We start from the raw sequence: 55,099 nt of genomic DNA on the forward strand, positions 1-55,099 counted from the left end.
GAGGTCCGGTTCGTGCAGACCGACGACCACCATCACGTCCTGGAGCTGCGGCAGGAAGGAGTCACGCAAACCGCCAGAAATCAGAGCGGCTGAGTGACTGCTGGAGACGGTTCCGTTGACCCACCGTGCGCAGAGTAATGCGGTAAGTAGCACGTAAGGGCGTGCAGGCGTCATCGGTTTCCGACTATTACAATCCCAGTTCTGTGGTCGACGCATCAGATTGCGTCGACGAGCCCAGCGTCAAAGAAGCGGCCAGGTCCCGGTTCCCCAACGCCATGGGGAGCCTGCAGCGACCTGCGCATCGGCTTGTCCAGCGGATTCAAGCTGATGTGCCCTCTTCAAGGGACGTCATCCGTGGCCGATCAACAACCCCTGGACCCCACGCACGCCTTCGCCGAGCTCGGCCGGATCAAACTGGACGAGACCGACCTCGAAGGTGTCCTGCAACAGGTCGCGAACCTCGCCAAACGGACCATCGCCCGGGTCGACGAGGCGTCGGTGACCCTGATCCGGGGCAGGAACGCGCACACCGCGGCGTTCACCGGCGACCTCGCCGCAAACCTTGACGAACGGCAGTACGAACAGGGCGGCGGCCCCTGCCTGGAGGCGGCCGCCACCACCGCCGTCGTGTCGGTGCCCGACCTGACCCGCGAGGAACGCTGGCCGCACTACACGCCAGCAGCCCTCGACGCCGGCGTACGCAGCTCGTTGTCGGTCGGCCTGCCCGTCCAGGAGGCGGTCACCGGCGCGTTGAACATGTACTCCACCAAACCCGGCGCGTTCGACGACGAGGCGGTCGTGCTCGCCCAGACCTTCGCCGGCTACGCCGCGGTCGCGCTTGCCAACGCCCACCTGTACGACGCGACGGCCACCCTGGCGCAGCACATGCAGGCAGCCATGGAATCTCGGGCGGTGATCGAACAGGCCAAGGGCATCGTGATAGCCGAGCAACGCTGCAGCCCGGACGAGGCGTTCAGCATCCTGAGCAAGATGTCCCAGGACGGCAACCGAAAGCTCCGCGACGTCGCCGCGACTCTGGTCGAGAACAAGTACCGCCGCCCGCAGCCATAACGGGCGGTCGAAGCGCGGGTGCCCACGGCCGACTGCTTGACCGTGGGCACCCCCGGACCGCGCGGCAGGGCCTGAGCGAGACCGGCATCCTGCACACAACCGCACGAGACGCGGGGCTGCTATCGCACCGGACCGTGCTGTGCGTCTGCCGCGAATGTCGTGCGTATCGTGGACAAACGAGGCCACCGAGCACCGGGCTGAAGGTGGCTTCGCCCGTAAGGCGTGGTTTCGGCATGACTGGCAGCAGCACCCTCTATTCCGGCCCGCATTGGCAGCGCTTCGCCACCACGGACTCCGACGAGGCGGTCGATTACATCCGGCGCATGTACGTCGATGTCACAGTCGAGACGGCCAACGACTGCGGCAAGGACTTCGGTCTGCGCACGATCGCCACTCAGCTCGGCGATGTCAGCATGTCCCGGCTGCGGTACTCGACGCACAACCGGGTGGAGACCGCGCCGGATGGCGACCTCAACATCTCCCATGCGACAAGTGGCCGCTACTCCTTGATGAAGGACAAGGAGGAACACCGACTCCGGCCGGGTGATGTGTTCCTGATCCTGCCGGATGACGCCCTGGGCATCGACTTCGACGATGTCGACGTGTTCGCCACGCGGCTGCCCCGCACGTTGCTTGAAGGTGTCGCCGACACGCTGGACGGCTTCACTGGGGCGGACCTGCGGTTTGACAGCACCCGGCCGATCTCGGCGGAGCTGGGCCGCCACTGGTCGGCAACCGTCTCCTACATCACCCACAGCGTCCTGTCCGACCCGACACTGGTGGCGAATCCGCTGATCACCGCGCAGGCACGCCAGCTCCTGGCGCGTACGGCGCTCGCGGTCTTCCCCAACACCAGCCTCGGCGTACGTCGGCACCTGGGCGGTGGCGTTGCTCCTCAGGCGATACGCCGGGCGATCGCCTACGCCGACGACAACGCCGACAGGTCGGTCACCGTGGCGGAGATCGCCGCCGCGGCCGGCGTGCATCCCCGCGCACTCCAGCTCGCGTTTCGCCGTCACCTCGACACCACACCGACGAACTACGTCCGCAAGGTCCGCCTCGCCCGCGCACACCGCGACCTTCAGAACGCCGATCCGAGCACCGGCGTCACCGTCACGATGATCGCGAACCGGTGGGGCTTCACCCACCTCGGACGATTCAGCGCCGACTATCGGAGCGCCTACGGCATCAGTCCGAGCCGTACCCTGCGAAGCTGACCCGACCGGTCGAACCCCTGATCCTCCGGCCGGTCGTGCCGGCTCGCCAGCGGCGCGAGACGTCGCAACGTTCCAAGGACTGACTGCAAGGGGGCACCGTGGCCACCGACCCCGTCCCGATCGGCAGCCCGGGCACGATCCTGGTCTGCGTTCGAGGCAACTCCGGCTCGGGCAAGACCAGCATCGCCAGAGAACTGCGGCGTCGGCACGGCCGGGGCTGTGCGCTGGTCGAGCAGGACTACCTGCGTCGCATCGTGTTGCGTGAGCGGGACCGGCCCGGCGGTGCGGCTCCGGCGCTGATCGGGCAGACCGTGCGGTTCGCTCTCGATCACGGCTACCACGTGGTGTTGGAGGGCATCCTGCATGCCAGCCTCTACCGGAGCATGCTCACGGATCTGCGCGACGGTCACCGGGGGCCGTCGCTGTTCTGCTACCTCGACGTGTCCCTGCCCGAGACCCTGCACCGGCACCTCACGCGCCCGCAGGTCAGCGAGTTCACCGCCGAGCAGATGAGCGGCTGGTACGCCGCGCACGACGTGCTGGGCTGGCCCGGGGAGCTTGTCCTCCCGGAGACCACCGGGCTGGAGGAAGCCGTCGAGGCCATTGCCGCTGCCTCTGGACTCACCCAGTCCGGGCGTGACGACGACGTGGTCCCCATCGTCCCGTAGGCCCGGCACAAAGGGCCTGGCTCAGCGGCGGACGGCACGTTGCCGGCGCCCGGAGGCGCCCGGCCGAGGTCCGCCGATCGGCCGGCCTTGCCCCGCCAATAGGCGCGCATCTATGGTTGCGGGGATCATTCAATCCTGGCCGTGATGATGCGGCCACATCGTCGAAGCGCTTCGACGACCCGTCGTTCAGGCCCGTCAGCCGGGTGTCGAGCCTGGTCACGTCGGTCTCGGCGCCCCGCTGGGCGTCTGCCGAACGACACGAGGAGATCCACATGCGCAACCGGCGCCTTCGGCGCGGTTTCACCGTGCTCGCGCTCACCCTTCTGGCCCTACCGGCGGTTCCCGGCGCCGCGCTCGCCGAACCCACCTACCCGTTCCGGGATCCGCATCTGCCCGTGAGCGCCCGGGTCGACGACCTGCTCGGGCGGCTCACGCAGGACGAGAAGATCTCGATGCTGCACCAGTACCAGCCAGCCATCCCCCGGCTGGGAATCGGCCTGTTCAAGACCGGCACCGAGGCCCTGCACGGCGTCGCCTGGTCGACCGACATCGACAACAACGGCGCGGTCGTCAAGGCTCGCGGCACCGTCTTCCCGCAACCGGTGGGCATGGCGAGCACCTGGAACACCGACCTGATCCGGCAGGTCGGCTCCGCCGTCGGCGACGAGGCGCGCGGCTACCACGCGCAGAACCCCCGGGTCTGGGGTCTCAACCTCTGGGCACCGGTGGTCAACCTGCTGCGCGACCCCCGGTGGGGCCGCAACGAGGAGGGCTACTCCGAGGACCCGATGCTCACCGCTGCCATCTCCACCGCGTACGGCTCGGGGATGACCGGCGGGGACCCGGACCACCTGAAGAGCGCGCCGACCCTCAAGCACTACCTGGCCTACAACAATGAGGTCCGGCGTGACGTGACCTCGTCGAACGTGCCACCACGGGTGCTCAACGAGTACGACCGCGCCGCCTTCAAACCGGCCATCGCCGCCGACGCGGCCACCGGGGTGATGGCGTCGTACAACCTGGTCAACGGTCGTCCGGCCACAGTGGATCCGGACCTGGCCACCGTGGTCCGCGGATGGACCGACCAGCCGCTGCTCAACGTCACGGACGCCTGGGCGCCGAACAACCTCATCGGCTCCCAGGGCTACTACGCCACCCTCCCCGAGGGGAACGCCGCGATCGTCAAGGCCGGCCTGAACAGCTTCATCACCGACGACACGAACGCGCAGCCGACCGTCACCGCCATCAAGCAGGCGCTGGCCACCGGTCTGCTCACCGAGGGGGACATCGACGCCCGGATCCGGGAGACCCTGAACGTGCGGTTCCGGCTGGGTGAGTTCGACCCGGGCGGGGGCCGGTTCGGGGGCATCACCCCGGACGTCATCAACAGCCCCGAACACCGACGACTCGCCCGCCAGGCCGCCGGTGAGGCCATGGTGCTGCTGAAGAACACGCGCCAGGCGCTTCCACTGGACCCCGCCCGGACCCGCAAGGTCGCAGTGCTCGGGCCGCTGGCCGACACCCTCTACTCCGACTGGTACGGCGGCGATCTGCCCTATCAGGTGACTGCGCTCGACGGCATCCGCGAGCGGCTGGGTGATTCCGCCAGTGTCAGCGGGCTCGACGGGGCGGACCGGATCGCCCTGAAGGACCCGTCGACCGGCCGGTACGTCACGGCCACCGGCACCACCGACGCCGACCCGGTCGCCGCCACCGGTGCCAGCGCCGAACTCGCCGCCCAGTTCGACGTGGTGGACTGGGGCCAGGACGTGGTGACCCTGCGCAACGCCGCCAACGGCCGCTACCTCGGCTACAACTGGGGGCCGTTCGTCACCCGCGACGAGCAGCCGAACGGCTGGTACGTCCAGCAGCAGTTCAAGCTGGAGCCGCAGGCCGACGGCACGGTGGCGCTGCGCTACGTCGGCTACGAGACGAAGGAGAGCTGGTTTGGCCCCGACCGGTACGTGACGGTCGGCGACGACGGCGCTCTCAAGCTCGCCGCGCCGACCGCGGCGGCGGCGACCCACTTCAGTCGTGAGGTGGTCAGCAGCGGGATCGACCGTGCCGTCGCGGCGGCGAAGGCGGCCGACACCGCCGTGCTGGTGGTCGGCAGCAACCCGTTCATCAACGGCCGCGAGGCACACGACCGGACCTCGACCGCGTTGAGCGCCGGCCAGGAGGCGCTGGTCAAGGCCGTGACCAAGGCCAATCCGCGTACGGTGCTGGTGCTTCAGACCAGCTACCCGGTCACCTTGAATTGGGAGCAGGAGCACGTTCCGGCCATCGTCTGGACCACCCACGCGGGCGCCGAGACCGGGCACGCCGTCGCCGACGTCCTCTTCGGCGACCGCAACCCGTCCGGCCGGCTCACCCAGACCTGGTACCGCTCGGACTCGCAACTGCCACCGGACCTGCTGGAGTACGACATCATCTCGTCCGGCCAGACCTACCTGTACAACCGCGCGAAGCCGCTCTACCCGTTCGGCCACGGGCTGTCGTACACCCGTTTCCGGTACGGCCAGCTGCGTGCCGGTGCCCACTCGGTTGCGGCCGACGGCACGATCGCGGTCAGCGTCGACGTGACCAACGCCGGCGCCCGGGCCGGCTCCGAGGTGGTCCAGCTCTACACCCATCAGCGCACCTCGCGGGACAAGGCCCCGATCCGCCAGCTCAAGGCGTTCCAGCGGGTGCAACTCGCGCCCGGGCAGACCCGGACCGTGACGCTCCGACTGCCCGCCGCCGACCTGGCGCACTGGGACGTCACCCGCAGCCGGTGGGTGGTCGAGTCGTCCACCTACGACCTGATGGTCGGGGCGTCCGCGCAGGACATCCGGGCCCGGGTCGCGGTGCGGGTGCGCGGTGAGATGATCCCGGCCCGGGACCTGTCCCGGCCCACCCGGGCGGAGAACTTCGACCGGTATGCCGGGGTCCGGCTCGTCGACGAGACGAAGGTCCGGGGTACGGCCGTCGGGTCCACCGCCGCCGGTCAGTGGATCTCCTTTGACGGTTCCGCGTTGCGTCCCGGCGCGCGGACCTTCACCGCGAGTGCCGCCAGGGCCGGTGCGGGAGCGGGCGCCGTCGAGGTCCGGTTGGGATCGCCCACCGGCCGACTGCTCGGCACGGCCACCGTGCCCAGCACCGGCGACGACTACCGGTACGTCAGCACCAGCACCGAGTTGGCCGGGGCCGCCGGCAAGCAGGACGTGTACCTGGTGTTCGACTCCGCGCTGCGCGTGGCGGACTTCTCCATCAGGTGACCGGCGTCCGGGGTCGGGTCGATCGTCGACCCGACCCCGGGCCGTTGCCCCGAGCCCGGCACCGCCGTCCCTGGCGCTCAGCGGGCTCGCCACCGCGAGGACGCCGACGTTGAACCCCGGTAGGCGACGACCAGGGCCCTGTTGAACGGGGCCAGGGTGGGTGGAGCGCCGGTCCGGCCCGGGGGTGAGCCAGCTCAGAGTCCCATGACCGCCAGCCTGGGCGGGGGCGGGGCTCAGTATCTGCGGTGCCTATGGAGCTGATGCCGCAGACGAATCAGGCGAGAGGACCCGTGGCGGTGATGTCGTAGGCGATTCAGCTCCAAAGGATCGCCACCCCACCTGCGCCCCCTGGGCCGGCGGCCCCGGGGGCCCTGACCTACTCGCGACGGTTCAGCGGAAACCCGGGTGCGCGGCCCTCCGTCACTCGAACAGGCCGGCCGGCGGCGAGTGGTGGCCTTCCGGTACGTGCGAGTGGTCGCGGGTCTCGACGACCAGCCCTGCGTCGCTGTGGATTCGTCGGACGACGCAAGTAGGGGTGTGCCGTTGGCGTGGTTGATCTGCTCGAGCCGAGGGCATTTCGGCATAGACGCCCTCCAATTGCCTATTGCATTGGTCAGACGTGTGACCTACGCTCCCAGTAAGAATTTCGGGGCGGTTAACAAAGGAACAGACGTGAAGTCAGCCATATCCACCGCTCGAATGTCAGTGTTGGCGGTGGCGGCGCTTGTCGCCGCCACGCTGCCGGCCGTGCTGACAAACCAGCTACCGGCCTCCGCCGCAGTCCAGGCGACCTACTATGTCGCCCCGGACGGTAACGACGCCAACCCCGGCACCCTGCAATCGCCGTTCCGAACTCTGCAACGTGCCCGGGACATCGTTCGCACGATAAACACGAACATGACCGGCGACGTCGACGTCCTGCTCCGTGGTGGCACCTATCCGGTGAGCAGCACTGTCGAATTCGGGCCGAGCGACTCCGGCGCCAACGGATTCCGGATCAACTACGGGGCCTACCCCAACGAGAAGCCGGTCCTCGACGGTGGCGTCCAGGTGACCGGGTGGACCCAGCACAGCGGCAACATCTGGAAGGCGCCGCTCGACCGCGCCAACAAGCTGCGGGCGCTCTACGTCAACGACAAGCGGGCGTACATGGCGTCGAAGACGATCAGCTCGGCGGGCTGTTACGGGACGTACAACATCACGGCCAACCAGGCCGCGTGGGCCTGGGAGTCGGGGTCGCAGTGCGACGGCGCCAAATACAGCCTGAACGACTTTCCGGCCATCGCCCGCAACCAGGACGATATCGAGATCGAGACGGGCACGACCTGGACCACGGCCATCGTGGGCGTCCGCCAGGTGACCACGAGCTCCGACGGCGCGAACCGGGTCGCCCTCTTCCAGCAACCGGGCGCTGCCATCGCCCAGGGCGCGTTCAACGGCAACGCACAGGTGGGCGGCACCCACAAACTCATGAACGCCTACGAGTTCCTGGACGCGCCCGGTGAGTTCTACTTCGACAAGGGCGCCCGGACGGTCTATTACTACAAGGCCAGTGCCGACAACATGTCGACCGCGACGGTCTACGCGCCGAACAACGTCACCAACCTGCTGCGGGTCGCCGGCACCTCGACCAGCAGCCACGCGCGCAACATCACGTTCTCCGGGCTGACGGTGCAGCACTCCGACTGGAACCTGTTCAACGTCGCCGGCGCGTCCTTCAAGCAGGCGCAGCAGGGCAACCTCGGTGCCCAGGTGTACGCGAAGGGCAACTTCCACGTCTACCACTACCGGAACGTGGATGTGACGCCCGGCATCATCCAGATCCAGAACGCGGACGGGATCCTCCTGCAACGCAACCGGATCCAGCACACCGGTGCCGACGGGATCAACATGATCAACGACGTGCAGGGCACGCAGTTGATCGGCAACCACACGAACGACATCGCCGGGTCCGCCATCACCGTGGGCCATCCGCAGCACGTCTACATCGGAGACGGCACGTCGACCAACCGGGAGAAATACTCCGCGCAGGTCGAGGGGCTGCCGAAGAACATCGACATCAAGAACAACTATCTGTACGACAGTGCCGTGCTGTTCAACGGGCACAGCCCCATCTCGGCGTACTTCGCCGACACCCTGACCATCCAGCGCAACCGGATCGAGAAGACCCCGTGGTCCGGCATCACGCTCGGCTGGGGCTGGTGGAACTTCGATGGATCGTCGGGCTCGATCGTGCCGAACCGACCGACCACGACGGCGAGAAACAACACCATCAGCTACAACCACATCATCGACACGGTGCAGCGGCTGAGTGACACGGCGCCGATCTACACGTTGGGCAGTCAGCCAGGAACCACGATTACCAACAACTATCTCCAGGGTGTTCCGTCGGGTCACAAGTACGGGCTGCACCCGGACGAGGGGTCGGCGTTCATCACGTTCCGCGACAACGTGCTGAGTATCGACAAGAACGTCACCTGGATGATCAACTCAGACGACTTCGGGCGTAAGCACGATCTGAGCATCACGCAGATCTACGGCCCGATCAACAAGGTCTCGAACAAGAGTCTGCCGAACAGCACGATCGGCGACATCCTCGTCTCCTCCGACTATGTCTGGCCGGCGGCGGCCTACGGCATCGCCGCGAATTCCGGCCTTGAGGACGCGTACCGGGACATCATCCCGGCGAGCACCTTCTCCGCACCGAACTACGTGCTGCCAGCCAGCACGTTCGTCGCCAGCGCCACGGCGTCGATCCCGATCCGGAGCATCGGCGATGCCACCAGGTCGGTCTGGTTGGCCCCGTCCGGCACGACCACCTTCACCGCTGGCGCGACGATGACCAGGGCAGCCGGCACCGCCACGTCCATCGCCGTGCCGGCCACCCAGGGCGAGTACCGGCTCTACGTCGTCGACGCACAGGGCAACCGGTCGGCCGAGTCGACATCCATCGTCCGGCAGCAGCAGGGCGGGGGCAGCGGTACGGGCAACGGACAGCTCGTGGGTGGCCAGTCCGGCCGCTGTGTCGAGGTGCCCAACGCCTCGACCAACAACGGCACCCAGACGCAACTCTGGGACTGCTCCGCCGGCACCAACCAACGCTGGACCCACACCTCCAGCAAGCAGCTGACCGTGTACGGCAACAAGTGCCTGGACGCCTCCGGGGCCGGCACGGCCAACGGCACGGCGGTCATCATCTGGGACTGCCACGGCGGGCTCAACCAGCAGTGGAACGTCAACACCAACGGCACCTTGACGAACGCCCAGTCCGGGCTCTGCCTCGACGCCTTCGGCGCCGCCACCGCCAACGGCACGAAGCTCATCCTCTGGTCCTGCAACGGGGGCACGAACCAGCAGTGGACGCTGCGTAGCTGACCGACCGGACCGCGGGGCCAGGCCGACACGGGCCTGGCCCCCGGCTACTTGAACCTTCCTTGAAGCGGGGAGCTTCTCGCCGGTGAGCGGAGGTGCTGCCGGACAACGAGTGGGTAATGGTGGGCGATGACCTCAACCTGGAAACCCCACGAGAAGCACGGTGGCCTGTCGAGCAAGGACAAGCGCGAGCTGCCGGAGACCGTCTTCGCGTTCCCCAAGGAGCGCAAGGAACCCATGACCGACGCCGGTCACGTCCGTAACGCCATCGCACGGTTCGACCAGGTGCAGGGCGTCACCGACGCGGACCGGGACCTGGCCTTCCAGAACATCCTCGCCGCCGCCAAGCACTACGGCGTCGACGTCGCGGAGACCGACTGGCGCCAACTTGGTCGACTGCCGCACACGCCGAATCCCGCTCACTGAGGCAACCCCACGCGATATGGCGCTACCGCCGGATAGGTTCGCCTTCGGCGGGTAAGCGGCGCGAATGCCCGCGAATCAGGAGCCGGCAGCCCACTCCGACCCGGCATCGGGTGAGGCGTCCCGGACCGACCGGACGGTGGCCGGCCTGCGCGCGCGGCTACGACACGCGGTAAGTGCCCGCGTCTGGCGGTTCCGCCTCTTCGGGCTGCTCGCCGTGCAGGCCGGCGTCGCGGCGACGCTCGCCTGGTTCGTGGGAGCCCAGTTCCTGGACAACCCCTCCCCGGTCCTCGCGCCCACCACTGCGGTCGGCATCGTGGCCGCCTCGATGGGCACACGCCTGCGGCGCACCATCGAGCTGCTGGTCGGGGTGGTCCTGGGCCTGGCCGTCGGCGACGCACTCATGTCGATGTTCGGCGTCGGGCCCTGGCAGACCGGTCTGGTCGTCGTGCTGGCGATCATCGTCGCCGTGCTGCTCAAGGGCGGCGGATCCCTGCTCACCCAGGCCGGCGGCACCGCGGTGCTCATCGCCACCCTGGAGCCGCCCGTGCGTGAGCTGTCCGTCCCCCGCTTCGTCGACTCCGCAGTCGGTGGGCTCATCGGTCTGGCGGTCGGCCTGCTGTTGGTGCCCATCCACCCGCAGCGGACGGTGCAGCGGCTCTCCGAACCGGTCCTCGACCCAACCATCGCCGCCCTGCACAACCTGGCCGCGGCGCTGCGTCGTCGGGACCTTGGCGGCGCCGAGCAGAGTCTGACCGGTCTGCGGATTCTTGGATCACGGATGACCGCGCTGGACGAGGGGCTCGGGGCTGCCCAGGAAGTGGTGCGACTGGCGCCACTACGGTGGCACCAACGCAAGATTCTGGCCCAATACACCCGGTCCATCCACCATCTCGAACGCAGCCTGTACGGCTGTCGGGCCGTCGCGAGGAGACTCACCAAGGCTCTCCGGGACGATGAGCCGATACCGGATGAGTTCGCGGCTGCCATCGACCTGCTGGCCACGAGCGTGCAGACACTGAGACGCACCACCACCCCCGAGCGGGCGGACCCCCAGGAGGGGCGCCGGCAGATCATCACCGCTGTCGAGCTGGTCGAAAAGGCACAGGGAGAGGCTGCGGCGGATCCCACCCGCCCGCACACCCACCGGTTGGGCTACTCCGGAATGATCGCCGCGGGTGAGTTCCGCACCGCCAGCCAGGACCTGCTCATCGCCAGCGGGTTGGACACCGAGGAGGCGGGAGCGCTGGTGCGGCGGACGTCGGGTCGGGACGAGTGGGACTGAGCGGGTGGCCCTGCGGCGGGCACCGCCGCCGCGTCGGGAAAGCCGACCGCGTCAGGTCGCCTTCAGCGACGCGAGGACGTCGAGGTAGTGCGGGTTCCTCATGACGCCCAGCACGTTGCCGAACGGGTCGACCACCGCTGCCGTGATGAACCCCTCGTCGCCGTGCGGAGTGATCGGTTGGTACTCCGTGGCCCCCAGCGCCAGGAGTCGCTCGACGGTGGCGTCGAGGTCGTCGACACACCAGTGCATGACCGCGCCGCCGGGCCCCGTCGCGGCCCCGGGCGGCGCGTACCTGCGGTCGATGATGCCCAACTCGGCCTGGTAGTCACCGATGCGGAACTCGGTGTAGGCCGGGCGCCCGTCGGGCCCCGGGCGCATGAAGTACGCCTCGACCCCGAGGAGGTTCGCGTACCAGGCGGTTGCCGCCTCCACGTCGTCGGCCCAGATGTTGAGTGTGGCGAATCCTCGCAGGCTCATCAGGTGTCCCTCCGTCGATGTCGTCAACAAGGACGCTATCGGCGATTGCGGAAGGTTTGCTTCCGCAATGACCAGCGGGTTCGGAGGAGTTCGCGTGTAGCCTGCAACTTCCCCGGGTAGTCGCCGCCGTTGCCATCACGAGCGGCGGGGGACCAACGTGGAAGCGACGTATCCGGCGATCGAGGCGCATGGTCTGATCGGTGACCTGCAGACCGCCGCGCTGATCAGCGCGGACGGCGCGGTCGACTGGTTCTGTGCGCCCCGTTTCGACTCACCGAGCGTCTTCGCTGCGCTGCTCGACCATGACAAGGGCGGCCACTTCCGGCTCACGCCCGACGGCATCGACTACACGAGCAAGCAGCTCTACCTACCCGGTACGCCGATCCTGATCACCCGCTTCCACAGCGCGGACGGCGTGGGGGAGTTGTTGGACTTCATGCCCGTCACCGGCGAACGCGCCACCGACCAGCACCGGTTGATCCGGCTGGTGCGGATGGTCCGGGGGAGCATGCGGTTCCGCTTCGACTGCCGTCCACGGTTCAACTACGGGCGTGACCCGTACGAGCTTGAGGTGCACCCCGAGGGCGACGTTTTCCGGAGCCCGACGCTGACCCTCACCCTCGCCGCGTTCAAGGACTCGGAACGGAAATTCGACGCGACGGGGATCCGGCGGGACGCGGACGGCGTGTCCGCGTCGTTCACCCTGCACGCGGGTGACATCGGCGGGGTCGTCCTGGAGACGGCCTGCCCGCACGCGCCCCGCGCGATGAGCACCGAGGAGGCGTGCGACCTGCTCGCCGAGACCCGCGACTACTGGCGGCGGTGGGTGGGCGGCTCCCGCTACAAGGGCCGCTGGAGGGAGGTGGTCGAGCGGTCGGCGATGACGCTCAAACTGATGACGTACGCGCCGACCGGCGCCCTGGTCGCCGCACCGACCGCCGGGTTGCCGGAGCAGATCGGCGGGCAGCGGAACTGGGACTACCGCTACACCTGGGTCCGGGACGCGTCCTTCTCCGTGCACGCGCTGCTGCGGCTGGGCTTCACCGACGAGGCCCAGAAGTATCTGTTCTGGCTGAACGAGCGCATCCGCGAGGCCCGGGACGGCGGCCTGCCACTTCAGGTCATGTACCGGATCGACGGCTCACCGGACCTCAACGAGGAGGTGTTGGGTCACCTGGAGGGATACCGGGGCTCCTCTCCGGTGCGGATCGGAAACGGCGCGGCCGGCCAACTGCAACTCGACATCTACGGCGAGGCGCTCCTCTCGTTGGAACTCGCGGACCGGAGCGGGTTGATCCCGCCGTACGAGGGGTGGCAGAAGACGGCGGCTCTGGTGGACTGGCTCTGCGAGCACTGGGACCAGCCCGAGGACGGCATCTGGGAGACCCGGTCCGGCCGGCAGGACTTCACCTACGGGCGGGTGCTGTCCTGGGTCGCACTCGACCGTGCGATCCGCATCGCGCACCGCCGAGGGCGCCCAGGCGACACCGCCCGGTGGGCAACCGAACGGGACGCCATCTACCAGCAGGTCATGACCCGCGGGTTCAACCAGGAGCGTCGCGCGTTCGTGCAGCACTACGGGTCCGACATCCTGGACGCCTCGCTCCTGGCGATGCCCGGGCTGAACATCATCTCGCCGACCGACCCGATGTGGGAGCCGACGCTGCGGGCGATGGACGCCGAACTGGCCTCCGACAGCCTGGTCTACCGCTACGACCCGAAGGCCTCCCCGGACGGCCTCGCCGGCACCGAGGGCACCTTCAACATGTGCACCTTCTGGTACGTGCAGGCGCTTGCCCAGGCCGGTCGGCTCGACGACGCCCGGTTGACCTTCGAGAAGATGCTCACCTACGCCAGCCCGCTGGGTCTCTACTCCGAGGAGATCGCCCCGACCGGTGAGCAGATCGGCAACTTCCCGCAGGCGTTCAGCCATCTCTCGCTGATCAGCACCGCTGCCCACCTCGACGACCTGCTCGACAAGGAGTAGTGCTGACCCGCCCGGTCAGAACAGCGTCAGCGGCTCGACCGGGATCGGCTCGGGCAGCGCGTCCAGCTCGGGTACGCGTGCCCGTACCTCGTCGTGGAACCGGCGTGCGAGCACGGGCGCCTCGGCGTTGTCCGGGGTGTGGACGAACATCGTCGGTGAGCGGCCCTCCCGTAGCCAGGCCACCGTGACGTCGACCCAGCGTCGCCACCCCTCGACGGTGCGCATCGAGTCGTCACGGCCGAGGTAGCGGACGACCGGCCGGTCCGTCAGCGCCAGCGACCGCAGCGGCACCCGTGGCTTCTTTGTCCAGGCGTCCCGCTCCGCGTTGCTGGTCGGCGGGCTCGCGAAGAAGGCGGTCGTGTCGAAGGGGATCCATTCGGCGGACGCGGCGGTGAGGGTCGCCTCCAGCAGTCGGGTCGCGCGGTCGTCGGTGAAGAACGCGGGGTGGCGCACCTCCACCGCGTACCGGTGTGATCGGGGGAGTTGGGCCAGGAAGCGGGTCAGGGTCGCAACGTCGGCGGGACCGAACGAGCCGGGCAACTGGATCCAGAGAGCGTGAGCACGCGGGCCGAGCGGCTCGATCGCGTCCAGGAAGGCGCGCAACGGCTCGCCGACGTCGGTGAGCCGACGTTCGTGCGTGATGACCTTCGGAAGCTTGAGGACGAACCGGAATTCGGGTTCGGTCTGCGCGGCCCACGACTCCACGGTGTCCCGGGCCGGGGTCGCGTAGAACGTCGTGTTGCCCTCGACGGCGTCGCACCAGCTGCCGTAGTGCCGCAGGCGCTCCGCGGAGGGCAGCCGGTGACCCGGCCACGACCGGTGGCTCCACATCGCGCACCCTACGTGCAGACGCATGACCGCCCTTTCCGCCAGTGAACCGCGCCCTGACCGCAGCCACCGTATACGCGCCACCAGACGCGACCCGAGCGACGGGTAGCGTCCGGCGCCATGCGTGTGCTGTTCGCCAGTCTTGCGTCCGTCGGTCACACCTATCCGCTGATCCCGCTGGCGATCGCCGCCCGGGACGCCGGTCACGAGGTGCACTTCGCCGCCGGCCCGGCGGTGCACGCGCCGCTCGCCGCGAACGGCCTGCGGCCGTTCCGCCCCGGCGACGCCTTCTACGAGGTGTACGCCGAGGACCTGGAACCGGAGCTGGCGCGGCTCCGCCCCGACCTGGTGGTGCACGAGTGGGGGATGCCCGGGGCGGCCGTCGCCGCTCATCGGGCCGGCATCCCGGGCCTCTGGCACGGCTTCGGTCGGATGTTCCCCGACGGCATCGGCCTCGACCTTCCCACCCGCAACACCGAGGTCGTCGGCCGACCGCACCTCGACATCTGCCCGCCTTCGCTCCAGGACGCGAACTTCCTCGCCACCGAACGTCGGATCGAGCTGCGACCGGTCCCGTTCTCGACACCGACCCCGCTACCGGCGTGGGTGAGCCGTCGGACGTCCCGGCCGCTGATCTACCTGACCCTCGGTACGGCGTTCGGCACACCGGAGCTGCTCCGCACGGTCATCGCCGGTCTGGCGACGCTGGACGCGCAGGTGGTCGTCGCGGCGGGCCGGGTGCCTCCGGAGCAGCTTGGCGAGCTGCCCGACCACGTCACCGTGCACCCCTGGGTGTCGCAGGCGGAGCTGCTGCCGCTCGTAGACGTGGTGGTGCATCACGGGGGCAGCGGCACCACCCTCGGCGCGCTCGCGGGTGGCGTACCGCAGTTGATGCTGCCGCAGGGCGCCGACCAGTTCGCCAACGCCGTCGCGGTCAGTGCCGCCGGTGCCGGGCTGCGGCTCCTCCCCGATGACGTGACCGCGGGTGCCGTCGCCGAGCAGGCCCACTGGCTGCTGCCGCAGCACGGCAACGCCGCGCACCGCGACGCGGCCCGCGTGATCGCCGAGGAGATCGCCCGCATGCCCGCACCCGCCGCCGTCGCCCGCCGGCTACCGGAGTACGCCGAGACCGCTTGAATCTCAGTCCGCGAACAGCAGTGTCGCGAGCTGCGCCGGATCGGCCACCACCTCGATGCCGATGATCCGGTCGGTGACGATGAAGCTGATCGCGATCCGCCCGCCGCCGCCGAGTGCCACGACCGCACCGGGCAACCCGTCGACGTACGCCGGCACGGCCGCCTGGGCGCGGCCGTTGAAGAAGCCGGCGATGGTGGCCGAGCCGCGCGTCTCGGCGGCTGGCCCCAGGGTCGCGGCCACCGCGTCGGCGCGCATGACGACGTGCGGGTCCAGCAGACTGACCAGGTCATCGAAGCGGCCCTCGCGGGAGGCGGCGAGAAACGCCTCGACCACCCGCCGCTGGCGGGCGGGGTCGGCCTCCCGGACCGTCCCGTCCTGGTGCACCCTGCGTCGAGCCCGGCTGGCGATCTGGCGGACGGCGGTCGGGGTGCGGCCGACCACGGTGGCGATCTCCTCGAACGAGACCGCGAACATGTCGTGCAGTACGAACACGAACCGCTCGGTCGGCGCGAGGGTGTCGAGGACGACCAGGAGCGCTCGCCCGACCGACTCCGCCAGCAGGGCCTCCCGTTCCGGGTCGACCGGCCCGCCGCCCGTCGGGTCGGGCTCCGGGCCGGCGCTGTCCCACGGCTGCTCCGGCCGGGCGCTTCGCGTGCGCAGCCGGTCCAGACAGACCCGGCCGACGGTGGTCGTCAGCCAACCGGGCAGATTGTCGATGCCGGCGGCGTCCGCCCGGCTGAGCCGTAGCCAGGTGTCCTGGACGGCGTCCTCGGCCTCGCCGCCGGAGCCCAGCATCCGCTGGGCCACCGCCCGCAGCCGTGGCCGGTTCTCCTCGAAGCGTCGGGCCAACTGGTCGGCCTTGCTCATGACCTCTCCACCCCCGGACGCAGTTGAGTCGTCCTGTGACCGCCGCCACAACTGTCACGCCGTCGGCTCGCCCTGCGACATCCCAGTGACAGCAACCGGGACGTCGCGCCGCGACGAACGCCGGGCATCCTAACAGGACGGAACGACAGGCATGATCATCGAACCGCGCATCCAGAACCCCACCAACCTGCTGCCGGACGCCGTGAAGGCGATCAACCTGCTCTACAAGGCCGCGCATTCGGCCGGAGTGCCGGACAACACCCTGGAGCTGGTGCACCTGCGGGCCAGCCAGATCAACGGATGCAGCGCCTGCGTCGACGCGGGTGCCCGGAGTGCCCGGAAGGCCGGTGAGACCGAGGAGCGGTTGTTCGCGGTCGCCGTCTGGCGGGAGACCCCGTACTTCACCGAGGCCGAGCGGGCGGCGCTCGCGCTCGCGGAGGCCGCCACCCGGCTCGCCGACCGGGCCGACGCCGTGCCCGACGACATCTGGGCGGAGGCGGCCCGGCACTTCGGCGAGAAGGAGCTTGCCGCGATCGTGCTCTGGGTGGCCACCACCAACTTCTTCAACCGGATCAACGCCACCACCCGCCAGCCTGCCCCGCAGGCGTGGGGCTGACCAGGCCGTTGATACCCCGAGCGTGATCACTTGGTGCTCGGCAGTTGGCGCGGGCCCTCGCTGACTGCTGAGCGTCAAGTGATCATCCTTGAGCGGTCGTCAACTCAAGGTTGACGAAAGAAGGGCGTCAACTTATGGTTGACGCATGACGGATCCCAGCCAGATGAGCAACGCCCTGAAGCTCGACGACCTCATCCAGTCGATCAAAAAGCTGCACCCGGACGCACTCGACCAGCTCACCGACGCGGTGCTCGTCGCCGACCACCTCGGCGAGGTCGCCGACCACCTGATCGGGCACTTCGTCGACCAGGCCCGGCGCTCCGGCGCCTCCTGGACCGACATCGGCCGCAGCATGGGGGTCACCAAGCAGGCCGCCCAGAAGCGCTTCGTGCCCAAGGCGACCGATGCGCCGCTCGACCCGAACGACGGCTTCGGCCGGTTCACCCCCCGCGCCCGTAACGTGGTGATGGCCTCGCAGGAGGAGGCCCGTGCCAGCGGAAACGCCGAGATCGGCCCTGAGCACCTGGTGCTGGGCCTGCTCGCCGAGCCGGAGGGGCTCGCCGCCAGGGTGATGGCTGGTCGGGGTGCCGCTCCCGAGGCGGTGCGGGAGACGGTCGCCGCCGCCCTCCCGCCGCGAGCCGACCAGGTCCCGGCCCTCATCCCGTACGACGCGCGCGGCAAGAAGGCGTTGGAGCTGACCTTCCGGGAGGCGCTGCGCCTCGGGCACAACTACATCGGCACCGAGCACATCCTGCTCGCCCTGCTGGAGCAGGAGGACGGCACCGGTGTGCTCACCAACCTCGGCCTGACGAAGTCGTCGGTCGAGGCCGACCTCGCGACCGCCCTCGCCGCGGTGGTCAAGGCCGCCTCCACGGGCGGCGACGCCCAGTAACGGCACCAGGACCACCATTCCGCGCCGTCCCGCGAGTGTGAATGTCCTCGCTGGGGCGGCGTGGCGTTTCCCGCGCCTCAGGCGGCGTACGACGCAGTGCCGGCGTGGAATCGCTTGCCGACGGCGGGATCCGGGTTGTAAGTCCGGAAGGTTGTATATGCCGTCACGGGTCCGCGCGTCGAGCGGCCCTCACCTAGCCTCGGGTGGCCATGCGCACATCAACGTATGGCCATTCGTAGACGGGGGACCGAATTGAGAAATTCCTCAGTCAGTCTGTGCGGCGTGCTGTGGCGGCTGCCGTCGTGCTGACCGTGGCGGGCCGAATGTTCGCCGCGCCAGCGCATGCCGACCCACCGACTTCGGCTGGGCGAGAACTGCTGACCAGAGCAAGGGTCCGGGCGGTGGGCGTCCTGGTGACGCTCGCCGCCCTGGCGGGGCTGACCGCCTGCTCCCCGGCAGACAAGCCGGTGATTGCACTACGTGTGGTTGACGGGCAACCGGCTCTGGTCCTGGCGGAGTGTGCCGATTTCACTGCGGACCGGATAAGCGTCTACACCATCGGCGTCACGCCAGCCGCGAGTTGGACCATCGACCGTGACAGCGGCAGCGAGGTGACGAGTTTGACCCTTCTCGAGACTCCGCCGGATTGGCACCCGGCTGAGCAGACGCTCGTAGCCTTCGATCCGAACATCGAATACTCGGTTGCCGCCTACGGGAATCCGCGCAACGCCGTTCCCGTCCGGTTCACGTTGGCCGAGGTGACCGGGCTCGGGCCGGAGAAGGTTCTGGTCGGTGGGTCGGCCGGCAAACGGAAGGCGGTCACCGAGACCGCCTTCCGTGATCGGGCGAAGAAGACCTGCTGACGCGCGGTGGCTCAGGAAACGTCGGGGAAGCCGTAGCGTAGGGCGTGCTCCGGGTCGGCAGGGTCGATCTGGCGCACGCCCGCGTCGGCGAGGCGCTTGTTGACCTCGTCGAGCTGCTCGCGAACCAGTCGGGCCTCATCCTCGGTGACCCGTCCCCGGTGCGGCTTGCCGGCGTGCTCCAGCGTGCCGTAGTCGATCTTCTCGGTGCTCTTGCGGGCCTTGGGCGGGCGGACCCGCTCAGCGGTCTTCAACAGCTGCGCCATCGGCACGTCGGTGGCCATCGCGTCGAACTCACTGGCGGTCAACACCACCCGGCGGGGCTCGCCGCCGCCGTGCCGGTCGTGGATCTCCACCACCGCCACGTCCAGGGCGGCGTCGTCGAGGTTCTCCACCTCGGTCGGGGTGGCGTCCAACTGCACGGGCCCGGCGACCAGGTCCGGGTGCTCCAGCACGACGACGCGGACCACCTCGTCGTCCTGCTGTAGGACCGTGCCGCTGAAGTCGGAGACGTGGATCGTCTTCTTGCCCATGCGCGGAGCTTCTCCTGTCGTTGGCCGGATGGCGGACCACAAGAAATTACCCGACAGGTGTGCGAAAGCCCTCGCTGGACCTCCCCGGTGTGTCGCCCCGAGAACGTCAGAGGCTGCCTTTTGGTGCCACCCACTCGCTGGGCTGCCCGGTGACCGCGCTGATGCGGTCGTAGTCGGCGTCGTAGTGCAGAACGGTCGCGCCGTGCTCTTCAGCCGTGGCCGCGATGATCAGATCGGGCAGCCGAAAGTTACGGTGCTGGCTGTCAGCCGCGAGTAGGCGATGGACCGCCATGGCGCGGTCCATCGCCGCCGTCGACACATCCATCCAGCGACCGCTGCGTAGTGCCTGCCAGAGGATCTCGTACCCCTTTGGGTGGGGCGCGTTGTTGAGGTATTCCAGGCTGGTCATGTGGCAGGCTGCCAGCCGTCCCTCGCCTAGCAGCGTCTCGAAACGCCGCCGGACCGACGCGTGGCGGCCCTGCAGAACATAGACCGAGGTGTCCGCGAGGTAGATCCGACCGGCCATCAGGCTGCCTCGTCGTCGCGCGCCCGCTCGGCGAGCGTGTCCAGGTCGCGGCCACCGCCGTAGCGCCAGCCGTCGACGGACCCGGAGAAGTCCATCTCCACCTGGTCGAACGCGGCGACGATCTCGCGGGCCTGTCGGCGTACGGCGAACGCGTGCAGTGCGGCGTTGATGGTGGCCACCTTGGTGTCGGTGCCCAGCACTTCCCTCGCGGCATCCAACCACTCGTCGTTCACGTCCACGGTGATGCGAGTCATGACGCAGACCGTACACCAGATTTTGTGCTGATGACGCACCAATAAAGGCGGTAAATTGGTGTGTCAGTGGGTGTTCAGGCGGTGCCTGCCGGAGCTGCCGACGGACAGCTTGTTCAGCCTGGACCAGGAGAGGGTGCCGCGACCGACCGCCCGGGGGTTCCGGTAGCGCGGCTGGGGCGGGACGCCAACGCTCTCCGCTGCCCGCCAGAGTCGCTCGGGGTCCTGCTGATAGTGGTCGTTCGGCTGAATCGGCATGCGCTTACCGTCCCAAATAAAGGTGTCCAGGTATGGAAATACATATGACGGTCGATAGGTGAGGTTGGTTCCCCGGCGCTCGGCCGGCTCCGGCCCTGAAGTTTCGTCCGCCCGGCCCGGCCGCCCGGCGTACGGTGATCCACGACGGCCGGGGTGACGGGGGAGGTCTGCATGCTCGACCGGCGGCTCCAGCTGCACCTGGCCACCTGGCTCGGCCAGTGGCCGGCCGGGCCGGGGCTGCACGTGGTCGCCTCGCATCGGCGGGCCAGGCCGGCCTGGGACGGCCGACTGCGCCCCGCGCTCGCCGTGGACACCGGGCGGAGCGCAGTGCTCTCCGTGGCACCGGATCGGGTGGCGGCGATCCGCTCGCTGGTCCGGCGTACACCGGATCGGCTGCTCGCCGCGCTGCCGGAGGCCGTCGGGCTGCCCGACTGGTGCGTGCACGATGGCCCCTTCCGGTGGAGCGTGGCCCCCGCGCCGCTTCCCGACGTGGGGGAGTGGACCGAGCCGACGGCTCCCGGGTTGCCGCCCTGGCTGCGGCTCTTCGACCGGCAGGTGCTGGTGGTCCGCGACCCGGCCGGCAGCTACCTGGCCGGTGCCGGGATCAAACGGCATGACGCGTACGGGCACGAGCTGGCCATCGGCACCGCGCCTGCCGCCCGGGGTCGCGGCCTCGCCCGCCGACTCGTGGCGCAGGCGGCGCGGCGGGTCCTCGACGAGGGGGCGGTGCCGACGTACCTGCACGAGCGGGACAACCAGGCCTCCGCCCGGGTCGCTGACGCGGCCGGTTTCCCGGACCGGGGCTGGCGCGCCTACGGCGTCTATCCGCGCTGAGCTCACAACGGGCGCGGACCGTGGACCCCGGGCCGGATCCACGGTCCGCAACCTCCCCCCAGGCCCCGGTTCCGGGTGTGCCGGTCGCGCTCTGCACGGGCCGGGACATGTCGATCACGCTACGTATCGATCAGGCGCTCGGCAAGGGGCGAGCTGTCGGTTCGGAGTGTCGAAAAGCGGACTTGACCTGCTTCTTCGCGGTCGAGCGGTGCCGGCCGGCTCAGTGACGGAGCGTGCGAATCAGCTCGAGCACCTGTCGGGTCACCGGCCGCAGGACCCGGAGCCGGGACAGCGCCACGAGCCGGTCGACCAGTGGTACGGCTCCGTCGATCAGCTGGCGGGTCTTGGTCTGGCCCGGCGATCGGTCGTGCACCCAGTAGAGGATCACGCCCATGTACGCGAGCCAGAGCAGCTCGGGCAGCTGTGGGCGCAGCTCGGCGTCGACCTTGGCCGTCGAGCCCGTCAACACCTCGCCGAAGAGGTCGATGGCCGCCTCTCGGGGGCCGGAGGACTCCGCCGAGAAGGGGCTCAACGGGGAGGTGGGCTCCGCCGCCGTCTTGAAGAAGGTCGCCGCGAATTCGTGCGAGGGCGTCAACACGTCGATCCCCGCGTGCAGCACTCCGGCGAGCCGCGGACCGAACGCCTCCTCCCGGTCGAGCACGGGCTGCGCGGCGGCCCGGTGCTCGACCTGGGACTGGGCGTAGAACTCCTGGATCAGGTGGTCCTTGGAACCGAAGTAGTAGTAGGCGTTGCCGACGGCCACGCCGGCCTCCTGCGCGATCGCCCGCATGGTGGTCTGGGCGTAGCCGCGTTCGCGGAACAGCCGCATCGCGGTGTCCCGGATCAGCTGCCGGGTCTGCTCGCCTCGGGCGGTGGCAGGGTCACCCGCAGTGGTCGTCTGCGCAGGTTGCTCGGTCATCGGGGCCACCGTATCCCGCCGTTTCGTCGGTCGGCTCGGCCGACGGGTCGCGGATCCGTTCCCGGATCGCCGAGGCGGCGGCCACCGTCTGCCGGGCGAGGGGCAGCAGGGCCGGCCGGGCCAGCCGCTCGGCCATGGGCCGATGGTCGGCCAGTGCCCAGAGGCAGGCGAACCAGGCGCCGTCGCCCGCGTACACCTCGCCGGTGTCGGCGATCACGGTGAGGTCGCGCAGCGTCGCGTCGTGGTCCAGGCCGGGGAAGCGCCGCCGGGCCTCGGCGGACCCGGCCGGCACGAACTCCAGGGGTACGAGTTGGGCGCGGGACGACAACCAGCGGCGAGCGGCCCGGCAGAGCGGGCAGGCCGCATCGAACAGGACGGTGAACCCCCGCATCCCACCGCCGACGTGAGCGGTGGGGTCTGGGAGCCGGCCGACGCCGTCGGTCGGGGGCATGGTCATCGGGTCGGCGGGTTGCTCGTCGGTCCGGTGCCCGGCTGGGGTCCTGCCGGGTACGCGCCGGTCGGGTGGGGTCCTGCCGGGTACGCGCCGGTCGGGTGGGGTCCTGCCGGGTACGCGCCGACCAGCTGCGCCCCGGGTGGGGTGGGCGGCATGGGGAGTCGACCGATCGGGGCCAGCGGGGGGTGGGTGGCGAGCTGGCGGAGTCGGTTCCGGCGGTAGCGGCCGAGTGCGAAGACGTTGAAGAAGTGCAGCGCGCCGAGCACCAGCAGCACCAAGCCGATCTTGAGAGACAACTCCTCCATGGCCTGGCTGGTCGATTCCACCGGGTCGGGGTGCTTCATCGCCACCGTGACGTAGCCGAGGTTGAGCAGATAGAAGCCGACCACCAGGAGGCTGTTGACCGCTCGGGCGAGTCGTTCCTCGGCGAACACCTCCTCCAGGAAGACCTGCCCGTTGCGGGACAGTGCTCGAGCCACCCAGATGGTCAGGCCGACGCTGACCGCGAGGTAGATCACGTACATCCAGACCTTGATGTCCATGTGGACGCCCTTCTTGAACGTGTTCAACTACCAACGCCGTCAGACTAGGGCACATATTGAACATGTTCAAGAAGAGGCGACCAGTGACTGTGGACACTGAGGCGGACGCTGCGGCGCGCCGACCCGGCCGGGCCTGGAGCCCGGCCGGAAGACGCCGTGGCCTAGCCGGTCAGACCGAGCGCCTCGGCCGCCGCCCGACCGTTGGCGTGGCTCGCGCCGTACGTGGTGACGAAGGCGCGTACGCCCTGCGGGCGCCACTGTGCCGGCCACCCCATCTCCACCACGGTCACCGGATGCTGGGCGGCCAGGCCGGCGATCAGCTCGGGACCGCCGGGCAGCCGGTGCAGATGCCGCCCGACCAGCACGATGGGCCGGTCCCCGGCAAGCTCGCCCAGTCTCGACGGGTCGGTCTCGGTGGCGATCACCCGCAGCTCCTGCACCCCGCTCAGGTGTGGACCGAGACCCCACGGCACCCGACCCTCGGCGATCGTCGACTCGGTGTGCAGTTGCACCACCAGTGCTCGGTCCAGGCCGTTGAGCACGCCGTCCACCCGGACCGCGCGGCGCGCTGCCGCGTACCCCAGCTCGGTGTCGCTGGCGGCCGTCGACCCGACGGCGGCCCGGGTCCAGGCGGCGAGGTCGGCGGCCCGGCCGGCTGCCTCCTCGACCCGTGCGGTCGCCAACCGGCCGTCGGTGAGGGCGTCGACGATCTCGGCGGCGACCCGCTCGACGAGCTGGGCGTCGACCTTCGCGCCGATGCAGAGCAGGTCGGCGCCGGCGGCCAGGGCCCGGACCGCGGCCGGCCCGACGCCGCCGGCAGCCACCGCGGCGCCCTTCATCTCCAGGGCGTCGGTGATGACGGTGCCGGTGAAGCCGTACTCGGCGCGGAGCAGGTCGACCAGGACGGCCCGGCTGAAGGTGGCCGGGTCGGTGCCGGTCAGTGCGGGCACCCGGATGTGCGCGGTCATCACGGCGCGGGCCCCGGCGGCAACGACCGCCGCGAACGGCGGCAGGTCCCGCTGCCGCAGCAGGGCCAGCGGGGCGTCCACGGTGGGCAGCTCGTGGTGGGAGTCGGCGACGGTGGCACCGTGCCCGGGGAAGTGCTTGGCGCAGGCGGCGACGCCGGCGGCCTGCAACCCGGTCACGGCGGCGGCCGAGTGGGCGGCCACCCGCACCGGGTCCGCCCCGAAGGACCGGGTGCCGATCACCGGGTTGTCGTCGGCGGTGTTGACGTCCACCGTCGGGGCGAGGTTGACGGTGATGCCGAGCGCGGCCAGCTCGGCGCCGATCGACTGGTAGACCCGTCGGGTGAGCGCCACGTCGCCGATCGCGCCGAGGGCGGCATTGCCGGGGTACGGGCTGCCGGTGGCGTGTGCCAGCCGGGTCACGTCGCCACCCTCCTCGTCGATGGCGATCAGCGCGTCCGGCCGGCCGGCGCGCAGCGCGGCGGTGCTCGCCGCCACCTGCGCGGGGTCGTGCACGTTGGTGCCGAACAGGGTGTGCCCGGCCAGCCCGTCGGCCAGCAGGTCGACCGCCCAGTCCGGCGGGACGGGCCCCGGATACGCGGCCAGCAGCGTGCCGAGCGCCAGCCGGCGCAGTCCTGGATCCAGCCCCACGTGATCTCCCCCTTCGGTGCCCGGCGGGTACGGAACGTCGTACCGGTGGGGGTGTTCGCCCTGCCGAGTCGGCCGAGCGCCCCACCTTCGGGTGGCCGTTACGCTACGGCTACCCGTTCGCAGGTCGGTTTACAGTTAGCAAAGTTTACTAAAACTAGAGGACGTGTCATGAGTGCGACCCGGCTACCCGGCACCCCCCGCCTGTTGCGGGCGCTCAACGACCGTGCCGCGCTGGAGCTGCTCCTCGAACGCGGTCCGCTGACCCGGGCCCGGCTCGGCGAGCTGACCGGGCTGTCGAAGGTCACCGCCTCCCAGCTGGTCGAGCGGCTGGAGGAACGCGGCCTCGTCGCCCGGGTCGGCGAGCAGGCCGGCGGGCGGGGGCCGAACGCCCAGCTCTACGCCGTCCGTCCGAGCAGCGCGCACGTGGTCGGCGTCGACGTCGGACCGGATCGGGTGGTTGCCGCCTGCGCCGACATCACCGGCGCGGTCATCGGGCGGGTGGAGCAGTCGACCAGGGACACCGACGACCCGGTGGGCGTCGTGCACAACGCCGTGGTGCAGGCTGCCAGCAGCGCCCAGGCGCAGCTGAGCAGCGTACGGCGGATCGTGCTCGGCACGCCGGGCCTGGTCGATCCCGGCACCGGCGACATCACCTTCGCCTTCAACCTGCCGCGCTGGCACAGCGGCCTGCTCGCCGCGCTGCGCGACGACCTGGACACCCCGGTGGTCTTCGAGAACGACGTCAACCTGGCCGCGGTTGCCGAGGCGCAGTCCGGCGCCGCTCAGGGCCTGGCGGATTTCGTGCTGGTCTGGGTGGGAGCCGGTGTCGGCCTGGCGATCATGCTGGGCGGCCGGCTGCACCACGGCAGCAGCGGCGCGGCCGGTGAGATCGGCTACCTGCCGGTGCCCGGCGCGCCCATTCCGCGCGACGTCTCCCGTCGTGCCAAGCCGGCCTTCCAGCAGTTGGTCGGCGCGGACTCGGTGCGCGCGGTGGCCCGTGAGCACGGGTACCCGGACGCCGACGCCGCCGAGGCGGTCCGCGCGGCCGTCGCGGCCGGCGCCGACGGCGGCCCGATGCTCGACGAGTTGGCCCGCCGGCTCGCGCTCGGTGTGGCCAGCACCTGCGTGGTGCTCGACCCGCCGCTGGTCGTGCTTGCCGGCGAGGTGGGTCAGGCCGGCGGCGCCGCGCTCGCCGACCGGGTGCAGAACGAGGTCGCGGCGATCACCCTGGTGCAACCTCGGGTGGTGCCGACCGGGCTGACCGAGGAGCCGATCCTGCGCGGCGCGCTGCGCACCGCGCTGGACGCCGTGCGCGACGAGGTGTTCGGCTCCACCGTCGGCTGAGCCCGCTGCGGCGGTCACGTGAAGAAATATTTCACCGCCGGTCGGCCTGCTGCAAGCCCTTGCCGTCGACGCCCTGGTTTCACCGGGCCGCCCGTGCGTGGACGGACGGCCCGGCGAAACCTCAGATCAGGTCGCGTCGGCGGAACACGGCGAACGCCGCCGCGGTCACTCCGCCGGTGATGGCGAGCAGCACCAACAGCGACGGCCACCAGGTCAGCGTGTAGAAGCCCTCGCAGGTGCCAACGCTGTTGCCCGTGCAGATCCGTGGGTCGTAGAAACGCGCCTCGCCGTTCAGCCACGCGCCGATGTAGCTGGAGAGCATGAACAGGTCCGACTGCGGGGCATCGATGATCTCCAGGACCAGCCGGGCGCCCAACTCCCAGACCACCACATACGCGGCGAGCGCGCCGAGAGCCGCCGAGGTGTGCCGACCCAGCGTGGCGATCGCGAAGCCCGCCGCGGTGGTCAGCAGCACCAGCACCAGACCACGCCCGTGCAGCGCACCGAGCTCGCGCCAGAACTCACCGCTCAACTGGCTGGGCAGCCCGGCGGTCTGCCCGATCACCCAGAACGTCGCGAGGTAGGCCACCGACGCCAACAGGGCCAGGACCAGCACCGTGCCGAGCAGGGTGCCCAACTTGGCCCCGAGCACCGTCAACCGGCGTGGCCGCCAGAGCAGCAGGTTCACCACACCGCCGGAGTTCAGGTCAGCACCGATGTAGGAGGCACCGACCAGGAACCCGAACAGCACCAGGAACGCGATGAGGAAGAAGACCAGCGGCCGCGCCTGCTGGGCGAAGCTGAACACCCCCGGCAGGAAGTCGGCGGCGATCGGCAGCCGGGGCTGCCGGATCGGGTCGATCTCCGAGCAGTCGGCGGGGAGGTACAACCCGCTGTCCTCCGTCGGCAGCGAGCCGCCCTGGCGGGCCAGGCACTCCTGGTACGCGGTCTCCATGCTCTGCCGAGCCTCGGTGGCCTGCGCGCGCGCCGAGTTCAGCTCACTCGCACTCGGCTTGTGGGAACCCGCGAGGGTGGTCGCCGCCGTCACCGCGAACGCAAACGCCAGCAGGACGACCATGAGTTGCACGAAGCGACGGGCGGCCAGTCGCTCCAATTCGGCACGAACCAGGTTCACGCGTCCACTCCCCGATCGAGATCGATCACCGCATCGCCCTGACCGGCGTACGGCAGCGCCGAGTCGTCGACCTGGCGGGGCACCGACGGGTGCGCACCCGTCAGCTCAAGGAAGACGCTCTCCAGATCCGGCCGCAGCGGCGTCAGCTCGCCGACCCACAGCCCCTGCTCGCCGAGCACCCGGCTGATCACCGTCGGGTCGCTCGTTCCACTCACCACCAGTGCCTCACCGTCGACGACCGCCGTCAGCTGGGCCGCGTGCAGCAGCTCAGCGGCGCGCTCCGGGTCGGCCACCCGCACCAGGAACTCGTGCCGGTCGTAGCCCGCCAGCACCTCGTCCACCCGGCCGGTCGCCACCCGACGTCCCTGCGAAATGATCGTGACGTGGTCACAGATCAGCTGGATCTCACCCAGGATGTGGCTGGACACGAGCACTGTCACCCCGCTCGCCGCCAGTGACCGCATCAGGTCCCGCATCTCCCGGATGCCCGCCGGGTCCAACCCGTTCGCCGGCTCGTCCAGGATGAGCAACCGCGGGTCCATCAGCAGCGCAGACGCCACCGCGAGACGCTGCTTCATGCCCAGCGAGTAGCCCTTCACCCGCTCGTCGCCCCGATCGCGCAGGCCCACCAGCTCCAGCGCCTCGTCCACCCGCGAGACCGGTACGCCGCCGGCGCGGGCCAACAACCGCAGGGTGCGGTACCCGGTGAAGTTGCCGAAGAACTGCGGGCTCTCCACGATGGCACCCACCTGGCCCGCCACCCGGGGCAGCAGCTCCGGCGACGGCTCGCCCAGCACGCTCATCCGGCCGCTGTCGGCGCGTACCAGCCCGAGCAGGGCACGCAGGGTGGTGGTCTTGCCGGAACCGTTGGGGCCGAGGAAGCCGTGAACCTGGCCCGCCTCCACCAGCAGGTCGAACCCGTCCACCGCCACCCGCCGGCCGTTGCGCATGCTGTGGAAGGTCTTGCGCAGACCCTCGATCTCGATGACCGCGCTCATCCGCGCGGCTCCGTACCTCGACGGGGCATGGACCGTCCTCCGGACTTGGTGATCAACGACACGGCGCTTCACCCTATTGCCGAGGCGCCGCCCATGGGGGGCGCCCCGACGCTGCGTGGTTGGATGGAGCGGTGACTGACCTGATCCCCGGCGCTGCCGGCGCCGCGCCTGCCGCCGCTCCTGTGGACCCGGATCTGGTGGTCAGCCTCGACGGCGTCGGTGTACGCCGCTCTGGCACCGCCCTCCTCCAGGACCTGACCTGGCGGGTCGAGCTGGACGAGCGTTGGGTCGTGCTCGGCTCCAACGGCGCCGGCAAGACCACACTGCTCAACCTCGCCGCCGGCCGGCTGCACCCCACCACCGGTGTGGCGCACGTGCTCGGCGAGCGGATCGGCCGCACCGACGTCAACGAGCTGCGCACCCGCATCGGCCTGACCACCGCCGCGCTGGCCGAGCGACTGCCCGCCGACGAGCAGGTCAGCGACGTGGTGGTGACCGCCGCCTGGTCGGTGGTCGGCCGCTGGCGCGAAAGCTACGAGCGCGGCGACGTGGCGCGGGCGCTGGCCCTGCTCAGCCAACTCGGCGTCGGTGGCCTCGCCGAACGCCGTTACGGCACCCTCTCCGAGGGTGAACGCAAGCGGGTGCAGATCGCCCGTGCCCTGATGCCCGACCCGGAGCTGCTGCTGCTCGACGAGCCGGCCGCCGGCCTCGACCTGGGCGGTCGGGAGGACCTGGTCGCCCGACTGGCCGAGCTGGCGTACGACCCGGACGCCCCGGCGATGGTGCTGGTCACCCACCACGTCGAGGAGATCCCGCCGGGGTTCACCCACGCGCTGCTGCTGCGCGAGGGTGGCGTGGTCGCCCAGGGCCTGCTCGCCGAGACGCTGACCGGCGACAACCTCTCCAAGACCTTCGGCCTGCCGCTGGTGGTCGAGCGCCGGGGCGACCGCTACACGGCCCGGGCCGCCTGAGCGTCGGCCAGGGCGGAGACGACAGTGCCGCAGACCCGGGTTGCCGTGGTGGGCAGCGCCAACATGGACCTGGTCGCTATGGCACCCGCGCTGCCGCGACCGGGCGAGACCATGCTCGGCACCGACTTCGTGATGGTGCCCGGCGGTAAGGGCGCCAACCAGGCCGTCGCCGCGGTCAGGGCCGGAGCGTCCTGCGCCTTCCTCGGCGCGATCGGCTCGGACGCCTTCGGTGTCACCCTCCGGGCCCGCATCACCGCCGCCGGTGTGGACACCAGCCAGCTGCGCGTGGTCTACGGCACCTCCGGGGTTGCGCTGGTCATGGTCAACGCGCAGGGGGAGAACGCCATCATGGTGACCCCCGGCGCCAACGACGCGCTGGTCGGCCTCACCGAGGAGGAGTTGGCCACGGTGAGCGCCGCGGACGTCCTGGTCGCCCAACTGGAGATCCCGGTGCAGACCGTGACGGCCGCGGCGGTGGCCGCCCGCGCCGCCGGCACCCGGGTCATCCTCAACGCCGCACCGGCGCGGGACCTCCCACCCGAACTGCTCGCATCGGTGGACCTGCTGGTCGTCAACGAGGGCGAGGCGCAGGCACTTGCCGGCCGAGGCCGGGAGGAGCCCCGGGCGCTGCTCGACCTGGCCCCCCGGGCCGTGCTCACTCTCGGCGGCGAGGGCGCCTGGTACGTCGACCGCGACGGCGCCGAGGTGCACGTGCCGGCGGTACGCGTCGACGTGGTCGACTCCACCGCCGCCGGTGACGCGTTCACCGCCGCGCTGGCCGTCGGCTGGGGCGAGGGACGTGACCTGGTCGACGCGGTGCGCTGGGCGTCGGCGGCCGGCGCTGCCTGCGTACGCAAGCTCGGTGCGTCGGTGGCGCTCCCGCAACGCGCCGAGATCGACGAGCTGTACGCGCCGGTCTGATCCACCCGCGTCACGCCGGCCGGCCCGCGCCCGTCCGGAAGGCCCTGCGGTACGCCGACGGCGAGGTCAGCATGAGCCGACCGAAGTGGTGCCGGTAGGTGACCGGAGTGTCGAAACCCACCGAGCGGGAGACCTGCTCGACCGGGGCGTCCGTCTCCTCCAGCGGGGTGAGGCTGGCGCGGACCCGCTGGTCGATCAGCCAGCGGATCGGGCTGGTCCCGGTGGCCCGGGCGAAGTGCCGCAGGTAGGTGCGGGGCGACATGTGCGCCTGCCCGGCGAGCTGCGCCACGCTCAGCGGCTCGGCGAGATGGGCGAGCGCCCAGTCGATGCTGCCGGCGATCCGGTCGTCGTCCGGGTCGGCGGGCACCGGCGCCTCGACGAACTGGGCCTGCCCGCCGTCGCGGTGCGGCGGGATCACCAGCCGCCGGGCGACCGCGTTGGCGATCGCCGCGCCGTGGTCGCGCCGGACCACGTGGACGCAGAGGTCCAGCCCGGCGGCGCTGCCGGCGCTGGTGAGCAGGTCGCCGTCGTCGAGGTAGAGCACGTCCGGGTCCACCTCGATGAGTGGGTAGCGCCGCGCCAGCAGCTCGGCGTACTGCCAGTGGGTGGTGGCCCGCCGGCCGTCGAGCAGCCCGGCGCCGGCCAGCGCGAACGCGCCCGAGCAGATCGACATGATGCGGGCACCGCGTCGGTGCGCCCGGCGCAGCGCGGTCACCAGCTCGGGTGACGGGTCACCGGTCACGTCCGGCACGCCGGGCACGATCACCGTCCGCGCCTCCGCCAGCTCGGCCGGGCCGTACGGGGTGTGCAGGCTCGCCCCGCCGACCACCGGCACCGGCCCCGGCCGCTCGGCGCAGACCACCAGGTCGTACCAGTCGACGTCGAACTCGGGTCGGGGCAGCCCGAACACCTCGGTGACGATGCCGGTCTCGAACACCGACATTCCCGGGTACGCGAGCACTGCCACGCGGTGCGCGGCTGCCGGCCGTCGGGGCGTCGGCAGCAGGCGCGAGCCGGTGGTCGTGGTGGGCCGCATCGGCATGGCGGGATGTTAGCGCAGGACGTCGTCTCCGCCACTCGTTGCGGCCACGCGGACTGGCGAGGATCGGTGCATGACCTTCACCTTCGCCATTCCGCCGGCCGATCCGGCCACCGCCGTCGCCCACTTCCGCGCCCGCCTCAGCGTCGAGACCGACGTCAGCGACGTGCACGCCGACCTGTCTGCGCGTACGCCAGCTCTGGTGGTCGTCGACTCCCGGGGCGTGGCCGCGTGGACGCAGGGGCACCTGCCGGGCGCGGTGCACCTGCCCACCGCCGAGATCGCGACCCGCGCGGCGGAGCTGATCCCGTCCGGCTCGGCGGTGGTCACCTACTGCTGGGGGCCGGGCTGCAACGGCGCGACCCGCGCGGCGCTGGAGTTCGCCCTGCTCGGCTACCCGGTCAAGGAGATGCTCGGCGGGTTCGAGTACTGGGTACGCGAAGGGCTGCCGGTGGTGACGGAGACCGGGTTGACCCGGCGCCCGGTCGACGACCTGACCGCGCCGACCGCGACGATCACCTGCGACTGCTGATCCCCGCACGCACGCGGGGGAGGGCTCAGCCGACGGGCTCGTCGGCGAGCTTCTCGCCGCGTCGGCGCAGCATGCCCAGCCCGGGGATGCCGGCCACGGCGAGCTTGAGGTCGCGGGTCACGTCGAGCAGGTCGTGCAGGTCGGGCCCGACCCGGTCCAGTGTGGCCAGGATCGGCAGGATGTCGGCCGTCAGGTGTTGCTTGAGTTTGGGCAGCTCGTCGATCAGGTGGATCGCCGCGCTGATCTCCTCGTGGCTCAGCTCCTCGACGAACCTCGCCGCCATCGGCGCGGCCCGGCGCAGCGCCGGCTCGTACGCCGCCAGCAGCTCAGCCGCCGTGGCGGCGGCCTCCGTCGCGGTGCCCACGGTGACGGCGGCCCGGCCGGCCACGCCCTCGGCCTTGGCGACCACCGTGGCGGCGGTTCGGGCGACGCGGTCGGCGTCGGCGACCACCACGGCGGCGGCAGTGGCCACCTCGGTGGCGGTGTCGATGGCGGTGGTCGCGGCGGCGCTGATGACGGCCACCTCACGGACCGCCTCCTCGGCGTCGGTGAGCACCTGATCGGTCCGGTCCAGGGTCGTCTCGATGCGGTCGACCACGCCGTTGATCCGGGCCAGCAGCGCCTCCACCCCGTCCAGCACCGCGAACGCGCGGGCGGGCACGGCGGCGAACGAGGCGGCCGAGCCGAGTGCCTGGTCGAGAGCGGATCGGGTCAGACCGACCACGGCGGTCGGGGTGGGGAGGGGAATCGCCATGGGATCAAGTGTGCGTCGGCCGCACCACAACCGCCCGACGGGCCCGATCGGCGGGCGCTCGGGAGGGTCGCGCGGCGGTAGGGTGCCGGCATGTCGGCACCCTCGCCGCACCGCCCACCCCGCACCCGCACCGCCGTTCTGTTCGCCGTGTTGGCGGCGGTCGCCGCCGGGCTGGGCACGCTGGGGCTGGTCCGGGCGGACGCCGGCCTCACGGCCCGGCAGGTCACCGTCGGCGGGGTGCCGATGACCGAGGTACGCGCCGGTCCGCCGACGCCCGGCGTCCGGCGACCCGGTGTGGTGATCGCGCACGGCTTCGCCGGCTCGGCCCAGCTGATGCGCCCGATCGCCGACACCGTCGCCCGGCGCGGAGCGGTCGCGCTGCTGTTCGACTTCGCCGGACACGGTGCCAACCCGGCTCGGCTGCCCGGCGCGGGCTCAAACACGTCCGCCGCCACGCTCGACGCCGACCTGGACGCCGCCGTCGGCTACCTACGTTCCCGGCCGGACGTCGACGCGGACGGAATCGTCCTGGTGGGGCACTCGATGGGCGCCGGCGCCGTCACCCGGTACGCCACCGGCCATCCGGAGATCGCCCGGACCGTGGCGATCTCGCTGCCCGAGGCGGGCGAGCTGCCCCCGGGCCGGCCGACGGAGTTGCTGCTGATCGTGGGAGGCGCGGAGTTTCCGGCCTTCCGCAGGGCGGCCGACGACGCTGCCCGACGCGGCGCGTCAACGGGCCGGCGGTCGGCGGTCGTGGTGCCCGGCGTGGAGCACATCTCCGTGTTGTTCGCCGCGCGTACCCACCGGGAGATCGCCGACTGGCTGCCCGGCGGCGACGGCACCGCCCGGCCGCGACCGATCGCCCGGCTCGCCGGGGCGGCGTTGCTGATGTTCGCCTTCGGCATCGGCGTGGTCCCGCTGGCGGCCCTGCTCCTGCCGCGCAGGGCGACCGGCCGCCGACCGACCGACCCACCCGCCGGCCGGGAACCCGACGGCCCGGCGCCGACCGACAGTCCGGCGCTGTCGGGGGATCGGGTGCCGTTCGGTGGTCTGCTGTTGCTGTTCGGGTTGGCGGCGCTGGCGGCCGTCGTCGGCGCGGCCGTCGCCGCGGTGTTGCCGACGGCCCGTCTGCCGCTGGCGGTCGGCGGACACGTCGCCGGTTTCCTGCTGGTCACCGGCGTTCTGCTGGTCTCGGGTCAGCGCTGGCTGCCGGGCTGGTTCGGCGTATTTCAACCACCGCCCGGCACGCCCGTGTCGGCGTCCCGGCGGGCAACGGCACGGACCGCCGTCGCGACGCTGGCGTTGACGGGGTACGCCGTCCTCGCCGTTGCCCTGCCGATCCACCTTGGCCTGACCTCGGCGCTGCCGGTCGGCGCCCGCTGGTGGCTGCTCCCGCTGGTAGCGGGCGCCTGCCTGCTGTTCCTGCTGGGCGTCGAACTGGTCGCCGCCGGGCGGACGGGGCGACACCTGCTGGTCGTCGCGGTCACCGTTGTCGTGCTGACCGCATCGACGATGGTCGGTCTGGCACCCGGCTTCGTCGTGCTGGTGGTGCCGCTGTTCGCGCTGCTGCTCGGCTGGCAGGCAGCCTGGGCGACAGTGCTGCGCCGGTACGCCGGCCCGCGCTGGCTGCCGGCCGTGTTGGGCGCCGCACTGGTGGGCTGGCCGATCGCCACCACCCTGCCGCTGAGCTGACCGGCCTGCCGTCGAGCTGACCGGCCCGGAGCTACCGGCCGGCGCGGGCGACGCGTAGAGCCCACCAGATCAGGGGCACCTGCATCGGCACCCGGCCATACGCGATGGCCCGCTTCGTCGGACGGCGGTGCCGCCAGTCCACCGCCATCTTCACGTTGGCGGGCAGCACGGCCACGAAGAGAACGGCTGCGGCCCGACCGCCGGCCCGCCGGGTGGTCGGGTTGGCCACCGCCGCCGCCACTGCCAGCTCGGCGACCCCGCTGGCGTACGTCCAGAATCGGGCCGGGCCGGGCAGCACGTCCGGCACGATCGGGTCGTAGAAACCGGGGCGCACCAGGTGGGTGACGCCGGCCACGGCGAGCAGCCCGGCCAGCGCGGCGGCCTCGCGGCGGTTGCTCCTCAATGGTCCCCCTGCTGTTCGACGGCGCGCTGCACGGCCCGGTAGATCTGCCCGAACCGTAGCGCGTCCGGGGTGCGTAGCAGCAGGTCCTCCCGACCGTGGTGCTGCACCCACAACTCGTGCACATGGCTGCCGCGCTCGTAGGAGCGGTCCAGCCAACCCAACGGGATTTCCAGGAACGGCAGCGACACCAGGGCCCCCACCGCGCAGGCGGCGAGGATGATCAGCGCCAGCTTCCAGTTGCCCCGGTCCTGTGCGGACCAGGCCAGTGACAGCACGCAGACCACGGCGATCAGCGGCGGCAGCGATAGCAGCAGGACGAGGACACCGCGACCCAGCACCCGGCCGCGTACGGCGAGGGTCTTCTGCCCGCGCGCGTGCCACACGAACGTCACGTCGGACAGGGCGATCACGTGACCACCCGCCCGGATCGACTCGGAGGTCACCTGCACCGCGTCGTCCCGGTAATAGAGGGTCATCACTAAGCCTAACCACCGGCCGGCGGCTTCGCCTCCCTCGGACCGCCCCGCTCGACCTCGTCCCCAAGAGTCGACGGGGTCGAATCGAGGGGTCTGGAGTGATGCTTCGGTGTTCCTATGGACCTGAATCGTTTGCGACATCGCGCCTCGTCGCCCGCGCCGGATCTCCCGATCGCTGGATAACCGCACGGCCGCTCCGGGGCCTCGTCGGGACCGATTCGTCTGCGACATCAGCTCCAAAGGGCCCGCCGGTATACCGCCGCGCTCGCAGCGACCGGGCTGACGCAGGCGAGCGCGGGAGCGCGGGTCGCGCCGCTGGTCCCGCCGGCGGCGATCGGGCTGGCCGGGCGGCACGTGAACGGAACCCGGGTGGCTAGCGGCGGGTGACGGGGCGTGCCGGTTGGCTGTGCTCGACCGCGCGCTGCACCGCCCGGTAGATCTGCCCGAAGCGCAGCGCGTCGCCGGTGCGCAGCAGCCGCACCGGCTGACCGCGCCAGCGGGCCCAGATCTCCAGTTGGCGGCTGCCCCGGGAGTATGAGCGGTCCAGGTGTTCGAAGAGGAAGTCGGCGACAGGCCCGACGGCCAACCCGACCAGCACCGACGCGCCGACGATCGCGATCGTCACTGTCGGTGAGCGGTGCAGCCAGACGGCCACGCCGATGCCGAGCACCGCCGCGACCAGCGGACCGGCGAGTGCGGCACCGATCGCGCCCCGCCCGACGAGCACGCGCCACGAGCGGGTGCCCCGGCGGTGCCAGATCATGGTGATGTCGGCGAGCGCATAGGCGCGGCCGTCGACGCGGACGGTGGTGGAGGTGACCTGCACCGACCTGTCGTCGTAGTACGTCGTCATGGCTGGACTCCCGCCCACGGGGCTGACACCACACTACTTACCCAAACGAGCCGGGTCGTAAGGTTGGCACGCGACTTCGACGAGGAAGTGAGGGCAGCGTGGGCGAGTTCGTTCGGCTGGAGACCAAGGACGGCATCGGCACGATCCGGCTGGAGCGGCCGCCGATGAACGCGCTCAACACCCAGGTGCAGGAGGAGTTGCGCGCCGCCGCCGCGGCGGCCACCGCCGATCCTGAGGTCCGCGCCGTCATCGTGTACGGCGGGGAGAAGGTCTTCGCCGCTGGCGCCGACATCAAGCAGATGGCCGAGATGTCCTATGTCGACATGGCCGACCGTGCCGCGAATCTGTCCAGCGCGCTCGGTGCGATCGCCCGGATCCCCAAGCCGGTGGTCGCCGCGATCACCGGGTACGCCCTCGGTGGCGGCTGCGAGCTGGCGTTGGCCTGCGACTGGCGGGTCGTCGCCGAGGACGCCAAGCTCGGCCAGCCGGAGATCAAGCTGGGCATCATCCCCGGTGCCGGCGGCACGCAGCGGCTGGCCCGCCTCGTCGGCCCGGCCCGCGCCAAGGACCTGATCATGTCCGGCCGGATGGTGGACGCGCAGGAGGCACTGCGGATCGGTCTGGCCGACCGGGTCGCCCCGGCCGCCGAGGTGTACGACACGGCCGTCGCGCTGATCACCCCGTACCTGACGGGTCCCGTGCAGGCGCTGCGCGCGGCGAAGCTGGCGGTCGACGGCGGCCTGGACATGGACCTGAACTCGGGTCTGGCCTGGGAGAGTCAGCTCTTCGCGGCGCTGTTCGCGACCGACGACCGGCGTGAGGGCATGGCGGCCTTCGTCGAGAAGCGCAAGCCGGACTTCACCGGCCGCTGACCGGGTGGGGCCGGCGGCTCGTGCCGCCGGCCCCGACGGTGAGCCGAGAATTGTTCACATTGTGCCTACCGGCCAGTAGCGTGTGGCTTCGGTCATGAGCGACGAGAAGGAGCGGCGATGACGGAGCGGATCGAGGGTCACGGCGGCGAGTTGGCGCTCGCGGCACTACGCGCGCACGGCGTACGGGAGATGTTCACACTCTCCGGCGGGCACGTCTTCCCGCTCTACGACGCCGCGCACAAGACCGACTTCCCGATCTACGACGTCAGGCACGAGCAGTCCGCGGTCTTCGCAGCCGAGGCGGTGGCCAAGCTGCAGCGCCGGCCCGGTCTCGCCGTGCTCACCGCCGGGCCCGGTGTCACCAACGGCATCTCCGGCATGACCAGCGCCTTCTTCAACGCCTCGCCGGTGCTGGTGCTCGGTGGCCGCGCGCCCGCGTTCCGCTGGGGCTCCGGCAGCCTCCAGGAGATGGACCACCTGCCGCTGGTCGCCCCGGTCACCAAGCACGCCGAGACGGTGTTCAGCACCGACGACATCCCGCGCGCGGTGGGTGCGGCGCTGCACGCCGCGCTCACCCCGCACCGCGGCCCGGCCTTCCTCGACTTTCCTCTGGAGACGGTCTTCTCGGTCGCCGAGGTCGAGATGCCCGCCGTGACGGGCGTCGACCCGGTCGTACCGGACCCGGAGGAGGTCGGCCGCGCCGCGATGCTCATCGCCGCAGCGCAGCGACCGGTCATCATCGCCGGCTCCGACGTGTACGCGGGCGACGCGGTCGCCGCACTGCGCGAGGCGGCCGAGGCACTGCAGGTGCCGGTCTTCACCAACGGCATGGGGCGCGGTTCACTCCCGCCGGAGCACCCGCTCGCGTTCGCCAAGGCCCGCCGGGCCGCGCTCTCCGGCGCCGACGTGGTCGTGGTGGTGGGCACCCCGCTGGACTTCCGGCTCAGCTTCGGTGACTTCGGCGAGGCCAAGGTGGTGCACATCGTGGACGCGCCGAGCCAGCGGGCGACGCACGTGCAGCCGGCCGTCGCCCCCGCCGGCGACCTGCGTCTGATTCTCTCCGCGCTGGCCGACCACGCCGGCGACCGGACCGACCACTCCGACTGGATCGGCGACCTGCGGGTCGCCGAGGACGCGGCGAAGGCGCGGGACGCCGCGGAGATGGCCGCCGAGACCGACCCGATCCGCCCCGCCCGGATCTACGGCGAGCTGCGTCGGGTGCTGGCCCCCGACGCGATCACCATCGGCGACGGCGGTGACTTCGTGTCGTACGCCGGGCGTTACCTGGAGCCGGCCCAGCCCGGCACCTGGTTGGACCCGGGCCCGTACGGCTGCCTGGGCACCGGCATGGGCTACGCGATGGGTGCCCGGGTCAGTCACCCGGACCGGCAGATCTGCGTGCTGATGGGCGACGGCGCGGCCGGCTTCTCGCTGATGGATGTCGAGTCGCTGGCCCGTCAGAAGCTGCCGGTGGTGATCGTCGTCGGCAACAACGGCATCTGGGGGCTGGAGAAGCACCCGATGCGGGCCATGTACGGCTACGACGTGGCCGCCGACCTCCAGCCGGAGTTGCGGTACGACACGGTGGTCAGCGCACTCGGCGGTGCAGGGGAGACGGTCGCCAAGGCGGCCGACCTGGGCCCGGCCCTGAAGCGTGCGTTCGACGCTGGAGTGCCGTACCTGGTGAACGTGCTCACCGACCCGACCGACGCGTACCCCCGGTCGTCGAACCTGGCCTGAGTCGCACCCGCCGCCGCCGTCGCCCCGCCCGGGGCGGCGGCGCGCTCACACCTCCGGTCGATCGCCCTCGCGGGGCGGGTCACCGTCGCGTCGGCGCAGGTCGTCCTCGCGTCGGCGCAGGTCCTCCTCCCAGCGGCGGAAGAGCTCCTGGTCCTGCTGCTTGGCCCGGTCCTGCACGGAGCGCAGGAACTCCGGGTCGTCGTCCGGCGCGACCGGCCGGGGGCGCTGCCGCTCGGGGGACGAGGTGCCACCGGGCCAGCCCTTGCTGGCGCCGGAGCTGGGCTGCCGGCCGACGATGAACCAGGCGATCGAGCCGACCAGCGGGAAGAACAGGATGATCAGCACCCAGGCGATCCGGGGAAGGGCACGGATCTTGCCCTCCTCGGCGGAGAGACAACTGATCAGCGCGCAGACGGCGAGGACAATCTGCACCAGGAAGAGGAGTACGCCAAGCCGGGCCATGCACCCATGATGACTCACCGGATCGCGTCACCCTAGTCCGCGAAGAACCAGCAGCACTCCCAGTAGTGCGAGCCCCACGGTGCCGAGCGCGACCAGGGGCAGTGTCCGGCCGCCGGTCTGGGCCGAACCGGTGCCGGTGCCCCGGGGCCAGCAGAGCACCAGCAGAGCGCCCCACAGCAGGACGATGACGCCGGCGAACAGTGCCCCGACCGGGCCTCCGGCCGACGCCAGCCGGACCGCCAGCGCGGTGACCACGGTCACCGTGAGCAGGGTGCGCCGCCAGGCCAGCCGGGTCCGCTCCGCTTGCAGCCCCGGGTCGCGGCCGGTGCTCACGGCCCGCCGATCGCCCGGACCAGGACGGCGACCACCAGCAGCACCGCCCCGGCGCCGACGGCGAGGGCGAGGGCGGCGGGAAACCGGGACGCGGGCAACTCCTCACCGAGCCGGATGGCCCGTTCGGTACGCGCCCAGTGGTCCACGGCACGGATCGCGACCGCGCCGCCGAGCATCAGCAGCGCTACCGCGATCACCTCCCGCAGGTGGCCCATCGGCAGGGGCGGCAGGAACTGCGCGGTGGCCAACCCGCCGCCGACCAGCGCCAGCCCGGTGCGCAGCCAGGCGAGGAACGTCCGTTCGTTGGCCAGGGAGAACCGGTAGTCCGGCGGTTCACCGACCGAGCGCAGCTCCGCCGGGTCGAACCATCGCCTGATCGCCTCCCACACGGGCCCGATTATCCGCTTCCCATCCCGCTTAGCCTGGGCCGGTGACTGATCTCGACATCCTGACGCTGCGTACCGCCTACGACAACCAGCTCCGCCCGGAGATCCCCGACCCGGTTCCGGCCGGAGTGACGGTGGAGCGGGACGGGCCGCTGGTGCGGATCACCGGGCTCGACGCCGGTGGGTTCATCACCTACCGCGATCTGGGCGGGTTGACCGGCGACGCGCTGGACGAGTTGATCGCCCGGCAGGTGCGGTTGTGCCGTGAGCGGGGCGAGTCGGCGGAGTGGAAGCTCAACGAGCACGACGAACCGGCGGACCTGGCGGACCGTCTGCGCGCCGCCGGCTTCGTCGCGGAGGACCGGGAGACCGTCGTGGTCGGGCCGGTCGCGCCGCTGGCCGCCGCGCTGCCGGTCATCCCCGAGGGGGTACGCCTGCGTGAGGTGACCTCCCGCGCCGACCTGGAGCGGATCGCCGCCATGGAGGAGGAGGTCTGGCAGGAGGACCGCTCGCACCTGGTCTGGGGGCTGGCGAAGGAGATCGACGCCGACCCGCACTCGATCACCGTGGTGGTGGCCGAGGCGGACGACACAGTGGCGAGCGCCGGCTGGGTGCGCTTCCCGGCGAACACCGGCTTCGCCACCCTCTGGGGTGGGTCCACCCTCCCGCAGTGGCGTCGCAAGGGCATCTACCGGGCGCTGGTCACCTATCGCGCGCGGCTGGCCGACCAGCGGGACCGGACGCTGATGCAGGTCGACTGTTCCGAGGACAGCCGCCCGATCCTGCAGCGGCTCGGCCTCGTCGCGGTCACCACCACCACCCCGTACGTCTACACTCCGTGATCATGGAGCAGCGGTTGACGGACGAGGAGCGGTTGACCATCAAGACCGGTGCCTTCGGCGCTGTCTTCCTGGTCTCCAACGCCGATCCCGGGGTGCTGGGGGTGATCCGGGAGAGCATCGCCGCGTCCGGCGCGCTCGCCGACGCCAGCGGGGCGGTCAAGGAGGCGCTGACCACCGGTCCGCTGCCGTGGCTTCCCCGGGACTCACAGTTGGAGATCGAGTCGGTGGTGCTGCCGGCGTTGCGGCAGGCGGTGCTGATCCTGCGCGACAAGTCACCGGCGGACGTCGAGGCGTACCGCTCGGTGGTGTTGACCGCCGCGGACCGGGTGGCCCGGGCGCACGACGGGATCGCAGCCTCCGAGGCTGCGGCCATCGACCAGATCCGGGTGGCGCTCTCCGAGCCGACCTGAACGACCGCGCGTCGGTGAGCTGTGTCACTCTCGGTGCCTCGGGAGCGCAACCTACTGGCAGGTAACATTGCGCCGTGGGCAACTGCACAGCAGCCCCCGGTTGACCTGGCGTCGACCGACGCGCGACGCTGCGCCCCAGACCGGGCGAGCAAATAGCAACACCACACAGGAGGGTCGTCGAAGCGCGATGAATATCGTCGTACTCGTCAAGCAGGTGCCTGATTCGGGCGCGGACCGCAACCTGCGCAGTGACGACAACACCGTCGACCGCGGTTCGGCGAACAACGTGATCAATGAGATGGACGAGTACGCCATCGAGGAGGCGCTGAAGATCAAGGAGGCGCACGGCGGCGAGGTCACCATCCTGACCATGGGTCCGGACCGGGCGACCGAGTCGATCCGCAAGGCGCTCTCCATGGGCCCGGACAAGGCCGTCCACGTGCTGGACGACGCCCTGCACGGCTCCTGTGCCATCGCCACCTCGAAGGTGCTCGCCGCAGCCCTCGGTCAGCTGAATGCGGACCTGGTCATCTGCGGCGCGGAGTCCACCGACGGTCGGGTCCAGGTCATGCCGCACATGATCGCCGAGCGGCTGGGCGTCGCGGCGCTCACCGGCGCCCGCAAGCTCACCGTCGACGGCGCGACGCTGACCGTCGAGCGGCAGACCGAGGAGGGCTACGAGGTCGTCACCGCCTCCACCCCGGCCGTGGTCTCCGTCTGGGACACGATCAACGAGCCGCGCTACCCCTCCTTCAAGGGCATCATGGCCGCGAAGAAGAAGCCGGTGCAGACGCTCTCGCTGGCCGAGCTCGGTGTCGCTCCCGCCGAGGTGGGCTTCGACGGCGCCACCAGTGCCGTCGTCGAGCACACCAAGCGCCCGCCGCGCTCCGGCGGCGCCAAGATCACCGATGAGGGCGAGGGCGGCGTCAAGCTGGTCGAGTTCCTCGCCACCGAGAAGTTCGTGTGAGAGGGGGGTTCTGACATGTCTGAGGTTCTCGTCGTCGTCGAAGCCACCAAGGAATTCGGCGTCAAGAAGGTCACCCTGGAAATGCTCACCCTCGCGCGTGAGCTGGGCACCCCGAGCGCGGTGGTGCTCGGTGGCGCCGGCGCCGCCGAGGCGCTGAGCGGCAAGCTGGGCGAGTACGGCGCGGAGAAGATCTACGCCGCCGAGGGTGACGAGATCGACGGCTACCTGGTGGCCCCCAAGGCCACCGTGCTGGCCGAACTGGTCAAGCGGGTGCAGCCGGCAGCCGTGCTGCTGGCCTCGGCCCAGGAGGGCAAGGAAATCGCCGCCCGCCTCGCCGTCAAGCTGGACAACGGCATCCTGACCGACGTGGTCGGCCTGGACGCCGACGGCACCGCGACCCAGGTCGCCTTCGCCGGCTCCACCATCGTCAAGGCCAAGGTCACCAAGGGCCTGCCGCTGGTCACCGTGCGACCCAACTCGGTCACCCCGAGCCCGGCCGCCGCCACCCCGGCGATCGAGCAGCTCACCGTGTCGGTCACCGACACCGACAAGCTGGCCAAGGTCGTCGAGCGAGTCGCCGAGCAGAAGGGCTCCCGCCCCGAGTTGACCGAGGCCGGCGTGGTCGTCTCCGGCGGTCGCGGTGTCGGCAACGCCGACAACTTCAAGCTGGTCGAGGAGCTGGCCGACCTGCTCGGCGGCGCCGTCGGCGCGTCCCGCGCGGCCGTCGACTCCGGCTTCTACCCGCACCAGTTCCAGGTGGGCCAGACCGGCAAGACGGTCTCCCCGCAGCTCTACGTCGCGCTCGGCATCTCCGGTGCCATCCAGCACCGGGCCGGCATGCAGACCTCGAAGACCATCGTCGCGGTCAACAAGGACGGCGAGGCGCCGATCTTCGAGCTGGCCGACTTCGGTGTGGTGGGCGACCTGTTCAAGATCGTCCCGCAGGCCGCCGAGGAGATCCGCAAGCGCAAGTGACACCCAGCACGTGAAGAAAGTGGCCGCCCCCGATCGGGGGCGGCCACTTCTCTTCGGTGGGAGCTGATCGGCGGGCCGGGGAGCTGAGCCGGCCCACCGATCAGCCCGTCAGGGTGCCCCTCAGCAGGCTGTCGCCGGAGTGGCGGCTGTTGTTGTCGTACTGCTCGGCGGAGACGTCGACCACCGAATAGCTCGTGATGTCGACATTCGGGGGCAGGGGCAGCAGCGCGTCCGAACCGCCACCCAGGGTGCCCACAGAGAACATCTCCATCGTCGCCGGATTGATGAGCCAGACCTCGTAGTACCCCGGGACGCGCGGGAGATTCGCCACATGCAGATGCAGTTGGCCGTCCCGCAGAACCCGGGCGTCGCCCTTGGCCGCCGGTGGCGTCGATCCGTACGCCGCCAGCGGCGCGCTCGCCACCACCACCTGCGTCGGAGCCGGTGTCGGGTCGTCCGGCCGCAGCACGGAGGCCGTGCCCAGCACACCGACCGCCGCGGCGGCTGCCGCGGTCACCGCCGTGGCCGCCCAGCGTGACCAGCCAGAGCCCCGACGGGACCGGCGCGCCGAATCCAGCCGGGTGACCGTCGGCGGTGCCGTCGTGCCGGTGGCCTGCTCACCCGTCGTGCCGGTGGATGGTGTGGCCGTCGTGCCGGTGGCCCGTCCGAACGGCGTGTCGTTGGTCTGCCCAGTCAGGGTGCCGACGCCCTGCCCAGGGACCTGCTGCCAACGGGCCTCGGCCTGGGCCTGCTGGGCCTCGGCTGCCCTGACCTGGGCGGCGATGCCCTGCCAGATGTGCTCCGGCGGGTCGGGTAGGTCAGCCAGGCCCTGCGTCTCGGTGCCGAGCCCGGCCACCTGCTGAAAGGTCGCCACCTCCGCACGGCAGAGCGCGCAGGTGCCGAGGTGGGTGCTCTCGGCGTTGTCCGCCTCGCTCTCACCGAGTGCCAGAAAGACCAGCCGGTCGTGGTCCAGGTGCTGCACCGTCCACCTCCCATCTGCGTTTCAAGCTCGCCATGCCGCGCCGGATGTGGCTCTTCACGGTGCCCAACGGCACTCCGGTCACCGCAGCTATCTGCTGGTGTGTTAGGTCGTCGTAGAAGGCCAACTCCAGCATGCGTCGCTGGTCGTCCGGGAGACGGGCCAGCTCGTCGGCGATCACCAGCCGATCCACCACGCGATCCGGGTCCGGGCCGGTCGGCGCCGGCTCGGGCAGCTGGCGGACCGTCTCCACCACCCGGGTCTCCCGGGCGGAGGCGCGCATCCGGTCGATCACCTTTCGCCGGCCGATGCCGAGCAGCCAGCCGATCAGCGATCCCTTTGCCGGGTCGAAGGTGTCCCGACCCAGCCAGGCGGCGACGAACGTGGCCTGGGTCACGTCCTCCGCGTCGCTGCGGTTGGCCAGCATGGAGGTGGCCAGATGGAGCACGGCGCGACCGTACCGGTCGTACGCCTCGCGGAGGGCCACGTCGTCGCCCGCCCGGAAGCGGAGATCGAGGTCGTCCACCGGAGGGTCCGGTTCCTGTCGTATGGCCGTCATCGGGCGGCTCGCCTTCGATGGGGCATACCCGACTGTAGCTGCCACAGTCCCCGCCCCACTCTCCCGGTCGATGTCATCTCACCTGCTCTTCGCCTCCCAGGCCCGGTCCGGATGCATTCGGGGGCCGGAAAAGAAAAGTGCGACCGAGCGCATCCACCCGTCGGAGAGCCGGCGTAACCCCTTCTGCAAGCAAGGCCTGACGAATCAGCAGTAATCAGCAGGAGGCAGACATGCAGCTTTCGTACTTCCGTCGGGTCGCCGCGGGCGGCGCGGTCGCCGCGCTGGCCTTCGCCGGCGTCGGCGCGCTCACCGCCACCCCCGCGTACGCCGCCACGGCGAAGGTCTCCGTCGTGCACGGCATCCCGGACACCCCGGTCGACGTCTACGTCAACGGCAAGAAGACGCTGGACAACTTCAAGCCCGGCGACGTCGCCGGCCCGCTGAACCTGGAGGAGGGCGACTACGACATCGCGCTCACCAAGCCCGGCGAGCCGATCGGCAGCGCGATCCTCAAGGTCGACAACGCGGCCGTTCCGGGCGGGGCGAACATCAGCATCGCGGCCCACCTCGACGCCGCCGGCCAGCCGAAGATCACGCCGTTCGTGAACGACGTCTCGAAGGTCGCCGCCGGCAAGGCCCGGCTCATCGTCCGGCACACCGCCGCCGCCCCCGAGGTGGACGTGCGGGCCGGTGGCACCCCGGTCTTCAAGGGGCTCACCAACCCGAACGAGGCCAAGGGCGACGTCGACGCGGGCAACGTGAAGGCGGACGTGGTGCTGGCCGGCACCGACACCGTGGCCATCGGCCCGGCGGACCTCAACCTCAAGGAGGGCACCGCGACGATCGTCTACGCGATCGGTTCCGCCGAGGGCAAGACGCTCGACGTGGTGGCACAGACCATCACCGGCCTGCACTCCGCCCCCGGCGGCGTGCCGAGCGGTGACGGTGGTCAGGCCGGCACGGGCGTGAACACCTGGTGGTACGCGCTCACCGGTGCCGGCGTACTCCTGCTGCTCGGTGGTGGGGTGCGGATGGCGACCGCGCGGACCGGTCGCAAGTGACGGTGCGCAACCGCGGCGCGCTGGCGGCCCTGGCCGCCGGCGTTGCCGCGCTCACCGTCTCCACCCTGGTGGCGTGCGGCTCCCAACCGGCCGAGAACGTGGGCGCCGACGAGGCGAGCACGCTGGCCAGCACTCCGGCGACCGCCACCAGCGCTCCGTCGGTCCCGGTGACCGTCGGTGAGCTGCCGGCCGACGCGGCGATCGTCCCCCCGGTCCGGCTGGTGATCCCGGGGATCGACGTCACCGCCACCGTCAACGCGGTCGGCATCAACGAGCGGACCAACGAGTTCGAGGTGCCGCCGAGCGTCGACCAGATCGGCTGGTACCGCTACGGCCCCGGCCTGGAAACGGACGCCGGCTCGGTGGTCATCGCCGGTCACGTGGACAGCGCCAAGCAGGGCAAGGGCGCGTTCTTCCGCCTGCGGGAACTGGACCAGGGCGACACCCTGACCGCGACCGGCAGCGACGGTGAGGCTCGGCAGTACCGGGTCGTCGCCCGGGAGGAGTACGCCAAGACCAAGATCCCGTTGGACCGGTACTTCGCCCGGGACGGCAAGCCGCGGCTGACCCTGATCACCTGCGGTGGGCCGTTCGACGCCAAGGCCCGCAAGTACCGCGACAACATCGTCGTCACCGCGGTGCCCGCCTGACGAGGACCACGACGTGCCGGGGTGGGGATTCCCACCCCGGCCGTCGGCGGAGTCCCCTCCGGCATTCGGCGCCTGAGGTGTCGGCCGTAGGCTGAACGGTGATGGCTTACCTGGATCACGCGGCGACGACTCCGATGCTCGATGAGGCACTGGAGGCGTACGTCGCTACCGCCCGCGAGGTCGGCAACGCGTCCTCCCTGCACGCGGCGGGTCGCCGTGCCCGTCGCCGGGTCGAAGAGTCGCGCGAACGGGTGGCCGCTGTCCTCGGCGCCCGGCCGTCTGAGGTGATCTTCACCGGTGGTGGCACGGAGAGTGACAACCTCGCGGTCAAGGGCATCTTCTGGGCCCGCCGGGGAGCCGGCTCCGACCGCCGCCGGGTGGTCTCCAGCGCCGTCGAGCACCACGCGGTGCTGGACGCGGTCGACTGGCTGGCCCAGCACGAGGGCGCCGAAATCGGCTGGCTGCCCGTGGACGCCGCCGGTCGGCTCGACCCGGAGGATCTGCGCGCCGAGCTGGCCGCGCACGCCGACCGGGTGGCCGTCGTCACCGCGATGTGGGCCAACAACGAGGTGGGCACCGTTCAGCCCGTCGCCGAGCTGGCCGCCGTCGCCGCCGAGCACGGTGTGCCGTTCCACACCGACGCCATCCAGGCGGTCGGTCAGGTGCCCGTCGACTTCGCCGCCAGTGGCGTCGCCGCGCTGACCGTGACCGGGCACAAGCTGGGCGGCCCGACCGGGGTGGGTGCGCTGCTGCTCGCCCGGGATGTCGCGGCCACGCCGCTGCTGCACGGCGGCGGGCAGGAACGCGACGTACGCTCCGGCACCCTGGACACCGCCGGCATCGTCGCCTTCGCGGTCGCCGTCGAGTCGGCGGTGAAGGGCCAACAGGAGTACGCGGCCCGGGTGGCCGCGCTCCGGGACGACCTGATCGAACGGGTCCGTCGGGCAGTGCCCGAGGTGATCTACAACGGTGACCCGACCGACCGGCTGCCCGGCAACGCGCACTTCTCCTTCCCGGGCTCCGAGGGTGACGCCCTGCTGCTCCTGCTCGACGCGCAGGGGATCGCCTGCTCGACGGGGTCGGCCTGCTCGGCCGGGGTGGCCCAGCCGTCGCACGTGCTGCTGGCAATGGGTGCCGACGACGACCGCGCCCGCTCCTCGCTGCGCTTCACCCTGGGTCACACGAGCACCCAGGCCGACATCGACGCCGTGGTGGCGGCCCTCCCGGCGGCGGTGGACCGAGCCCGCCGAGCCGCCGCCCTCCGCACCCCCCGCTGACCCGGCTCCGGGGGGTTTTCCGAGCTGGTGGATAGGGTTGTCGTGGGGACGGGGAAGGGAGTGGGCTGGTGAGGGTTCTGGCGGCTATGTCGGGCGGGGTTGACTCGGCCGTGGCGGCGGCGCGGGCGGTGGCGGCCGGGCACGACGTGACCGGCGTGCACCTGGCCCTGGCCCGCAACCCACAGACCTATCGGACCGGGGCGCGGGGCTGCTGCACCCTGGAGGATTCCCGGGACGCGCGGCGGGCCGCCGACGTGATCGGCATCCCCTTCTACGTGTGGGACATGGCCGACCGCTTCCACGAGGACGTGGTGGACGACTTCGTCGCCGAGTACGCCGCCGGTCGCACGCCGAACCCCTGCCTGCGCTGCAACGAGAAGATCAAGTTCGCGGCGGTGCTGGACCGAGCGGTGGCCCTGGGCTTCGACGCGGTGGTCACCGGTCACCACGCCCGGCTCGGCCCGGACGGGCTGCTGCGCCGCAGCGTCGACATCGCCAAGGACCAGTCGTACGTGCTGGCCGTGCTCACCCGCGAGCAGCTGGACCGGTCGATCTTCCCGCTGGGCGACTCGACCAAGGCGCAGGTCCGCGCGGAGGCCGCCGAGCGTGGCCTGGCGGTGGCCGACAAGCCAGACTCGCACGACATCTGCTTCATCGCCGACGGTGACACCCGCGGCTTCCTGGCCGGCCGGCTCGGCGAGGCGCCCGGCGACGTGGTGGACGCGAGCACCGGCGCGGTGGTCGGCAGTCACAGCGGCGCGTACGCGTACACGGTGGGGCAGCGTCGCGGCCTGCACCTGGACCGGCCCGCCCCGGACGGCCGACCGCGCTACGTGCTCTCCATCACCCCGAAGACCAACACGGTGACCGTCGGCCCCGCCGAGGCGCTGGAGGTGTCCGAGGTTCGCGCCGTCCGTCCGGTCTGGACCGGCGGCGCACGCCCGGACGCCCCGGTGGAGTGCGAGGTGCAGCTACGCGCCCACGGCAGCGTGGTGCCGGCGACCGTCGCCCTCGACGGCGACACGATGCACGCCGAGCTGCGCCAGCCGGTACGCGGCGTCGCCGCCGGTCAGGCCGTGGTCGCGTACCGGGCGGACCCGGCCGGCGACGTGGTCCTCGGCTCCGCGACCATCACCGGCTGACCGCACGGCCTGGGTGTTCGCGGGATAGCCTTCGGCCGTGACAGATCAGGCGTGGCCCTGGCCGGCCGGCGCGGCAACCGGAATTGGTTCGCTGCCCGGCACCGACATCGGCGAGGCACAGCGGGTGGTCCTCGGTGAGCTTCCCGAGCTGCCCCACCTGCCCGAGTTGCCAGCCCGTGGTCCCGGCGCGGACATGATCGGCCGGTCCGCCGGGCTGCTCGTCGAGCTGCCCGTCGAGGTCTACGCCGGGCGGTGGCGGGTCGCCCCACGCTCGGGCCGCGACCTGCGCCGGGCCCGTGACCTGATGGAACGCGACCTGGACCAGCTCGCCGAGCAGGCCGAGGAGTACGCCGGGCCGATCAAGGTGCAGGCCGCCGGTCCGCTCACCCTGGCCGCCTCGCTGGAGCTGCCGATCGGTGGCCGTCTGCTGCGCGACCCCGGCGCGGTCCGCGATCTGACCGGCTCCCTCGCCGAAGGGCTGCGCGCGCACGTCGCGGCGGTGGCCCGGCGGCTGCCCCAGGCGTCGGTGCTGCTCCAGCTGGACGAACCGTCGCTGCCGACCGTGCTGGCCGGGCGGGTGCCGACCGAGAGTGGGCTTGGCGCGTACCGGGCGGTCGACCCGGTGGACGCTGCCGCTCTGCTGCGCACTGTCATCGAGGCGGTCGGGGTGCCGACGCTGGTGCACTGCTGCGCCCCGGACGTGCCGCTGGAGCTGATCCGCTCCACCGGCGCCGTCGCGGTCGCCCTCGACCTGGACCTGGTCACCAAACTGGACCCGCTGGGCGAGGCGATCGACGCCGGCCTCGGGTTGCTGGCCGGGGCCGCACCGACCCGGCCGCCGTCGGCCGGTGGCACGCCGACCTCCGCGCAGATCGCGGATCGTGTACGCCAGGTCTGGGACCGCCTCGGCTTCCCTCGTCGGCAGCTGGCCGAGCAGGTGGTGATCACCCCGGCCTGCGGTCTCGCCGACGCGACCCCGGAGTACGCGCGCGCGGTGCTCGCGGCCTGTCGGGAGGCCGGTCGACGGCTCGCCGAGGACTGAGGTTTCCTGTCGTACCCGGTGGGCAGGATGACGGTCATGATTGGACAGCTACGTTCAGTGGTGATCGACTGCCCGGACCCGCGGGCGTTGGCGGCGTTCTACTCCGAGCTGCTCGGTGTGCCTTTCGCCGAGGGTGACACGGACGACGACTGGGTGGTGCTGGGCGGGCCGCCCGGTCACCAGCCGCGTCTCGCCTTCCAGCAGGCACTCAACCTACGGCCGCCGGCCTGGCCGGACCCGGAGCGTCCTCAGCAGTTCCACCTGGATGTGACGGTGGACGACATCGAGAGTGCGGAGAAGGCCGCGCTCGCGCTCGGTGCTCGGCGGTTGCCCGGTGAGGGCGAGGGCTTCCGGGTCTACGCCGATCCGGCCGGCCACCCGTTCTGCCTCTGCTGGGACTGAACCTGACGGGGGTTGCGGCGGCCGGGCATCATGGCCGCCGTGATCCCTACCTCTCCGCTGCGCGCCTCCGGCTCACTCTTCGGCCTCGCCTACGGTGACGCGCTCGGCAAGCCGACCGAGTTCCTGACCGTCGCCGAGATCCAGCACCGTTATGGTCCGACCGGTCCACGGGAGCTGTCCGGCGAGCCGGCACTGGTCACCGACGACACCCAGATGGCCCTCGCGGTGGGTTGGGCGCTGCACGAGGCGCCCTCGCTCACCCCGGAGGCGGTGGAGCCACTGCTGCGGCAGCGTTTCCTGGCCTGGGCGGTCAGCCCGGACAACAACCGCGCCCCGGGCATGACCTGCCTGCGCGCCTGCGCCGAGCTGACCCGCGGGGTGCGCTGGCAGGACGCCACCGTCATCGGGTCGAAGGGGTGCGGCGCCAACATGCGGGTCACCCCGGTCGGGCTGCTCGACGTCGACCTGGACACGCTCGCCGGCCTGGCCCAGCTACAGGCCGGGTTGACCCATGGGCACCCGACCGGGTTGGCCGCCAGCGAGCTGACCGCGTACGCGGTCTTCGCGCTGCGCGCGGGCGCCACGCTGCCCGAGCTTCCCGCGCTGCTCACCGAGCGGGCGCTCGCCCAACGCCTGGTCTACCGGGAGCGGTGGCTGGGCGACCTCTGGCAGCGCGCCGACTCGCGTTCACCGCAGGAGTTCATCGCCCACGGTTGGGACGAGTGCCTGGCGGTGCTGGGCCGACTGACCAACGCCCTGAGTCAGCCGGACGACGGCGGTGACCCGTGCCGGGCGACGGGGGAGGGCTGGGTCGCCGAGGAGGCACTGGCCACCGCGCTGCTCTGCGCCGTGCGGCACGCCGACGACCCGGTCGCGGCACTGGCCCGGGGCGCGACCACCGCCGGCGACTCCGACTCGATCGCCGCCCTGGCCGGCGCGTTCGTGGGCGCGGCCGCCGGGATGAGCGCCTGGCCGAGCGGGTGGGCCGACCGCATCGAGTACGCGGACCAACTCGCCACCCTCGCCGAAGCCTGGGACTGACCCGCCCGGCCCCGCCCCTGCTCCGGCCCCGCCGTGCCTGGGCCCCGCGCGGCCTGACCCGCCCGGGCCTGGCCCGCCCCTGCCCTGCGGGCGTGATCCACTCGGGTTCCTGGAAGTCGGGGTGTCCCACGGTCTCGGATGCCGCGCTTTTCAGGAACCCGAGTCGATCACTCTCGTGGCCAGTGCGACCAGGCAGCGACGACGCAGCGGCTGGTCAGGGGGTGGGCAGGTGACGCAGGCTGCGGACCTTCTTCCACAGGTCGGCGTCGCAGCGCCCGGCGTGGTCCTCGAAGGCCGCCGAGTTGAGTCGGATCGGCTCGGTCAGGCTCAGGTAGCTGTCGTGCTCCGCGCCGGGGTCCCAGTCGCGGGTGGGGATCCGCACGTGGTCGTCCCGGTCGCTCTTGTCCTGGCTGGTGATCTTCAGGACGTCGGCGCCCCGGGAGTCGGCGCGCAGCACCAGACAGGGACGTACCTTCGATCCGGTGCCGTCGGCGTACGGCACGTCGGCCCACCAGATGTCGCCCGGTGCCGGAGCACCGGCCGGCCGTCCGGTGTCGCGCGAGCGCGGCTTGGTGGCCGGTCGATCGGCGCCGCGTGGCCTCGGTGCCGTGGAACGTCGGCCGGGGCGGCCGCCCCGACCCGGCCGGGTGCCCGGACGGCGGTTGGCCACCCGGTGTCGCCAACTGTTCCACGCCCAGCCGGCGGCGACCGCCAGCAGGATCGCCACCGCCCAGAGCAGCGCCTCGGGCATTCGTACCTCCGCCTCTCGGCGACCCACCGGGTCGCACCGTCCGGCGATCCTCGCACGCCGCCGCCCGTGCCGCCCGCCAACCCGGCGCGGGTGGGCGACGGATTGTCCCACCGGCCCGATACGGTGCCGGAGTAGCGTGATCAGGGAGGTCGCAGGCGTGTCCGAAGGTGGCGGTGTGTCCGAGGAACAGATCGGTCAGCAGGTCAGCCCGGCTCAGGAGGCGGCGGCCGGGGCCGAGCCCACGCCGCAGGCCCGAGAGCGGCACGCCACGCTCAGCCAGGAGCTGACCGAGCATCAATACCGTTACTACGTGCTGGACGCGCCGATCATCACCGACGCCGAGTTCGACAAGCAGTTGCGCGAGCTGGAGGCACTTGAGGCGGAGTTCCCGGCACTGCGGACTCCGGACTCGCCGACCCAGCGGGTGGGCGGCACGTTCTCCACCGACTTCACCCCGGTCACCCACGCCGAGCGGATGCTCTCCCTCGACAACGCCTTCGCCGACGAGGAGTTGGCGGCGTGGGCCGAGCGGGTCGAGCGGGACGCCGGTGGCGCGGTGCCCTACCTGTGCGAGCTGAAGGTCGACGGGCTGGCGATCAACCTGACCTACGAGAACGGCCGGCTGGTCCGCGCGGCCACCCGGGGTGACGGCCGCACCGGTGAGGATGTCACCGCCAACGTCCGCAGCATCCGGGACGTGCCCGGCCAGCTCACCCCGTCCGACGACTTCCCGGACGTGCCCGAGCTGGTGGAGGTGCGGGGGGAGATCTACTTCCCGGTCGCCGCGTTCGCCGACCTCAACGCGGGCCTGGTGGAGCAGGGCAAGGCGCCGTTCGCCAACCCGCGCAACGCCGCGGCGGGCAGCCTGCGGCAGAAGGACCCGCGGGTCACGGCCTCCCGGCCGCTGCGGCTGGTGGTGCACGGCATCGGTGCCCGCCGTGGGTTCCAGCCCACGGCCCAGTCCGAGTCGTACGCGGCGCTCAGGTCGTGGGGGTTGCCGACCAGTGACCGGTGGCGGGTCGTCCCGGATCTGAGCGGCGTGGCCGAATACATCGCGTACTACGCCGAGCACCGGCACGACGTCGAGCACGAAATCGACGGCGTGGTGGTCAAGGTCGACCCGGTGTCCATCCAGGGCCGGCTCGGCTCGACCAGCCGCGCGCCGCGGTGGGCGATCGCCTTCAAATACCCGCCGGAGGAGGTCACCACCAAGCTGCTCGACATCGACGTCAACGTGGGCCGCACCGGGCGGGTCACCCCGTTCGCCGTCCTCGAGCCGGTGCGGGTGGCCGGCTCGACGGTCGCGCTCGCCACCCTGCACAACGCCCGTGAGGTGGAGCGCAAGGGGGTGTTGATCGGCGACACGGTGGTGCTGCGCAAGGCCGGCGACGTGATTCCCGAGGTCCTCGGCCCGGTGGTCGACCTGCGGCCCGCCGACGCCCGACCGTTCGTCATGCCCACCACCTGCCCGGCCTGCGGCACCCCGCTCGCACCCTCCAAGGAGGGCGACGTCGACATCCGTTGCCCCAACACCCGTAGCTGCCCGGCCCAGCTGCGCGAGCGGGTGTTCCACCTCGCCGGTCGCGGGGCCTTCGACATCGAGGCGCTCGGTTACAAGGGAGCTGCGGCCCTGCTGGACGCGCAGGTCATCGCCGACGAGGGTGATCTGTTCCAGCTCGACGCCGACCAGTTGTCCCGGTCCACGTTCTTCGTCAACAAGGACGGCAGTCTGGGCAGCAACGCGGCCAAGCTGCTGGACAACCTGGCCGTCGCCCGCGAGCGTGACCTGTGGCGGGTGCTGGTGGCGCTCTCCATCCGTCATGTCGGCCCCACCGCCGCGCAGGCGCTCGCCAGGCACTTCCGCTCGATGGAGGCCATCGACGAGGCCAGCGAGGAGGAGCTGTCCTCTGTCGACGGGGTCGGGCCGACCATCGCGGCCAGCATCCGGGAGTGGTTCGCGGTGGACTGGCACCGCGAGGTCGTCCGCAAGTGGGCCGAGGCGGGCGTACGGATGGCCGAGGAGGCTGTCGACGAGGGGCCGCGCCCGCTGGAGGGGCTGACAGTGGTGGTGACCGGCACGCTCGCCGGCTACTCACGCGACCAGGCCGCCGAGGCCGTGCAGAGCCGGGGCGGCAAGCTCAGCGGTTCGGTCTCCAAGAAGACGAGCTTCGTGGTCGTCGGGGACAACCCCGGGTCCAAGGCTGACAAGGCGGCCAGCCTCAAGGTGCCGGTGCTGGACGAGGACGGGTTCCGATTGCTGCTGGACGCGGGCCCGGACGCCGCGCGGGAGGTCGCCCAGCCGGGCGGGTGATCCCGCTCGCGGCCTGCGGCGGCGACTAGGCGCGTATACCAACTTAATTACGACTACGACCGATTCGTGACTGTCATACCGGGAAACTGGGGGCCGAGGGCGTTTCATTGGTTCACGGCGTACCGCACCGGCACGCCGACTGTCGGTCGGGAGGTGTGGTGGAGGTCGCGGATCCACGCAACTCACTCCCGCCGGGACGGGCCACACCGTTCGCCACGTTCGTCGTCGGCATCCTGGTGGTCGCCGCGCTGACCGCCGCCGTACCCCTCGCGTCCCTTCCGGACGAGGTGTCCCGGCTGCCGGTGGCGTTCTGGACGATGGCCGCTCTCGCCGTGGTCTGCGACGCCCGGCCGTTCGTCCCGCCGGGGCGCCGGCAGACCTCCGCGGTGTTCCCGTCCACCTGCTTCACCTTCGCGATCCTGCTCGGGTGGGGCCTCGGCCCCGCGGTGGTGGTGCAGGCGATGGGGGTGATCGTCTCGGGCTGGCGGATGCGGCACGCAGCCTGGCGGACGGCGTTCAACGTCGGCCAGTACGTGTGCGCCCTCGCCGCCGCGTACGGGGTGATCCAGCTCGGCTCGGGCACCATCTTCTCCGGCGGGCGGTTGCACTGGACCGACGTGGCTGCCGTCGGCGGTGCCACGTTGGCGTGGTTCGTCGTCAACTACGGGCTGGTCAGCTGGGCGGTGCGGCTGCGTTTCGGCGACCGGTGGTGGCCCACGCTGCGCCGGGGCCTCGGCTTCGAGTTGCTCTCCACCGGTTCGCTGCTGCTGCTCGCCCCGGTGCTGGTTGCCGCCGCGCGGGTCAGCGCGGCGCTGATCCCGCTGGTGCTGGTGCCGCTCTTCGCGGTCTACCGGATGGCCCGGCTGACCGTCGAGCAGCAGCACCTCGC

The 55,099-nt window shown here is 71.3% G+C and carries 58 protein-coding genes (2 of these 58 only partly in view); 34 read left to right on the top strand and 24 right to left on the bottom strand.

All coding sequences use genetic code 11. The annotated features are described in order from the left end of the window. From FBZ33_RS04560 to FBZ33_RS04595, 8 genes are all read left to right on the top strand, one after another. On the top strand, window positions 1–93 hold the 3' portion of the coding sequence (locus FBZ33_RS04560; RefSeq protein WP_141908109.1) for a serine hydrolase. 1,269 nt of this gene lie to the left of the window's left edge; only the last 93 of its 1,362 coding nucleotides appear in the window; the start codon falls outside the window, past its left edge; it ends in the stop codon at window positions 91–93. A 261-nt stretch (window positions 94–354) separates the two neighbouring features. Next, window positions 355–1,071 (top strand): GAF and ANTAR domain-containing protein, encoded by a 717-nt coding sequence (locus FBZ33_RS04565; RefSeq protein ID WP_255508714.1) that lies wholly within the window; start codon window positions 355–357, stop codon window positions 1,069–1,071. Between the two features lie 233 nt (window positions 1,072–1,304). Then, a complete protein-coding gene (locus FBZ33_RS04570) occupies window positions 1,305–2,288 on the top strand; it encodes an AraC family transcriptional regulator (RefSeq protein ID WP_141908111.1) in 984 nt (327 codons plus the stop codon). Window positions 2,289–2,386: 98 nt separating this feature from the next. Then, on the top strand, window positions 2,387–2,956 hold the full coding sequence (locus tag FBZ33_RS04575) for a kinase (RefSeq protein WP_255508715.1): 570 nt from the start codon (window positions 2,387–2,389) through the stop codon (window positions 2,954–2,956). Between the two features lie 272 nt (window positions 2,957–3,228). Beyond that, on the top strand, window positions 3,229–6,213 hold the full coding sequence (locus FBZ33_RS04580) for a glycoside hydrolase family 3 protein (RefSeq protein ID WP_141908112.1): 2,985 nt from the start codon (window positions 3,229–3,231) through the stop codon (window positions 6,211–6,213). 699 nt (window positions 6,214–6,912) lie between these two features. Further along, a complete protein-coding gene (locus FBZ33_RS04585; RefSeq protein ID WP_255508716.1) occupies window positions 6,913–9,588 on the top strand; it encodes a ricin-type beta-trefoil lectin domain protein in 2,676 nt (891 codons plus the stop codon). A 126-nt stretch (window positions 9,589–9,714) separates the two neighbouring features. Further along, window positions 9,715–10,011, top strand: coding sequence for a DUF6582 domain-containing protein (locus FBZ33_RS04590; protein ID WP_088946488.1), 297 nt, complete (start codon window positions 9,715–9,717; stop codon window positions 10,009–10,011). Between the two features lie 64 nt (window positions 10,012–10,075). Beyond that, window positions 10,076–11,293 (top strand): aromatic acid exporter family protein, encoded by a 1,218-nt coding sequence (locus tag FBZ33_RS04595; RefSeq protein ID WP_141908114.1) that lies wholly within the window; start codon window positions 10,076–10,078, stop codon window positions 11,291–11,293. A 51-nt stretch (window positions 11,294–11,344) separates the two neighbouring features. On the opposite strand, the gene FBZ33_RS04600 is transcribed toward FBZ33_RS04595, so the two are convergent. Beyond that, window positions 11,345–11,770 carry a VOC family protein gene (locus FBZ33_RS04600; RefSeq protein ID WP_141908115.1) on the bottom strand — a complete coding sequence of 142 codons (426 nt, stop codon included), beginning with the start codon at window positions 11,768–11,770 and terminating at the stop codon, window positions 11,345–11,347. A 157-nt stretch (window positions 11,771–11,927) separates the two neighbouring features. On the opposite strand from FBZ33_RS04600, the gene FBZ33_RS04605 reads away from it, so the two are divergent. Continuing rightward, a complete protein-coding gene (locus FBZ33_RS04605) occupies window positions 11,928–13,757 on the top strand; it encodes a glycoside hydrolase family 15 protein (RefSeq protein ID WP_141908116.1) in 1,830 nt (609 codons plus the stop codon). 15 nt (window positions 13,758–13,772) lie between these two features. Here FBZ33_RS04605 and FBZ33_RS04610 read toward each other — a convergent pair whose 3' ends face one another. Further along, on the bottom strand, window positions 13,773–14,588 hold the full coding sequence (locus FBZ33_RS04610) for a DUF72 domain-containing protein (RefSeq protein WP_221629527.1): 816 nt from the start codon (window positions 14,586–14,588) through the stop codon (window positions 13,773–13,775). A gap of 117 nt (window positions 14,589–14,705) precedes the next feature. On the opposite strand from FBZ33_RS04610, the gene FBZ33_RS04615 reads away from it, so the two are divergent. Next, window positions 14,706–15,722 carry a glycosyltransferase gene (locus tag FBZ33_RS04615; protein WP_141908118.1) on the top strand — a complete coding sequence of 339 codons (1,017 nt, stop codon included), beginning with the start codon at window positions 14,706–14,708 and terminating at the stop codon, window positions 15,720–15,722. 3 nt (window positions 15,723–15,725) lie between these two features. Here FBZ33_RS04615 and FBZ33_RS04620 read toward each other — a convergent pair whose 3' ends face one another. Then, complete coding sequence (locus tag FBZ33_RS04620; RefSeq protein ID WP_141908119.1) at window positions 15,726–16,589, bottom strand: sigma-70 family RNA polymerase sigma factor; 864 nt, start codon at window positions 16,587–16,589, stop codon at window positions 15,726–15,728. A gap of 151 nt (window positions 16,590–16,740) precedes the next feature. On the opposite strand from FBZ33_RS04620, the gene FBZ33_RS04625 reads away from it, so the two are divergent. From FBZ33_RS04625 to FBZ33_RS04635, 3 genes are all read left to right on the top strand, one after another. Further along, window positions 16,741–17,205 (top strand): carboxymuconolactone decarboxylase family protein, encoded by a 465-nt coding sequence (locus tag FBZ33_RS04625; RefSeq protein ID WP_221629432.1) that lies wholly within the window; start codon window positions 16,741–16,743, stop codon window positions 17,203–17,205. A 145-nt stretch (window positions 17,206–17,350) separates the two neighbouring features. Then, window positions 17,351–18,097, top strand: coding sequence for a Clp protease N-terminal domain-containing protein (locus FBZ33_RS04630; protein WP_141908120.1), 747 nt, complete (start codon window positions 17,351–17,353; stop codon window positions 18,095–18,097). A gap of 401 nt (window positions 18,098–18,498) precedes the next feature. Beyond that, entirely contained in the window at window positions 18,499–18,960 is a 462-nt protein-coding gene (locus tag FBZ33_RS04635; RefSeq protein ID WP_141908121.1) for a hypothetical protein, read from the top strand. A gap of 11 nt (window positions 18,961–18,971) precedes the next feature. Here the strand turns inward: FBZ33_RS04635 and FBZ33_RS04640 are convergent, their stop codons facing one another. The 4 genes from FBZ33_RS04640 to FBZ33_RS04655 all read right to left on the bottom strand — a co-directional run bounded on the left by FBZ33_RS04640 (window position 18,972) and on the right by FBZ33_RS04655 (window position 20,525). Next, on the bottom strand, window positions 18,972–19,490 hold the full coding sequence (locus FBZ33_RS04640; RefSeq protein WP_088946497.1) for a hypothetical protein: 519 nt from the start codon (window positions 19,488–19,490) through the stop codon (window positions 18,972–18,974). Between the two features lie 106 nt (window positions 19,491–19,596). Further along, the gene (locus FBZ33_RS04645) at window positions 19,597–20,016 is read right to left on the bottom strand and encodes a PIN domain nuclease (RefSeq protein WP_221629433.1); all 420 of its coding nucleotides are present in this window, start codon (window positions 20,014–20,016) and stop codon (window positions 19,597–19,599) included. Continuing rightward, on the bottom strand, window positions 20,016–20,270 hold the full coding sequence (locus FBZ33_RS04650) for a type II toxin-antitoxin system VapB family antitoxin (RefSeq protein WP_141908122.1): 255 nt from the start codon (window positions 20,268–20,270) through the stop codon (window positions 20,016–20,018). The genes FBZ33_RS04645 and FBZ33_RS04650 overlap by 1 nt, the downstream gene beginning before the upstream one ends. Window positions 20,271–20,333: 63 nt before the next feature. Further along, window positions 20,334–20,525: a DNA repair protein gene (locus FBZ33_RS04655; RefSeq protein WP_141908123.1), complete on the bottom strand. Its 192-nt coding sequence runs from the start codon at window positions 20,523–20,525 to the stop codon at window positions 20,334–20,336. 171 nt (window positions 20,526–20,696) lie between these two features. On the opposite strand from FBZ33_RS04655, the gene FBZ33_RS04660 reads away from it, so the two are divergent. Beyond that, the gene (locus FBZ33_RS04660; protein ID WP_141908124.1) at window positions 20,697–21,359 is read left to right on the top strand and encodes a GNAT family N-acetyltransferase; all 663 of its coding nucleotides are present in this window, start codon (window positions 20,697–20,699) and stop codon (window positions 21,357–21,359) included. 220 nt (window positions 21,360–21,579) lie between these two features. On the opposite strand, the gene FBZ33_RS04665 is transcribed toward FBZ33_RS04660, so the two are convergent. The 4 genes from FBZ33_RS04665 to FBZ33_RS04680 form a co-directional block, all read right to left on the bottom strand. Next, entirely contained in the window at window positions 21,580–22,278 is a 699-nt protein-coding gene (locus FBZ33_RS04665; protein WP_141908125.1) for a TetR/AcrR family transcriptional regulator, read from the bottom strand. Continuing rightward, window positions 22,241–22,735 (bottom strand): thiol-disulfide oxidoreductase DCC family protein, encoded by a 495-nt coding sequence (locus tag FBZ33_RS04670; RefSeq protein WP_185755212.1) that lies wholly within the window; start codon window positions 22,733–22,735, stop codon window positions 22,241–22,243. The genes FBZ33_RS04665 and FBZ33_RS04670 overlap by 38 nt, the downstream gene beginning before the upstream one ends. After that, window positions 22,732–23,301, bottom strand: coding sequence for a hypothetical protein (locus FBZ33_RS04675; RefSeq protein WP_255508717.1), 570 nt, complete (start codon window positions 23,299–23,301; stop codon window positions 22,732–22,734). Before FBZ33_RS04675 ends, FBZ33_RS04670 begins: the two co-directional genes overlap by 4 nt. 134 nt (window positions 23,302–23,435) lie before the next feature. After that, window positions 23,436–24,890: a glycoside hydrolase family 3 N-terminal domain-containing protein gene (locus tag FBZ33_RS04680; RefSeq protein WP_141908126.1), complete on the bottom strand. Its 1,455-nt coding sequence runs from the start codon at window positions 24,888–24,890 to the stop codon at window positions 23,436–23,438. A gap of 168 nt (window positions 24,891–25,058) precedes the next feature. Between FBZ33_RS04680 and FBZ33_RS04685 the strand changes: the two genes are divergently transcribed. Beyond that, window positions 25,059–26,234: an ROK family transcriptional regulator gene (locus FBZ33_RS04685; protein WP_141908127.1), complete on the top strand. Its 1,176-nt coding sequence runs from the start codon at window positions 25,059–25,061 to the stop codon at window positions 26,232–26,234. 121 nt (window positions 26,235–26,355) lie between these two features. Here the strand turns inward: FBZ33_RS04685 and FBZ33_RS04690 are convergent, their stop codons facing one another. Both FBZ33_RS04690 and FBZ33_RS04695 read right to left on the bottom strand, forming a co-directional pair. After that, window positions 26,356–27,369, bottom strand: coding sequence for an ABC transporter permease subunit (locus FBZ33_RS04690; protein ID WP_141908128.1), 1,014 nt, complete (start codon window positions 27,367–27,369; stop codon window positions 26,356–26,358). Continuing rightward, a complete protein-coding gene (locus tag FBZ33_RS04695; RefSeq protein WP_141908129.1) occupies window positions 27,366–28,367 on the bottom strand; it encodes an ABC transporter ATP-binding protein in 1,002 nt (333 codons plus the stop codon). The genes FBZ33_RS04690 and FBZ33_RS04695 overlap by 4 nt, the downstream gene beginning before the upstream one ends. Window positions 28,368–28,486: 119 nt before the next feature. Between FBZ33_RS04695 and FBZ33_RS04700 the strand changes: the two genes are divergently transcribed. Beyond that, on the top strand, window positions 28,487–29,338 hold the full coding sequence (locus FBZ33_RS04700) for an ABC transporter ATP-binding protein (protein ID WP_099851030.1): 852 nt from the start codon (window positions 28,487–28,489) through the stop codon (window positions 29,336–29,338). Between the two features lie 24 nt (window positions 29,339–29,362). Beyond that, on the top strand, window positions 29,363–30,259 hold the full coding sequence (locus FBZ33_RS04705) for a ribokinase (RefSeq protein ID WP_088946505.1): 897 nt from the start codon (window positions 29,363–29,365) through the stop codon (window positions 30,257–30,259). Window positions 30,260–30,269: 10 nt separating this feature from the next. On the opposite strand, the gene FBZ33_RS04710 is transcribed toward FBZ33_RS04705, so the two are convergent. Continuing rightward, the gene (locus FBZ33_RS04710) at window positions 30,270–31,295 is read right to left on the bottom strand and encodes a helix-turn-helix domain-containing protein (protein ID WP_141912416.1); all 1,026 of its coding nucleotides are present in this window, start codon (window positions 31,293–31,295) and stop codon (window positions 30,270–30,272) included. Between the two features lie 76 nt (window positions 31,296–31,371). On the opposite strand from FBZ33_RS04710, the gene FBZ33_RS04715 reads away from it, so the two are divergent. Next, the gene (locus FBZ33_RS04715; RefSeq protein WP_141908130.1) at window positions 31,372–31,830 is read left to right on the top strand and encodes a rhodanese-like domain-containing protein; all 459 of its coding nucleotides are present in this window, start codon (window positions 31,372–31,374) and stop codon (window positions 31,828–31,830) included. Window positions 31,831–31,855: 25 nt separating this feature from the next. On the opposite strand, the gene FBZ33_RS04720 is transcribed toward FBZ33_RS04715, so the two are convergent. Then, on the bottom strand, window positions 31,856–32,584 hold the full coding sequence (locus FBZ33_RS04720) for a hypothetical protein (protein WP_088946507.1): 729 nt from the start codon (window positions 32,582–32,584) through the stop codon (window positions 31,856–31,858). Window positions 32,585–32,674: 90 nt separating this feature from the next. Between FBZ33_RS04720 and FBZ33_RS04725 the strand changes: the two genes are divergently transcribed. Beyond that, entirely contained in the window at window positions 32,675–34,276 is a 1,602-nt protein-coding gene (locus tag FBZ33_RS04725) for a dienelactone hydrolase family protein (protein ID WP_141908131.1), read from the top strand. A gap of 31 nt (window positions 34,277–34,307) precedes the next feature. On the opposite strand, the gene FBZ33_RS04730 is transcribed toward FBZ33_RS04725, so the two are convergent. From FBZ33_RS04730 to FBZ33_RS04740, 3 genes are all read right to left on the bottom strand, one after another. Beyond that, on the bottom strand, window positions 34,308–34,679 hold the full coding sequence (locus FBZ33_RS04730) for a hypothetical protein (protein ID WP_141908132.1): 372 nt from the start codon (window positions 34,677–34,679) through the stop codon (window positions 34,308–34,310). Continuing rightward, window positions 34,676–35,155 carry a DUF6232 family protein gene (locus FBZ33_RS04735; protein WP_088946510.1) on the bottom strand — a complete coding sequence of 160 codons (480 nt, stop codon included), beginning with the start codon at window positions 35,153–35,155 and terminating at the stop codon, window positions 34,676–34,678. The genes FBZ33_RS04730 and FBZ33_RS04735 overlap by 4 nt, the downstream gene beginning before the upstream one ends. A 373-nt stretch (window positions 35,156–35,528) precedes the next feature. Beyond that, window positions 35,529–36,008 (bottom strand): DUF6232 family protein, encoded by a 480-nt coding sequence (locus tag FBZ33_RS04740; protein WP_099851039.1) that lies wholly within the window; start codon window positions 36,006–36,008, stop codon window positions 35,529–35,531. A 98-nt stretch (window positions 36,009–36,106) separates the two neighbouring features. Between FBZ33_RS04740 and FBZ33_RS04745 the strand changes: the two genes are divergently transcribed. Further along, window positions 36,107–36,880 carry an enoyl-CoA hydratase/isomerase family protein gene (locus FBZ33_RS04745; protein WP_088946512.1) on the top strand — a complete coding sequence of 258 codons (774 nt, stop codon included), beginning with the start codon at window positions 36,107–36,109 and terminating at the stop codon, window positions 36,878–36,880. Window positions 36,881–36,997: 117 nt separating this feature from the next. Continuing rightward, the gene (locus FBZ33_RS04750; RefSeq protein WP_141908133.1) at window positions 36,998–38,620 is read left to right on the top strand and encodes an acetolactate synthase; all 1,623 of its coding nucleotides are present in this window, start codon (window positions 36,998–37,000) and stop codon (window positions 38,618–38,620) included. Window positions 38,621–38,665: 45 nt separating this feature from the next. Here FBZ33_RS04750 and FBZ33_RS04755 read toward each other — a convergent pair whose 3' ends face one another. From FBZ33_RS04755 to FBZ33_RS04765, 3 genes are read right to left on the bottom strand one after another with little or no spacing between them, the layout of a single operon-like run. After that, window positions 38,666–39,082 (bottom strand): PLD nuclease N-terminal domain-containing protein, encoded by a 417-nt coding sequence (locus FBZ33_RS04755; protein WP_088946514.1) that lies wholly within the window; start codon window positions 39,080–39,082, stop codon window positions 38,666–38,668. A gap of 27 nt (window positions 39,083–39,109) precedes the next feature. Next, window positions 39,110–39,415 carry a DUF202 domain-containing protein gene (locus FBZ33_RS04760; RefSeq protein WP_141908134.1) on the bottom strand — a complete coding sequence of 102 codons (306 nt, stop codon included), beginning with the start codon at window positions 39,413–39,415 and terminating at the stop codon, window positions 39,110–39,112. Further along, window positions 39,412–39,804: a YidH family protein gene (locus tag FBZ33_RS04765; protein ID WP_141908135.1), complete on the bottom strand. Its 393-nt coding sequence runs from the start codon at window positions 39,802–39,804 to the stop codon at window positions 39,412–39,414. The genes FBZ33_RS04760 and FBZ33_RS04765 overlap by 4 nt, the downstream gene beginning before the upstream one ends. Window positions 39,805–39,845: 41 nt before the next feature. On the opposite strand from FBZ33_RS04765, the gene FBZ33_RS04770 reads away from it, so the two are divergent. From FBZ33_RS04770 to FBZ33_RS04785, 4 genes are all read left to right on the top strand, one after another. Beyond that, window positions 39,846–40,643 carry a GNAT family N-acetyltransferase gene (locus tag FBZ33_RS04770; protein WP_141908136.1) on the top strand — a complete coding sequence of 266 codons (798 nt, stop codon included), beginning with the start codon at window positions 39,846–39,848 and terminating at the stop codon, window positions 40,641–40,643. Window positions 40,644–40,645: 2 nt separating this feature from the next. Beyond that, entirely contained in the window at window positions 40,646–41,053 is a 408-nt protein-coding gene (locus FBZ33_RS04775) for a hypothetical protein (RefSeq protein WP_088951504.1), read from the top strand. A gap of 187 nt (window positions 41,054–41,240) precedes the next feature. Further along, the gene (locus FBZ33_RS04780) at window positions 41,241–42,020 is read left to right on the top strand and encodes an electron transfer flavoprotein subunit beta/FixA family protein (RefSeq protein WP_088946518.1); all 780 of its coding nucleotides are present in this window, start codon (window positions 41,241–41,243) and stop codon (window positions 42,018–42,020) included. Window positions 42,021–42,035: 15 nt separating this feature from the next. Further along, entirely contained in the window at window positions 42,036–42,995 is a 960-nt protein-coding gene (locus FBZ33_RS04785; RefSeq protein WP_088946519.1) for an electron transfer flavoprotein subunit alpha/FixB family protein, read from the top strand. Window positions 42,996–43,095: 100 nt separating this feature from the next. On the opposite strand, the gene FBZ33_RS04790 is transcribed toward FBZ33_RS04785, so the two are convergent. After that, window positions 43,096–43,977 carry an anti-sigma factor gene (locus FBZ33_RS04790; RefSeq protein WP_141908137.1) on the bottom strand — a complete coding sequence of 294 codons (882 nt, stop codon included), beginning with the start codon at window positions 43,975–43,977 and terminating at the stop codon, window positions 43,096–43,098. Beyond that, window positions 43,931–44,533, bottom strand: a complete 603-nt coding sequence (locus FBZ33_RS04795; RefSeq protein ID WP_088946521.1) for an RNA polymerase sigma factor — start codon at window positions 44,531–44,533, stop codon at window positions 43,931–43,933. The genes FBZ33_RS04790 and FBZ33_RS04795 overlap by 47 nt, the downstream gene beginning before the upstream one ends. A gap of 230 nt (window positions 44,534–44,763) precedes the next feature. Between FBZ33_RS04795 and FBZ33_RS04800 the strand changes: the two genes are divergently transcribed. The 7 genes from FBZ33_RS04800 (at window position 44,764) to FBZ33_RS04830 (ending at window position 51,148) form a co-directional block, all read left to right on the top strand. Further along, window positions 44,764–45,594, top strand: a complete 831-nt coding sequence (locus tag FBZ33_RS04800; protein ID WP_088946522.1) for a DUF4397 domain-containing protein — start codon at window positions 44,764–44,766, stop codon at window positions 45,592–45,594. After that, window positions 45,591–46,244: a class F sortase gene (locus tag FBZ33_RS04805; RefSeq protein ID WP_088946523.1), complete on the top strand. Its 654-nt coding sequence runs from the start codon at window positions 45,591–45,593 to the stop codon at window positions 46,242–46,244. The genes FBZ33_RS04800 and FBZ33_RS04805 overlap by 4 nt, the downstream gene beginning before the upstream one ends. Window positions 46,245–46,345: 101 nt before the next feature. Continuing rightward, window positions 46,346–47,521: a cysteine desulfurase family protein gene (locus FBZ33_RS04810; RefSeq protein ID WP_141908138.1), complete on the top strand. Its 1,176-nt coding sequence runs from the start codon at window positions 46,346–46,348 to the stop codon at window positions 47,519–47,521. 68 nt (window positions 47,522–47,589) lie between these two features. Then, complete coding sequence (gene mnmA, locus FBZ33_RS04815) at window positions 47,590–48,663, top strand: tRNA 2-thiouridine(34) synthase MnmA (RefSeq protein WP_088946525.1); 1,074 nt, start codon at window positions 47,590–47,592, stop codon at window positions 48,661–48,663. A gap of 37 nt (window positions 48,664–48,700) precedes the next feature. Beyond that, entirely contained in the window at window positions 48,701–49,705 is a 1,005-nt protein-coding gene (locus tag FBZ33_RS04820) for a methionine synthase (protein WP_141908139.1), read from the top strand. 36 nt (window positions 49,706–49,741) lie between these two features. Next, window positions 49,742–50,107: a VOC family protein gene (locus FBZ33_RS04825; protein ID WP_172861962.1), complete on the top strand. Its 366-nt coding sequence runs from the start codon at window positions 49,742–49,744 to the stop codon at window positions 50,105–50,107. Between the two features lie 30 nt (window positions 50,108–50,137). Continuing rightward, on the top strand, window positions 50,138–51,148 hold the full coding sequence (locus FBZ33_RS04830) for an ADP-ribosylglycohydrolase family protein (protein WP_185755213.1): 1,011 nt from the start codon (window positions 50,138–50,140) through the stop codon (window positions 51,146–51,148). 214 nt (window positions 51,149–51,362) lie between these two features. Here FBZ33_RS04830 and FBZ33_RS04835 read toward each other — a convergent pair whose 3' ends face one another. Then, window positions 51,363–51,926: a type II toxin-antitoxin system PemK/MazF family toxin gene (locus FBZ33_RS04835; protein ID WP_231927239.1), complete on the bottom strand. Its 564-nt coding sequence runs from the start codon at window positions 51,924–51,926 to the stop codon at window positions 51,363–51,365. A gap of 148 nt (window positions 51,927–52,074) precedes the next feature. Here FBZ33_RS04835 and ligA point away from each other — a divergent pair, with 148 nt between their 5' ends. Next, window positions 52,075–54,210: an NAD-dependent DNA ligase LigA gene (gene ligA / locus FBZ33_RS04840; protein ID WP_141908140.1), complete on the top strand. Its 2,136-nt coding sequence runs from the start codon at window positions 52,075–52,077 to the stop codon at window positions 54,208–54,210. A gap of 158 nt (window positions 54,211–54,368) precedes the next feature. Continuing rightward, on the top strand, window positions 54,369–55,099 hold the start of the coding sequence (locus FBZ33_RS04845) for a bifunctional diguanylate cyclase/phosphodiesterase (protein ID WP_141908141.1). It continues 1,852 nt past the right edge of the window; the window shows 731 of its 2,583 coding nt (coding positions 1–731); its start codon is at window positions 54,369–54,371; its stop codon lies off the right edge, out of view.

The sequence above is a fragment of the Micromonospora sp. A202 genome (assembly GCF_006715105.1).
Taxonomy (GTDB): Bacteria; Actinomycetota; Actinomycetes; order Mycobacteriales; family Micromonosporaceae; genus Micromonospora; species Micromonospora zamorensis.

Excerpts from the sequence above, each read along its gene's own strand:
- FBZ33_RS04570 (WP_141908111.1), top strand. The coding sequence starts at position 1,305 with ATGACTGGCAGCAGCACCCTCTATTCCGGCCCGCATTGGCAGCGCTTC.
- FBZ33_RS04580 (WP_141908112.1), top strand. The coding sequence starts at position 3,229 with ATGCGCAACCGGCGCCTTCGGCGCGGTTTCACCGTGCTCGCGCTCACC.
- FBZ33_RS04585 (WP_255508716.1), top strand. The coding sequence starts at position 6,913 with ATGTCAGTGTTGGCGGTGGCGGCGCTTGTCGCCGCCACGCTGCCGGCC.
- FBZ33_RS04590 (WP_088946488.1), top strand. The coding sequence starts at position 9,715 with ATGACCTCAACCTGGAAACCCCACGAGAAGCACGGTGGCCTGTCGAGC.
- FBZ33_RS04595 (WP_141908114.1), top strand. The coding sequence starts at position 10,076 with ATGCCCGCGAATCAGGAGCCGGCAGCCCACTCCGACCCGGCATCGGGT.
- FBZ33_RS04600 (WP_141908115.1), bottom strand. The coding sequence starts at position 11,770 with ATGAGCCTGCGAGGATTCGCCACACTCAACATCTGGGCCGACGACGTG.
- FBZ33_RS04610 (WP_221629527.1), bottom strand. The coding sequence starts at position 14,588 with ATGTGGAGCCACCGGTCGTGGCCGGGTCACCGGCTGCCCTCCGCGGAG.
- FBZ33_RS04615 (WP_141908118.1), top strand. The coding sequence starts at position 14,706 with ATGCGTGTGCTGTTCGCCAGTCTTGCGTCCGTCGGTCACACCTATCCG.
- FBZ33_RS04620 (WP_141908119.1), bottom strand. The coding sequence starts at position 16,589 with ATGAGCAAGGCCGACCAGTTGGCCCGACGCTTCGAGGAGAACCGGCCA.
- FBZ33_RS04625 (WP_221629432.1), top strand. The coding sequence starts at position 16,741 with ATGATCATCGAACCGCGCATCCAGAACCCCACCAACCTGCTGCCGGAC.
- FBZ33_RS04630 (WP_141908120.1), top strand. The coding sequence starts at position 17,351 with ATGACGGATCCCAGCCAGATGAGCAACGCCCTGAAGCTCGACGACCTC.
- FBZ33_RS04640 (WP_088946497.1), bottom strand. The coding sequence starts at position 19,490 with ATGGGCAAGAAGACGATCCACGTCTCCGACTTCAGCGGCACGGTCCTA.
- FBZ33_RS04645 (WP_221629433.1), bottom strand. The coding sequence starts at position 20,016 with ATGGCCGGTCGGATCTACCTCGCGGACACCTCGGTCTATGTTCTGCAG.
- FBZ33_RS04650 (WP_141908122.1), bottom strand. The coding sequence starts at position 20,270 with ATGACTCGCATCACCGTGGACGTGAACGACGAGTGGTTGGATGCCGCG.
- FBZ33_RS04655 (WP_141908123.1), bottom strand. The coding sequence starts at position 20,525 with ATGCCGATTCAGCCGAACGACCACTATCAGCAGGACCCCGAGCGACTC.
- FBZ33_RS04660 (WP_141908124.1), top strand. The coding sequence starts at position 20,697 with ATGCTCGACCGGCGGCTCCAGCTGCACCTGGCCACCTGGCTCGGCCAG.
- FBZ33_RS04665 (WP_141908125.1), bottom strand. The coding sequence starts at position 22,278 with ATGACCGAGCAACCTGCGCAGACGACCACTGCGGGTGACCCTGCCACC.
- FBZ33_RS04670 (WP_185755212.1), bottom strand. The coding sequence starts at position 22,735 with ATGACCATGCCCCCGACCGACGGCGTCGGCCGGCTCCCAGACCCCACC.
- FBZ33_RS04685 (WP_141908127.1), top strand. The coding sequence starts at position 25,059 with ATGAGTGCGACCCGGCTACCCGGCACCCCCCGCCTGTTGCGGGCGCTC.
- FBZ33_RS04695 (WP_141908129.1), bottom strand. The coding sequence starts at position 28,367 with ATGAGCGCGGTCATCGAGATCGAGGGTCTGCGCAAGACCTTCCACAGC.
- FBZ33_RS04710 (WP_141912416.1), bottom strand. The coding sequence starts at position 31,295 with ATGCGGCCCACCACGACCACCGGCTCGCGCCTGCTGCCGACGCCCCGA.
- FBZ33_RS04715 (WP_141908130.1), top strand. The coding sequence starts at position 31,372 with ATGACCTTCACCTTCGCCATTCCGCCGGCCGATCCGGCCACCGCCGTC.
- FBZ33_RS04720 (WP_088946507.1), bottom strand. The coding sequence starts at position 32,584 with ATGGCGATTCCCCTCCCCACCCCGACCGCCGTGGTCGGTCTGACCCGA.
- FBZ33_RS04725 (WP_141908131.1), top strand. The coding sequence starts at position 32,675 with ATGTCGGCACCCTCGCCGCACCGCCCACCCCGCACCCGCACCGCCGTT.
- FBZ33_RS04735 (WP_088946510.1), bottom strand. The coding sequence starts at position 35,155 with ATGACCCTCTATTACCGGGACGACGCGGTGCAGGTGACCTCCGAGTCG.
- FBZ33_RS04740 (WP_099851039.1), bottom strand. The coding sequence starts at position 36,008 with ATGACGACGTACTACGACGACAGGTCGGTGCAGGTCACCTCCACCACC.
- FBZ33_RS04750 (WP_141908133.1), top strand. The coding sequence starts at position 36,998 with ATGACGGAGCGGATCGAGGGTCACGGCGGCGAGTTGGCGCTCGCGGCA.
- FBZ33_RS04755 (WP_088946514.1), bottom strand. The coding sequence starts at position 39,082 with ATGGCCCGGCTTGGCGTACTCCTCTTCCTGGTGCAGATTGTCCTCGCC.
- FBZ33_RS04775 (WP_088951504.1), top strand. The coding sequence starts at position 40,646 with ATGGAGCAGCGGTTGACGGACGAGGAGCGGTTGACCATCAAGACCGGT.
- FBZ33_RS04780 (WP_088946518.1), top strand. The coding sequence starts at position 41,241 with ATGAATATCGTCGTACTCGTCAAGCAGGTGCCTGATTCGGGCGCGGAC.
- FBZ33_RS04785 (WP_088946519.1), top strand. The coding sequence starts at position 42,036 with ATGTCTGAGGTTCTCGTCGTCGTCGAAGCCACCAAGGAATTCGGCGTC.
- FBZ33_RS04795 (WP_088946521.1), bottom strand. The coding sequence starts at position 44,533 with ATGACGGCCATACGACAGGAACCGGACCCTCCGGTGGACGACCTCGAT.
- FBZ33_RS04800 (WP_088946522.1), top strand. The coding sequence starts at position 44,764 with ATGCAGCTTTCGTACTTCCGTCGGGTCGCCGCGGGCGGCGCGGTCGCC.
- FBZ33_RS04810 (WP_141908138.1), top strand. The coding sequence starts at position 46,346 with ATGGCTTACCTGGATCACGCGGCGACGACTCCGATGCTCGATGAGGCA.
- FBZ33_RS04825 (WP_172861962.1), top strand. The coding sequence starts at position 49,742 with ATGATTGGACAGCTACGTTCAGTGGTGATCGACTGCCCGGACCCGCGG.
- FBZ33_RS04830 (WP_185755213.1), top strand. The coding sequence starts at position 50,138 with ATGGCCGCCGTGATCCCTACCTCTCCGCTGCGCGCCTCCGGCTCACTC.